This is a genomic window from Endozoicomonas sp. G2_2, from assembly GCF_017744135.1.
GTDB lineage: Bacteria > Pseudomonadota > Gammaproteobacteria > Nevskiales > Salinisphaeraceae > Salinisphaera.
Genome location: NZ_JAGHQU010000003.1, coordinates 172,743 through 226,023 on the forward strand (window position 1 = coordinate 172,743; position 53,281 = coordinate 226,023).

67 protein-coding genes (2 of these 67 only partly in view) are annotated in these 53,281 nt (G+C 64.0%); 52 read left to right on the forward strand and 15 right to left on the reverse strand.

What is annotated here, in order from left to right; all coding sequences use genetic code 11:
* From fusA to J7355_RS05000, 31 genes are all read left to right on the forward strand, one after another.
* Positions 1–403, forward strand: the end of a protein-coding gene (fusA, locus tag J7355_RS04850; RefSeq protein ID WP_209060428.1) for an elongation factor G. The gene continues 1,712 nt to the left of window position 1, outside the view; only the last 403 of its 2,115 coding nucleotides appear in the window; its start codon lies off the left edge, out of view; the stop codon is at positions 401–403.
* A 12-nt stretch (positions 404–415) separates the two neighbouring features.
* On the forward strand, positions 416–1,606 hold the full coding sequence (gene tuf, locus J7355_RS04855; protein ID WP_209060414.1) for an elongation factor Tu: 1,191 nt from the start codon (positions 416–418) through the stop codon (positions 1,604–1,606).
* A gap of 2 nt (positions 1,607–1,608) precedes the next feature.
* A complete protein-coding gene (rpsJ, locus tag J7355_RS04860; RefSeq protein ID WP_006913628.1) occupies positions 1,609–1,923 on the forward strand; it encodes a 30S ribosomal protein S10 in 315 nt (104 codons plus the stop codon).
* A gap of 146 nt (positions 1,924–2,069) precedes the next feature.
* Positions 2,070–2,777, forward strand: a complete 708-nt coding sequence (gene rplC / locus J7355_RS04865) for a 50S ribosomal protein L3 (protein WP_209060429.1) — start codon at positions 2,070–2,072, stop codon at positions 2,775–2,777.
* A gap of 27 nt (positions 2,778–2,804) precedes the next feature.
* Positions 2,805–3,413 carry a 50S ribosomal protein L4 gene (gene rplD, locus J7355_RS04870; RefSeq protein ID WP_209060432.1) on the forward strand — a complete coding sequence of 203 codons (609 nt, stop codon included), beginning with the start codon at positions 2,805–2,807 and terminating at the stop codon, positions 3,411–3,413.
* Positions 3,410–3,712: a 50S ribosomal protein L23 gene (gene rplW, locus J7355_RS04875; RefSeq protein ID WP_209060433.1), complete on the forward strand. Its 303-nt coding sequence runs from the start codon at positions 3,410–3,412 to the stop codon at positions 3,710–3,712. Before rplD ends, rplW begins: the two co-directional genes overlap by 4 nt.
* A gap of 33 nt (positions 3,713–3,745) precedes the next feature.
* The gene (gene rplB / locus J7355_RS04880; protein ID WP_209060435.1) at positions 3,746–4,582 is read left to right on the forward strand and encodes a 50S ribosomal protein L2; all 837 of its coding nucleotides are present in this window, start codon (positions 3,746–3,748) and stop codon (positions 4,580–4,582) included.
* A gap of 30 nt (positions 4,583–4,612) precedes the next feature.
* On the forward strand, positions 4,613–4,882 hold the full coding sequence (gene rpsS, locus J7355_RS04885; RefSeq protein ID WP_209060437.1) for a 30S ribosomal protein S19: 270 nt from the start codon (positions 4,613–4,615) through the stop codon (positions 4,880–4,882).
* A 17-nt stretch (positions 4,883–4,899) separates the two neighbouring features.
* A complete protein-coding gene (gene rplV, locus J7355_RS04890; protein WP_209060439.1) occupies positions 4,900–5,232 on the forward strand; it encodes a 50S ribosomal protein L22 in 333 nt (110 codons plus the stop codon).
* Positions 5,233–5,244: 12 nt separating this feature from the next.
* Positions 5,245–5,925 carry a 30S ribosomal protein S3 gene (gene rpsC, locus J7355_RS04895; protein ID WP_209060441.1) on the forward strand — a complete coding sequence of 227 codons (681 nt, stop codon included), beginning with the start codon at positions 5,245–5,247 and terminating at the stop codon, positions 5,923–5,925.
* A 6-nt stretch (positions 5,926–5,931) separates the two neighbouring features.
* A complete protein-coding gene (gene rplP / locus J7355_RS04900) occupies positions 5,932–6,345 on the forward strand; it encodes a 50S ribosomal protein L16 (RefSeq protein ID WP_209060443.1) in 414 nt (137 codons plus the stop codon).
* A gap of 8 nt (positions 6,346–6,353) precedes the next feature.
* Complete coding sequence (gene rpmC / locus J7355_RS04905; protein ID WP_209060446.1) at positions 6,354–6,542, forward strand: 50S ribosomal protein L29; 189 nt, start codon at positions 6,354–6,356, stop codon at positions 6,540–6,542.
* Between the two features lie 13 nt (positions 6,543–6,555).
* Positions 6,556–6,864, forward strand: a complete 309-nt coding sequence (rpsQ, locus tag J7355_RS04910) for a 30S ribosomal protein S17 (protein ID WP_209060448.1) — start codon at positions 6,556–6,558, stop codon at positions 6,862–6,864.
* A gap of 9 nt (positions 6,865–6,873) precedes the next feature.
* A complete protein-coding gene (rplN, locus tag J7355_RS04915) occupies positions 6,874–7,239 on the forward strand; it encodes a 50S ribosomal protein L14 (protein WP_209060451.1) in 366 nt (121 codons plus the stop codon).
* The gene (gene rplX / locus J7355_RS04920; RefSeq protein ID WP_209060452.1) at positions 7,236–7,565 is read left to right on the forward strand and encodes a 50S ribosomal protein L24; all 330 of its coding nucleotides are present in this window, start codon (positions 7,236–7,238) and stop codon (positions 7,563–7,565) included. Before rplN ends, rplX begins: the two co-directional genes overlap by 4 nt.
* Positions 7,566–7,595: 30 nt before the next feature.
* Positions 7,596–8,147 (forward strand): 50S ribosomal protein L5, encoded by a 552-nt coding sequence (gene rplE, locus J7355_RS04925; protein WP_209060775.1) that lies wholly within the window; start codon positions 7,596–7,598, stop codon positions 8,145–8,147.
* A gap of 22 nt (positions 8,148–8,169) precedes the next feature.
* Positions 8,170–8,475 carry a 30S ribosomal protein S14 gene (gene rpsN, locus J7355_RS04930; protein WP_209060454.1) on the forward strand — a complete coding sequence of 102 codons (306 nt, stop codon included), beginning with the start codon at positions 8,170–8,172 and terminating at the stop codon, positions 8,473–8,475.
* Between the two features lie 24 nt (positions 8,476–8,499).
* The gene (gene rpsH, locus J7355_RS04935) at positions 8,500–8,895 is read left to right on the forward strand and encodes a 30S ribosomal protein S8 (RefSeq protein ID WP_209060456.1); all 396 of its coding nucleotides are present in this window, start codon (positions 8,500–8,502) and stop codon (positions 8,893–8,895) included.
* Between the two features lie 31 nt (positions 8,896–8,926).
* Positions 8,927–9,457, forward strand: a complete 531-nt coding sequence (gene rplF / locus J7355_RS04940; protein ID WP_209060458.1) for a 50S ribosomal protein L6 — start codon at positions 8,927–8,929, stop codon at positions 9,455–9,457.
* 45 nt (positions 9,458–9,502) lie between these two features.
* Positions 9,503–9,859, forward strand: a complete 357-nt coding sequence (gene rplR, locus J7355_RS04945; RefSeq protein WP_209060459.1) for a 50S ribosomal protein L18 — start codon at positions 9,503–9,505, stop codon at positions 9,857–9,859.
* 13 nt (positions 9,860–9,872) lie between these two features.
* Entirely contained in the window at positions 9,873–10,382 is a 510-nt protein-coding gene (rpsE, locus tag J7355_RS04950) for a 30S ribosomal protein S5 (protein WP_209060467.1), read from the forward strand.
* Positions 10,383–10,394: 12 nt separating this feature from the next.
* Positions 10,395–10,580 carry a 50S ribosomal protein L30 gene (gene rpmD / locus J7355_RS04955; RefSeq protein WP_209060468.1) on the forward strand — a complete coding sequence of 62 codons (186 nt, stop codon included), beginning with the start codon at positions 10,395–10,397 and terminating at the stop codon, positions 10,578–10,580.
* A 1-nt stretch (position 10,581) separates the two neighbouring features.
* Entirely contained in the window at positions 10,582–11,010 is a 429-nt protein-coding gene (gene rplO / locus J7355_RS04960; protein ID WP_209060469.1) for a 50S ribosomal protein L15, read from the forward strand.
* A 42-nt stretch (positions 11,011–11,052) separates the two neighbouring features.
* Entirely contained in the window at positions 11,053–12,366 is a 1,314-nt protein-coding gene (gene secY / locus J7355_RS04965) for a preprotein translocase subunit SecY (protein ID WP_209060776.1), read from the forward strand.
* Positions 12,367–12,449: 83 nt separating this feature from the next.
* Positions 12,450–12,566: a 50S ribosomal protein L36 gene (rpmJ, locus tag J7355_RS04970; protein ID WP_006913650.1), complete on the forward strand. Its 117-nt coding sequence runs from the start codon at positions 12,450–12,452 to the stop codon at positions 12,564–12,566.
* 119 nt (positions 12,567–12,685) lie between these two features.
* On the forward strand, positions 12,686–13,042 hold the full coding sequence (gene rpsM / locus J7355_RS04975; protein WP_209060779.1) for a 30S ribosomal protein S13: 357 nt from the start codon (positions 12,686–12,688) through the stop codon (positions 13,040–13,042).
* 33 nt (positions 13,043–13,075) lie between these two features.
* A complete protein-coding gene (gene rpsK / locus J7355_RS04980) occupies positions 13,076–13,480 on the forward strand; it encodes a 30S ribosomal protein S11 (RefSeq protein WP_209060471.1) in 405 nt (134 codons plus the stop codon).
* 38 nt (positions 13,481–13,518) lie between these two features.
* Complete coding sequence (gene rpsD / locus J7355_RS04985; protein ID WP_209060473.1) at positions 13,519–14,142, forward strand: 30S ribosomal protein S4; 624 nt, start codon at positions 13,519–13,521, stop codon at positions 14,140–14,142.
* Between the two features lie 36 nt (positions 14,143–14,178).
* Positions 14,179–15,165: a DNA-directed RNA polymerase subunit alpha gene (rpoA, locus tag J7355_RS04990; protein WP_209060474.1), complete on the forward strand. Its 987-nt coding sequence runs from the start codon at positions 14,179–14,181 to the stop codon at positions 15,163–15,165.
* A gap of 44 nt (positions 15,166–15,209) precedes the next feature.
* Positions 15,210–15,611, forward strand: a complete 402-nt coding sequence (gene rplQ / locus J7355_RS04995) for a 50S ribosomal protein L17 (protein WP_209060478.1) — start codon at positions 15,210–15,212, stop codon at positions 15,609–15,611.
* A gap of 89 nt (positions 15,612–15,700) precedes the next feature.
* Positions 15,701–16,813, forward strand: coding sequence for a DUF481 domain-containing protein (locus J7355_RS05000; protein ID WP_209060479.1), 1,113 nt, complete (start codon positions 15,701–15,703; stop codon positions 16,811–16,813).
* A 7-nt stretch (positions 16,814–16,820) separates the two neighbouring features.
* On the opposite strand, the gene J7355_RS05005 is transcribed toward J7355_RS05000, so the two are convergent.
* Positions 16,821–17,645 carry a symmetrical bis(5'-nucleosyl)-tetraphosphatase gene (locus J7355_RS05005; RefSeq protein ID WP_209060481.1) on the reverse strand — a complete coding sequence of 275 codons (825 nt, stop codon included), beginning with the start codon at positions 17,643–17,645 and terminating at the stop codon, positions 16,821–16,823.
* A 323-nt stretch (positions 17,646–17,968) separates the two neighbouring features.
* On the opposite strand from J7355_RS05005, the gene J7355_RS05010 reads away from it, so the two are divergent.
* The 12 genes from J7355_RS05010 (at position 17,969) to J7355_RS05065 (ending at position 28,624) form a co-directional block, all read left to right on the forward strand.
* Positions 17,969–18,178 carry a Flp family type IVb pilin gene (locus J7355_RS05010; protein ID WP_209060486.1) on the forward strand — a complete coding sequence of 70 codons (210 nt, stop codon included), beginning with the start codon at positions 17,969–17,971 and terminating at the stop codon, positions 18,176–18,178.
* 31 nt (positions 18,179–18,209) lie between these two features.
* Positions 18,210–18,713, forward strand: a complete 504-nt coding sequence (locus J7355_RS05015; protein ID WP_209060489.1) for a TadE/TadG family type IV pilus assembly protein — start codon at positions 18,210–18,212, stop codon at positions 18,711–18,713.
* Between the two features lies 1 nt (position 18,714).
* Positions 18,715–19,152, forward strand: a complete 438-nt coding sequence (locus tag J7355_RS05020) for a TadE family protein (RefSeq protein ID WP_209060490.1) — start codon at positions 18,715–18,717, stop codon at positions 19,150–19,152.
* Positions 19,153–19,212: 60 nt separating this feature from the next.
* Positions 19,213–20,205, forward strand: coding sequence for a Flp pilus assembly protein CpaB (gene cpaB, locus J7355_RS05025; RefSeq protein WP_209060493.1), 993 nt, complete (start codon positions 19,213–19,215; stop codon positions 20,203–20,205).
* 53 nt (positions 20,206–20,258) lie between these two features.
* Positions 20,259–21,521 (forward strand): type II and III secretion system protein family protein, encoded by a 1,263-nt coding sequence (locus J7355_RS05030; protein WP_209060495.1) that lies wholly within the window; start codon positions 20,259–20,261, stop codon positions 21,519–21,521.
* Between the two features lie 11 nt (positions 21,522–21,532).
* Positions 21,533–22,741 carry a hypothetical protein gene (locus tag J7355_RS05035; RefSeq protein ID WP_209060497.1) on the forward strand — a complete coding sequence of 403 codons (1,209 nt, stop codon included), beginning with the start codon at positions 21,533–21,535 and terminating at the stop codon, positions 22,739–22,741.
* Entirely contained in the window at positions 22,741–23,949 is a 1,209-nt protein-coding gene (locus J7355_RS05040) for a CpaF family protein (RefSeq protein ID WP_209060499.1), read from the forward strand. Before J7355_RS05035 ends, J7355_RS05040 begins: the two co-directional genes overlap by 1 nt.
* A complete protein-coding gene (locus J7355_RS05045; protein ID WP_209060501.1) occupies positions 23,949–24,875 on the forward strand; it encodes a type II secretion system F family protein in 927 nt (308 codons plus the stop codon). The genes J7355_RS05040 and J7355_RS05045 overlap by 1 nt, the downstream gene beginning before the upstream one ends.
* Complete coding sequence (locus J7355_RS05050) at positions 24,872–25,795, forward strand: type II secretion system F family protein (protein WP_209060502.1); 924 nt, start codon at positions 24,872–24,874, stop codon at positions 25,793–25,795. The genes J7355_RS05045 and J7355_RS05050 overlap by 4 nt, the downstream gene beginning before the upstream one ends.
* Before the next feature lie 35 nt (positions 25,796–25,830).
* Entirely contained in the window at positions 25,831–26,568 is a 738-nt protein-coding gene (locus J7355_RS05055; protein ID WP_209060503.1) for a hypothetical protein, read from the forward strand.
* A 43-nt stretch (positions 26,569–26,611) separates the two neighbouring features.
* Positions 26,612–26,878: a DUF3613 domain-containing protein gene (locus J7355_RS05060; protein ID WP_209060504.1), complete on the forward strand. Its 267-nt coding sequence runs from the start codon at positions 26,612–26,614 to the stop codon at positions 26,876–26,878.
* A 63-nt stretch (positions 26,879–26,941) separates the two neighbouring features.
* Positions 26,942–28,624 carry a hypothetical protein gene (locus J7355_RS05065; RefSeq protein ID WP_209060505.1) on the forward strand — a complete coding sequence of 561 codons (1,683 nt, stop codon included), beginning with the start codon at positions 26,942–26,944 and terminating at the stop codon, positions 28,622–28,624.
* 21 nt (positions 28,625–28,645) lie between these two features.
* Here the strand turns inward: J7355_RS05065 and rsmA are convergent, their stop codons facing one another.
* From rsmA to J7355_RS05085, 4 genes are all read right to left on the reverse strand, one after another.
* On the reverse strand, positions 28,646–29,431 hold the full coding sequence (gene rsmA, locus J7355_RS05070) for a 16S rRNA (adenine(1518)-N(6)/adenine(1519)-N(6))-dimethyltransferase RsmA (protein WP_209060506.1): 786 nt from the start codon (positions 29,429–29,431) through the stop codon (positions 28,646–28,648).
* A 72-nt stretch (positions 29,432–29,503) separates the two neighbouring features.
* The gene (gene pdxA, locus J7355_RS05075) at positions 29,504–30,499 is read right to left on the reverse strand and encodes a 4-hydroxythreonine-4-phosphate dehydrogenase PdxA (protein WP_209060508.1); all 996 of its coding nucleotides are present in this window, start codon (positions 30,497–30,499) and stop codon (positions 29,504–29,506) included.
* Between the two features lie 15 nt (positions 30,500–30,514).
* The gene (locus tag J7355_RS05080; RefSeq protein WP_209060509.1) at positions 30,515–31,921 is read right to left on the reverse strand and encodes a peptidylprolyl isomerase; all 1,407 of its coding nucleotides are present in this window, start codon (positions 31,919–31,921) and stop codon (positions 30,515–30,517) included.
* Positions 31,918–34,239, reverse strand: a complete 2,322-nt coding sequence (locus J7355_RS05085; RefSeq protein WP_209060511.1) for an LPS-assembly protein LptD — start codon at positions 34,237–34,239, stop codon at positions 31,918–31,920. Before J7355_RS05085 ends, J7355_RS05080 begins: the two co-directional genes overlap by 4 nt.
* Positions 34,240–34,505: 266 nt before the next feature.
* Between J7355_RS05085 and J7355_RS05090 the strand changes: the two genes are divergently transcribed.
* The 4 genes from J7355_RS05090 to J7355_RS05105 all read left to right on the forward strand — a co-directional run bounded on the left by J7355_RS05090 (position 34,506) and on the right by J7355_RS05105 (position 37,721).
* The gene (locus tag J7355_RS05090) at positions 34,506–35,495 is read left to right on the forward strand and encodes a phosphotransferase (protein ID WP_209060515.1); all 990 of its coding nucleotides are present in this window, start codon (positions 34,506–34,508) and stop codon (positions 35,493–35,495) included.
* Entirely contained in the window at positions 35,492–36,166 is a 675-nt protein-coding gene (gene murU, locus J7355_RS05095; protein ID WP_209060518.1) for an N-acetylmuramate alpha-1-phosphate uridylyltransferase MurU, read from the forward strand. The genes J7355_RS05090 and murU overlap by 4 nt, the downstream gene beginning before the upstream one ends.
* Before the next feature lie 146 nt (positions 36,167–36,312).
* Entirely contained in the window at positions 36,313–36,729 is a 417-nt protein-coding gene (locus tag J7355_RS05100; RefSeq protein WP_209060519.1) for a hypothetical protein, read from the forward strand.
* Positions 36,726–37,721 carry an OmpA family protein gene (locus J7355_RS05105; protein ID WP_209060523.1) on the forward strand — a complete coding sequence of 332 codons (996 nt, stop codon included), beginning with the start codon at positions 36,726–36,728 and terminating at the stop codon, positions 37,719–37,721. Before J7355_RS05100 ends, J7355_RS05105 begins: the two co-directional genes overlap by 4 nt.
* Positions 37,722–37,763: 42 nt before the next feature.
* On the opposite strand, the gene lexA is transcribed toward J7355_RS05105, so the two are convergent.
* Complete coding sequence (gene lexA, locus J7355_RS05110; RefSeq protein ID WP_209060524.1) at positions 37,764–38,396, reverse strand: transcriptional repressor LexA; 633 nt, start codon at positions 38,394–38,396, stop codon at positions 37,764–37,766.
* A 147-nt stretch (positions 38,397–38,543) separates the two neighbouring features.
* On the opposite strand from lexA, the gene J7355_RS05115 reads away from it, so the two are divergent.
* The gene (locus J7355_RS05115; protein WP_209060526.1) at positions 38,544–39,191 is read left to right on the forward strand and encodes a hypothetical protein; all 648 of its coding nucleotides are present in this window, start codon (positions 38,544–38,546) and stop codon (positions 39,189–39,191) included.
* A 526-nt stretch (positions 39,192–39,717) separates the two neighbouring features.
* Here J7355_RS05115 and folE2 read toward each other — a convergent pair.
* The gene (folE2, locus tag J7355_RS05120; RefSeq protein WP_209060528.1) at positions 39,718–40,584 is read right to left on the reverse strand and encodes a GTP cyclohydrolase FolE2; all 867 of its coding nucleotides are present in this window, start codon (positions 40,582–40,584) and stop codon (positions 39,718–39,720) included.
* Positions 40,585–40,729: 145 nt separating this feature from the next.
* Positions 40,730–41,071, reverse strand: a complete 342-nt coding sequence (locus J7355_RS05125) for a histidine triad nucleotide-binding protein (RefSeq protein ID WP_209060530.1) — start codon at positions 41,069–41,071, stop codon at positions 40,730–40,732.
* A gap of 164 nt (positions 41,072–41,235) precedes the next feature.
* On the opposite strand from J7355_RS05125, the gene J7355_RS05130 reads away from it, so the two are divergent.
* A complete protein-coding gene (locus tag J7355_RS05130) occupies positions 41,236–43,242 on the forward strand; it encodes an SDR family oxidoreductase (RefSeq protein ID WP_209060536.1) in 2,007 nt (668 codons plus the stop codon).
* An 866-nt stretch (positions 43,243–44,108) separates the two neighbouring features.
* On the opposite strand, the gene J7355_RS05135 is transcribed toward J7355_RS05130, so the two are convergent.
* Positions 44,109–45,251 (reverse strand): 3-deoxy-7-phosphoheptulonate synthase, encoded by a 1,143-nt coding sequence (locus tag J7355_RS05135; RefSeq protein ID WP_280637567.1) that lies wholly within the window; start codon positions 45,249–45,251, stop codon positions 44,109–44,111.
* 130 nt (positions 45,252–45,381) lie between these two features.
* Here J7355_RS05135 and J7355_RS05140 point away from each other — a divergent pair, with 130 nt between their 5' ends.
* The 3 genes from J7355_RS05140 to J7355_RS05150 all read left to right on the forward strand — a co-directional run bounded on the left by J7355_RS05140 (position 45,382) and on the right by J7355_RS05150 (position 48,868).
* Entirely contained in the window at positions 45,382–47,529 is a 2,148-nt protein-coding gene (locus J7355_RS05140; RefSeq protein ID WP_348522999.1) for an FAD-dependent oxidoreductase, read from the forward strand.
* Between the two features lie 104 nt (positions 47,530–47,633).
* Positions 47,634–48,371, forward strand: a complete 738-nt coding sequence (locus J7355_RS05145; RefSeq protein WP_209060540.1) for a sulfite exporter TauE/SafE family protein — start codon at positions 47,634–47,636, stop codon at positions 48,369–48,371.
* Between the two features lie 44 nt (positions 48,372–48,415).
* Entirely contained in the window at positions 48,416–48,868 is a 453-nt protein-coding gene (locus J7355_RS05150; RefSeq protein ID WP_209060541.1) for a PaaI family thioesterase, read from the forward strand.
* Here the strand turns inward: J7355_RS05150 and J7355_RS05155 are convergent.
* From J7355_RS05155 to mutM, 6 genes are all read right to left on the reverse strand, one after another.
* A complete protein-coding gene (locus J7355_RS05155; RefSeq protein WP_209060543.1) occupies positions 48,852–49,505 on the reverse strand; it encodes a hypothetical protein in 654 nt (217 codons plus the stop codon). The genes J7355_RS05150 and J7355_RS05155 overlap by 17 nt on opposite strands.
* A gap of 166 nt (positions 49,506–49,671) precedes the next feature.
* Complete coding sequence (locus J7355_RS05160; RefSeq protein WP_209060545.1) at positions 49,672–49,923, reverse strand: GlsB/YeaQ/YmgE family stress response membrane protein; 252 nt, start codon at positions 49,921–49,923, stop codon at positions 49,672–49,674.
* Positions 49,924–49,994: 71 nt separating this feature from the next.
* Positions 49,995–50,804 (reverse strand): SDR family oxidoreductase, encoded by an 810-nt coding sequence (locus J7355_RS05165; protein WP_209060546.1) that lies wholly within the window; start codon positions 50,802–50,804, stop codon positions 49,995–49,997.
* Positions 50,805–50,811: 7 nt separating this feature from the next.
* A complete protein-coding gene (locus J7355_RS05170) occupies positions 50,812–51,234 on the reverse strand; it encodes a YkvA family protein (RefSeq protein WP_209060548.1) in 423 nt (140 codons plus the stop codon).
* Positions 51,235–51,360: 126 nt separating this feature from the next.
* Complete coding sequence (locus J7355_RS05175) at positions 51,361–52,950, reverse strand: FMN-binding glutamate synthase family protein (RefSeq protein ID WP_209060554.1); 1,590 nt, start codon at positions 52,948–52,950, stop codon at positions 51,361–51,363.
* Positions 52,951–52,997: 47 nt separating this feature from the next.
* Positions 52,998–53,281 carry the final stretch of a bifunctional DNA-formamidopyrimidine glycosylase/DNA-(apurinic or apyrimidinic site) lyase gene (gene mutM, locus J7355_RS05180; protein WP_209060556.1) on the reverse strand. 532 nt of this gene lie beyond the right edge of the window, so the window shows 284 of its 816 coding nt (coding positions 533–816); its start codon lies beyond the right edge, outside the window; it ends in the stop codon at positions 52,998–53,000.

Here is a 53,281-nt window from a genome sequence, read left to right on the forward strand (position 1 = left end):
CCTCAAGGTCACGCTTTATGACGGCTCCTATCACGATGTTGACTCGAGCGAGGCCGCGTTTAAAATAGCCGGCTCGATGGCGTTCAAGGACGGTGCTCGTCAGGCATCGCCGGTGCTGCTCGAGCCGATGATGGACGTGGAAGTCGTCACGCCGGAAGAATACATGGGTGACGTGATGGGCGATCTGAATCGCCGTCGCGGCACCGTCAAGGGCATGGAAGACATCCCGACCGGCAAGCAGCTTTCCGCTGCCGTGCCGCTCTCCGAGATGTTCGGTTACTCGACTGATCTGCGCTCCATGAGCCAGGGTCGTGCCACCTACACCATGCAGTTCGAGAAATACTCGGAAGCACCTTCGCACGTGATCGAAGGTCTGACCCGAAACCAGTCGCAAAAGGCATAAGAGGTAGTCGCCGTGTCCAAATCAAAATTCGAGCGTAACAAGCCGCACGTAAACGTCGGCACGATTGGTCACGTGGACCATGGCAAGACCACGTTGACGGCGGCGCTGACGGTGGTGTCGAACCGCCTGTTCGGCAGCCAGCTGTCGGCGTTTGACATGATCGACAAGGCGCCGGAAGAAAAGGCTCGTGGCATCACGATTTCGACCTCGCACGTCGAATACGAAAGTGAGGCGCGCCACTACGCCCACGTCGACTGCCCCGGTCACGCCGACTACGTCAAGAACATGATCACCGGTGCCGCCCAGATGGACGGCGCGATCCTGGTCGTGTCCGCTGCCGACGGCCCCATGCCCCAGACCCGTGAGCACATCCTGCTCTCGCGTCAGGTCGGCGTGCCGCATATCGTCGTGTTCCTCAACAAGGCCGACATGGTCGACGACGAAGAGCTGCTCGAGCTCGTCGAAATGGAAGTGCGCGAACTGCTCGACGCCTACGACTTCCCAGGTGACGACACCCCGGTCGTGGTCGGCAGTGCCCTCAAGGCGCTCGACGGCGACGAAGGCGAGCACGGCATCGAAGCCATCGCCAAGCTCGTGCGCGCCATGGACGACTTCATTCCCGAGCCCGAGCGCGCCGTCGACGGCACGTTCCTCATGCCGGTCGAAGACGTCTTCTCGATTTCAGGTCGCGGCACCGTCGCCACCGGTCGTGTCGAGCGCGGCATCGTCAACGTTGGCGACGACATCGAAATCGTCGGCATCACCGCCACCGCCAAGACCACCGTCACCGGCGTCGAAATGTTCCGCCGCCTTCTCGACCAGGGGCAGGCGGGCGACAACGTCGGCGTACTGCTGCGTGGCACCAAGCGTGAAGACATCCAGCGTGGTCAGGTGCTGGCCAAGCCGGGTTCGATTACCCCGCACACCAAGTTCGAGTGCGAAGTCTACGTGCTGAAGAAAGAAGAAGGCGGTCGTCACACCCCGTTCTTCAAGGGCTACCGCCCGCAGTTCTACTTCCGCACCACGGACGTCACCGGCGCCTGTGAGCTGCCGGCCGACACCGAGATGGTGATGCCGGGCGACAACGTCACGATGAACGTGGAACTGATCCATCCGATCGCGATGGAAGAAGGCCTGCGCTTCGCCATTCGTGAAGGCGGCCGCACCGTGGGTGCCGGCGTCGTGACCAAGATTACGGAATAACCATGGCCGCAAGTCAGAACATTCGTATTCGTCTCAAGGCCTTCGATCATCGTCTGATCGACAAGTCGGCGCGCGAAATCGTGGAAACCGCCAAGCGCACGGGTGCGCAGGTGCATGGCCCGATTCCGCTGCCGACGCGCAAGGAGCGTTACACGATCCTGATCTCGCCGCATGTCAACAAGGACGCGCGGGACCAGTACGAGATCCGCACCCACAAGCGGATGATGGATATCGTCGAGCCCACGGAGAAGACCGTGGATGCGCTCATGAAGCTGGATCTTGCTGCGGGCGTCGACGTCCAAATTAAATTGCAGTAAGGCAAGACAAATCGGTCGCAGTCTGGTATAGTCCGCGACCCTGGCGAACAAGGCCCGCACCACGCGGGCCTTGTTCACTGGATGCAACCAAACTTGAACTGTCGCCCCCTCTAGCGAGTGGCGATAAGCGAGAAGGTATTTAACACATGGCTATTGGATTGGTAGGTCGCAAGCGCGGCATGTCTCGCGTTTTCGACGACAACGGCGTGTCCGTTCCGGTAACGGTCGTCGAAGTCGAGCCCAACCGTGTCGTTCAGATGAAGGATACGGATACGGAAGGCTATCGCGCCGTACAGGTCACGACGGGTTCGCGTCGTGCCAGTCGCGTGACGAAGGCCAGCGCCGGCCATTTCAAGAAGGCTGGCGTCGAAGCCGGTCGCGGGCTCTGGGAGTTCCGCGTCGAAGGCGAGTGGCCGACCGTTCCGGGTGCTGCGCCGCAGCCCACCGAGGAAGGCGAGGAGCCGGCCGAGGCGGAGCAGGTCGAGTTGGCCGTTGGCGGTGAGTTGACGGTGTCGCTGTTCTCGGAAGGTCAGATCGTCGACGTGGTCGGTCGGTCGATCGGTAAGGGTTACGGCGGTGTGATCAAGCGTCACAACTTCCGCTCGCAGCGCATGTCGCACGGCAACTCGAAAGCCCACCGTGCGCCGGGCGCGATTGGTCAGAACCAGTCGCCGGGCCATGTGTTTAAGGGTAAGAAGATGGCGGGCCAGCTCGGCAACGCGCGCACCACGGTTCAGAACCTGCGTGTCGTGCGTGTCGATGCCGAACGCAACCTCATCCTGATCCAGGGCGGTGTTCCGGGTGCCAAGGGCGGTGACGTGGTCATCAGTCCGGCAGTCAAGAAAGCCGGTTAAGCGCGACTCTCACGACAGGCATAAGTCATGGAACTGAATTTGGCAACAGGCGGCAAATCGGTCTCGGTCTCTGACGAGATCTTCGCGCGCCCGTTCAACAAGGATCTGGTGCATCAGATCGTGACCGCATACCTGGCGGGTTCGCGCGCTGGCACCAAGGCACAAAAGAATCGTGCGGCCGTGCGCGGTGGCGGCAAGAAGCCGTGGCGCCAGAAGGGGACGGGTCGTGCGCGTGCCGGCACCATTCGCAGCCCGATCTGGGCTGGCGGCGGCGTGACTTTTGCGGCAGTCCCGCGGGATTACTCGCAGAAGGTCAACCGCAAGATGTATCGCGCAGGGATGCGCGCCATCGTGTCCGAGCTGCTTCGGCAGGATCGGTTGGTCGTGATCGAGGCGCCCGCGCTCGAAGCGCGGAGCACCAAGGCGCTGATCAAGGCGCTTGACGACCAGAATTGCGCGCCGCGCGGGCTGATGGTTGTTGGCGAAGTCGACGACAAGCTTGGTTACTCCGCGAACAACATCGTCGGCCTCGACGTGGTGGGTGTCTCCGCGCTTGACCCGGTGGTGCTGGTGGGTGCCGAGAAGGTGCTGATCACGGAAGAGGCGCTTCGCGCCCTTGAAGGTTGGTTGCAATGAACCAGGAACGCATTTTTCAGATCTTGCGCGCGCCGCACATTTCCGAGAAGAGCAGTGTCGTCGGCGACGCGAACAACCAGGTCGTGTTCGAAGTCGCCAAGACTGCGAGCAAGCCGGAAATCGCGGCTGCGGTAGCGTCGCTCTTCGACGTGAAGGTCGAGGGCGTGACCACGATCAACGTGAAGCCGAAGCTGAAGCGGTTCCGTGGTCGTCCGGGTATGCGCAGCGGCTGGAAGAAGGCCTACGTCACGCTGGCCGACGGCGAGGAAATCGATTTCCTCGACGGCGCCACTCAGTAAGCGCTGCGATAAGCGTCAGACAGGTAAGGAATTATGGCACTCAAGAAAGCCAAGCCGACATCCGCGGGTCGTCGCTTTGTCGTGAGCGTCAAGGACCACGCCTTGCACAACGGCAAGCCCGAGTCCTCGCTCGTCGTCAAGAAGCACAAGCAGGGTGGTCGCAACAATAACGGTCGCATCACGGTCCGTCATCGTGGTGGCGGTCATCGTCAGCACTATCGTCTTGTCGATTTCAAGCGCGACAAGGACGGCGTGCCGGCGAAGGTCGAGCGGCTCGAATACGACCCGAATCGCAGTGCGAATATCGCGTTGCTGTGCTACTTGGACGGCGAGCGGCGTTACATCATTGCGCCCCGCGGGGTGGCGATCGGTGCTCAGATCGTGTCCGGTCCGCAGTCGCCGATTCGTCCCGGGAATGCGTTGCCGCTGGCGAGCATCCCTGTCGGCACGACGGTGCATTGTGTCGAGATGCGTCCCGGCAAGGGCGCGCAGCTCGGCCGCAGCGCGGGTGCTGCGATCCAGGTTGCGGCTCGCGCCGGCGAGTACGCGGTACTTCGCCTGAAGTCCGGCGAGACGCGTCGCGTGCATATCAACTGCCGCGCGACGGTCGGCGAAGTCGGCAATTACGAGCACAGCCTCCGTCAGCTGGGCAAGGCCGGTGCCAAGCGGTGGCGCGGGCGTCGCCCGACGGTTCGTGGTGTGGCCATGAACCCGGTGGATCATCCGCACGGCGGTGGTGAAGGTCGCACCAGTGGTGGTCGGCATCCGACCAGTCCCTGGGGCTGGAAGACGAAGGGTTTCAAGACGCGTGCAAACAAGCGCACCGACGGCATGATTGTTCGTCGCAGCGCCAAGCGCAAGAAGCGGTAAGCCGCGTTCTATACAGGCACAGGAATAGCTATGCCCCGTTCAATCAAGAAAGGCCCGTTCGTGGATTTGCACTTGGCCGCCAAGGTCGAGGCCGCCGCGGGCAGTAGCACCAAGCGTCCGATCAAGACCTGGTCGCGTCGCTCGATGGTGACGCCGGACATGATCGGTCTGACCATTGCCGTGCATAACGGCCGTCAGCATGTGCCGGTGTTCGTGTCGGAGAACATGGTCGGCCATAAGCTCGGCGAATTCTCCCCGACGCGGACGTTCAAGGGTCACCTTGGCGATCGCAAGGGTTAAGGCGAGGACTTATCACTATGGAATCGTTCGCCAAACTGCGTTTCGCGCGGATTTCGCCGCAGAAGGCCCGCCTCGTTGCCGACGAAGTGCGTGGCATGCCGGTCGAGCGCGCGCTCGAAACGCTGCAGTTTTCGACCAAGAAGGCCGCGCAGATCGTGCGCAAGGTGCTCGAGTCGGCTGTCGCCAACGCCGAGCACAATGAAGGCGCCGACATCGACGAGCTCAAGGTCTCGGTGATCATGGTGGACGAGGGTCCGACCATGAAGCGCATGAAGCCGCGTGCACGAGGTCGTGCCGACCGGATTTTCAAGCGTACGAGTCACCTGACGATTCGTGTCGCAGACAAGTAATCGGACATAGATATGGGTCATAAAGTACATCCTGTCGGTTTCCGCCTGGGCATCACCTCCGAGTGGAGCTCGCGCTGGTATGCCGAAAACGCCGGCTATCGCGATGCACTGAACACGGATCTCGAGATTCGTGACTTCATCCGCGAGAAGCTGTCGCACGCGTCGGTAAGCCGTATCCAGATCGATCGGCCGGCCCGCTCGGCGCGCATCACGATCCACACGGCGCGCCCCGGTATCGTGATCGGGAAGAAGGGCGAGGATATCGACAAACTGCGTGCGGAAGTCTCCGAGCGTATGGGCGTGCCGGTTCACCTGTCGGTGGAAGAGATTCGTCGGCCGGAACTGGACGCACTGCTCGTGGCCCAGAATATCGCGCAGCAGCTCGAGCGTCGGATCATGTTCCGTCGTGCGATGAAGCGCGCGGTGGGCAACGCGATGCGTCTCGGTGCCGGCGGTATCCGTGTGAACGTGGCGGGCCGTCTGAACGGCGCCGAAATCGCACGTACCGAGTGGTATCGCGATGGGCGAGTGCCGCTGCATACGCTGCGCGCCGACATCGATTATGGCCTCGCTGAAGCCAAGACCACTTATGGCGTCATCGGCGTCAAGGTCTGGATCTTCAAGGGCGAGGTGTTCGACACCGATCCCAAGATCGAAGAGAAGCCCGCCGAATCCGGCGCGGCCGCGGGGTAATCAACCATGTTGCAACCGAAACGAGTCAAGTTCCGCAAGGTTCAGAAGGGTCGCAACCGTGGCCTGGCGCAGCGCGGTAACGAGGTGAGCTTTGGCGAGTACGGGCTGAAGGCCGTACAGCGTGGCCGGCTCACTGCCCGCCAGATCGAGGCGGCGCGTCGTGCCATGACCCGTCATATCAAGCGTGGCGGCAAGACGTGGATCCGCGTGTTCCCGGACAAGCCGGTAACGAAAAAGCCGATTGAAGTCCGCATGGGTAAGGGCAAGGGCAACGTCGAATTCTGGGTGGCCAAGGTGCAGCCCGGTTCCATGCTCTACGAGATGGAAGGCGTTAGCCGTGAAGTCGCCCAGGAAGCGTTCCGTCTGGCGGCGTCCAAGCTGCCGGTGAAGACGGCCTTTGTCGAACGCAAGATTCTGTAGAGGCGAAGATGAAAGCGAAAGAATTGCGCGAGAAGTCGGCCGAAGACCTGAACAAGGAACTGCTGTCGCTGCGGCGTGAACAGTTCAACCTGCGCATGCAGCAGGCGACCGGTCAGCTGGCGCAGACGCATCAGTTTGGCGCCATCCGCCGCGATATCGCGCGCATCAAGACCGTGCTGCGCGAAGCGGGCAAATAGGAACAGTTGAGCCATGAGCGAAACGAGCGAAACGAACAACACTGCCGCCGATCAGGAAAAGCGTCAGCGCATTCTGGCCGGCAAGGTCGTCAGCAATGCGATGGACAAGACCATCGTCGTGCTGATCGAGCGGCGCATGCAGCACCCGCTGTATGGCAAATACGTTCGTCGGAGCACGCGTCTGAAGGCGCACGATCCGGAGAACACCTGCCAGGTGGGTGATTTCGTGGAAATCGCAGAGGGTCGCCCGGTGTCCCGCCGCAAGGCGTGGTCGCTGCGGCGCGTGGTCGAGAAGGCCGGCGAATTCGATACCGCAGGATAAACGACAGCCATGATCCAGACAGAATCGGTACTCAATGCGGCCGATAACAGCGGCGCCCGCCGCGTCCAGTGCATCAAGGTGCTGGGCGGGTCGCATCGCCGTTACGCTCGTGTTGGCGACATCATCAAGGTCAGCGTCAAGGATGCGATCCCGCGCGGGCGCGTGAAAAAGGGCGAGGTCATGAATGCCGTCGTCGTTCGCACGCGCCACGGGGTTCGTCGCAACGACGGTTCGCTGATCCGTTTCGACAACAATGCGGCCGTGCTGCTGAACGCGAACAACGAGCCCGTTGGTACGCGTATCTTCGGCCCGGTCACGCGCGAGCTGCGTGAGAAGTTCATGCGCATCATCTCGCTTGCGCCGGAGGTTCTATGAGCTCCAGGAAGATTCGTAGCGGCGACGAGATCGTCGTGATCTCGGGCAAGGACCGGGGTCGTCGCGGCACGGTCAATCGCGTGCTCGGCGAAAAGGTCGTTGTTGACGGCATCAATGTCGCGAAAAAGCATGTTCGCCCGGACCCGAATCAGGGTATCCAGGGTGGCATCGAGGAACGCGAAATGCCGCTGCACATCTCGAACGTGATGCTGTACAACCCGGACACCCAGAAGGGTGAGCGGGTCGGTTTCAAGTGGTTGGGCGAAGGTGCGGACCGCCGTAAGGTGCGTATCTACAAGTCGTCTGGCGAAGTGGTCGACGCGTAGGCAATCGTCATGGAAAACGCCATGGAAAATATGAGTAAACATCCGGCACGCTTGAAATCGGTGTACGCCGATCAGATCGTCCCGCAGCTCATGGAGCAGTTCGGTTACAGCAGCCCGATGGCGGCGCCGCGCGTAACCAAGATCACGCTCAACATGGGTGTCGGTGAAGCCGTGTCCGATCGCAAGGTGATCGAGGCGGCCATGGGCGACATGGCCAAGATCGCTGGTCAGAAGCCGGTCATGACCCGCGCTCGCAAGTCGGTCGCCGGCTTCAAGATTCGCGAAGGCTGGCCGATTGGCTGCAAGGTCACGCTGCGCCGCACCCAGATGTACGAATTTCTCGATCGGCTCGTGAACGTGTCGCTGCCGCGTATCCGCGATTTCCGCGGGCTTAACCCGCGCGCGTTCGATGGCCGCGGCAACTACAGCATGGGTATTCGCGAACAGATCGTGTTTCCCGAGATCGACTACGACCGCGTGGACACGCTGCGCGGCATGGACATCGTGATCTCGACATCCGCACGGAACGATGAAGAGGGGCGCGCGCTGCTGGACGGGTTCAATTTCCCGTTCCGCAAGTAAGCGACCCGGAGACTAAAGAACTATGGCAAAGAAAAGCATGATCGCCCGCGATCGCAAGCGCGCGAAGCTGGTGGAGAAGTACGCCGCCAAGCGCGCCGCGATCAAGGATCGTATCAACGACCCGGAGGCGACGCCGGAAGAGCGGTTCGCCGCCGCGCAGGAACTGCAGGCGCTGCCGCGCGATGCGAGCCCGACTCGGGTCACGCGTCGCTGCCAAGCCACCGGCCGTCCGCGTGGTGTTTATCGCAAGTTCGGGCTCTCGCGCAACAAGCTGCGGGAAGCAGCCATGCGTGGCGAGGTGCCCGGCCTCGTCATGTCCTCCTGGTAGGCCACAGAAAAGGTATCGGTACGCATGAGTATGACTGACCCCATTGCCGACATGTTGACCCGTATCCGTAACGGGCAGTCGGCAGAGAAGGAAAGCGTCGAAATGCCCTCGTCCAAGCTGAAGCTGGCTATCGCCAAGGTGCTTCAGGACGAAGGCTATATTGCCGGATTCGAAACGAGTGACCTGGACGGCAAGCCGCGTCTGCGCGTGGAGCTGAAGTATTTCCAGGGACACGGTGTCATTGAGAACATCGAGCGCGTGTCGAAGCCCGGCCTCCGGATCTATCGCAGCAGCAAGGACGTGCCGACGGTTGTCGGTGGCCTTGGGATCTCGATTGTATCCACGTCGCAGGGCGTGATGACCGATCGCGCAGCGCGCGAAGCGGGTCACGGCGGCGAGATTCTCTGCTACGTGTCGTAGACGCGTCGAGCAACGTACAGGAAGTTCGAATATGTCCAGAGTAGCTAAGGCGCCCGTCAGCCTGCCGAGCGGCGTTGAATGCAACGTCGCCGAGCGCGATGTGCGCGTCAAGGGCAAGAACGGCGAGCTGTCTTTTCGTCTGCCGGCGGGTGTGGATCTCGAAGTCGCCGACGGCGAGGCCCGTGCAAAGGCGACCGGTCGCAAACTCAACCTGGCGATGGCCGGCACTGTCCGTGCGACGGTGGCGAACATGGTCAAGGGCGTGAGCGAAGGCTTCGAGCGCAAGCTCGAGCTGGTCGGCGTCGGTTATCGCGCGCAGGCGCAGGGCGATACCCTGAACCTGTCGCTCGGACTGTCGCATCCAGTGGCATACAAGATGCCGCAGGGTGTCACCGTGCAGACGCCGAGCAACACGGAGATCATTCTCAACGGGGCCGACAAGCAGGTTGTCGGGCAGGCTGCGGCAGAAATCCGCAACTTCCGTCCGCCGGAGCCCTACAAGGGCAAGGGCATCCGCTACGCCGATGAGCGTGTGGTTCGCAAGGACGCGAAGAAGAAGTAAATACCGGCTCGCTTCATCAACGGCCTCCAACAGATTCAGTACGCCATGCACAAGAAAACGATTTCGCGACTGCGCCGGGCACGCCGGGGACGCATGCACATGCGGAACCTGGGCGCGCATCGCCTGTCCGTTCACCGGACGCCGCAGCATATCTACGCCCAGATCGTCGCGCCCGACGGGTCGCAGACCATCGCCTGCGCGTCGACGGTCGAAAAGAGCCTCCGCGAGGAGTGTGGCAAGACGGGCAACTGCGATGCAGCGCGCCTGATCGGCCGCACCATCGCGGACCGGGCCAAGGCCGCCGGTATCGAGTCGGTCGCGTTCGATCGCGCCGGCTTCGCGTACCACGGTCGTATCAAGGCGCTTGCCGACGCGGCGCGTGAAAACGGCCTGCAGTTCTAACAGGATCCTCAAGATGGCAACACGTAACGAACAACGCACAGAAGGCGATCTGCTCGAGAAGCTGATCACGGTCAATCGCGTGGCCAAGGTGGTCAAGGGTGGCCGGCAGTTCGGCTTTACCGCGCTGACCGTCGTAGGCGACGGCGAGGGCCGCGTCGGCTTTGGTTATGGCAAGGCGCGCGAAGTCCCGCTGGCGATCGCCAAGGCGATGGAAGCGGCGCGCAAGAGCATGATCCGCGTTCAGATCAAGGAAGGCTCCACGCTGCAGCACGCGATCGTTGGTCGCCACGGCGCGACGAAGGTCATCATGCGGCCGGCCTCTGAAGGTACCGGCGTGATCGCCGGCGGCGGCATGCGTGCCGTGTTCGAGGTGGCTGGCGTGAGCAACGTCCTCGCCAAGAGCTACGGCTCGCGTAACCCCATCAACCTGGTGCGTGCCACCATCAATGGCCTGCGCGAGATGCATGATCCGGAATTCATCGCCGCCAAGCGTGGCAAGACGGTTGAAGAAATCACCGCTTAACGGGAGCGCGCGATGGCCAGCAAGCAGATCACGATCAAACTAATCAAGAGCCCGGCGGGGCGGCTCCAGCGGCACCGCGCCTGCGTGCGTGGCCTGGGCCTGCGCCGGATGCACCATACGGTTTCCGTGGCAGATACGCCGGAAAACCGCGGCATGATCAACAAGATTGTCGACATGCTCGCGATCGAGGAGTCCTAGGATGAAACTCAACGATCTCCAGCCAAGTGAGGGCGCGCGCCAGTTGCGCAAGCGCGTTGGTCGTGGTCCGGGGTCCGACCTCGGTAAGACCGCGGGCCGCGGTCACAAGGGCCAGAAGTCCCGCACCGGCGGTTACACGAAGGTCGGCTTCGAGGGCGGTCAGATGCCGCTTCAGCGTCGGGTGCCCAAGCGCGGGTTTCGTAGTGCGGTGAACGCGCCCGCTGAAGTACGCCTGGACGGTCTCAATCGTCTCGAAGGCGACGTGGATCTGGCGGCTCTGAAGGCGGCCGGCCTGGTAGCGCGCGACGCGCGTCGGGCCAAGGTCATCGCTTCAGGCGAAGTGTCGAAAGCGGTGAACCTGAAAGGCATCGGCGCCACCGCGGGTGCGGTCAAGGCGATCGAAGCAGCCGGCGGCAGCGTTTCCGAATAGACCATGGCGAAGCGGCCCAACAACGCAGGCGGCGGCGGTGGGATGATGCCCAACGCCGGTAGTCTCACGGAAGTGCGTCAGCGCCTGCTGTTCTTGGTAGGCGCTTTGATCGTTTTCCGCATCGGGACTTTCATTCCGGTGCCGGGCATCGACCCCGCCCAGCTGGCACGTCTGTTCGAGCAGCAGTCCGGAACGATCCTCGACGTCGGTGTGATGTTCACCGGTGGTGCGCTCAAGCGCCTGTCGATCTTTGCGCTGGGCGTGATGCCCTATATTTCCGCGTCGATCATCATGCAGTTGATGACCGCGACGGTGCCGACGCTCAAGGAACTCAAGAAAGAGGGCGAAGCGGGCCGGCGCAAGATCACGCAGTACACGCGATACGGTACGGTCGCGCTGGCTTCCTTCCAGTCGATTGGCACCGGCATCGCGCTTTGGAATCAGGGCATCGCGCAAAGCGGGACGAGCGAGTTCAGCTTCATCTTCACGACCGCCGTGTGTCTGACCACGGGCGCGCTCTTTTTGATGTGGCTGGGCGAGCAGGTCACGGAGCGGGGTATCGGTAACGGTATCTCCATGCTGATCTTCGCCGCGATCGTTGCCGGGTTGCCGTCCGCGATTGGTGGGACGCTTGACCTGGTGCGCACGGGCGAACTGAGCGTGTTCTTCGTGATCGCGCTGTTTGTCGGTGCAATGGCGGTGCTCGCGTTCGTGGTTTTCGTCGAGCGCGCGCAGCGGCGCATTCCCGTGCATCATGCGCAGCGTCAGCGCGGGCGCAAGATGTATGCGGCGCAGACACAGCATCTGCCGCTGAAGCTGAATATGGCGGGCGTGATTCCGCCGATCTTCGCGTCGAGCATCATTCTGTTTCCGGCAACCATCGTCCGGTTCCTCGGTGAAGGCGGAACGATTGCGAACTGGGTGTCGAACGCGATTGCACCGGGACAGCCGCTCTATGTGCTGTTCTATTCGCTGATGATCATCTTCTTCTGCTTCTTCTATACCGCGCTCGTGTTCGATTCGCGGGATACGGCAGAAAATCTGAAGAAGTCCGGCGCGTTCATCCCGGGTGTACGGCCCGGTATCCAGACCGCGAACTACATCGACACGGTGTTGACGCGGTTGACGGTGGCCGGCGCGATCTACGTGACCGCGGTCTGTCTGCTGCCCGAGCTGTTGATCCTGCAGTACAACGTGCCGTTCTATTTCGGCGGCACCTCGCTGCTGATCATCGTGGTCGTGGTCATGGATTTCATGGCTCAGTTGCAGGCGCATCTGATGTCGCATCAGTACGAAGGGCTGATGAAGAAGAACAACCTCAAGTCGCAGGGTCGCGGCGCCGGGATGCTGCGCTAACACGGCCACGACAGGGTTGGACACGGATACAAACGGATACACCTCCGGCCGCGTAACGGCCGGCGTGATGTCAGAGGTAGGACATGAAAGTTAGAGCTTCGGTCAAGAAAATTTGCCGCAACTGCAAGGTCATCCGTCGCAACGGCGCCGTGATGGTCATTTGCTCGACGGACCCGCGCCACAAGCAGCGCCAGGGTTAGTCGGTACGTCTTGTAATTACTGAACAGAAAGGCTATATTGGCGGGCTTTTCCACGGTTGAAAACGCGTCTGGCGAGATCCAGGCGGCAACCACTGCCCCATAGCTGGGAGATCAATCGAATGGCGCGAATCGCTGGAGTCAACCTCCCGATCAACAAGCACGCGGTCGTGGCGTTGACGTCACTTTATGGCGTTGGTTTCACGCGGGCGCGCGAGATCTGCGCCGCCGCAGACGTTGCGACGGATACCAAGATCAAGGATCTCACCGAAGGCGAGGTCGAAGCCCTGCGCGCGCAGGTGCAGCAGTACACGATCGAGGGCGATCTGCGTCGTGAGATCTCGATGAACATCAAGCGTCTGATGGATCTGGGCTGCTATCGCGGCCTGCGTCATCGTCGCGGTCTGCCGGTGCGTGGTCAGCGCACCAAAACCAATTCGCGCACGCGCAAGGGTCCTCGTCGGCCCATCCGCCGCTAGTTCGTTCTCGCACGAGAGTACAGGTAACGCTTTATGGCGACAGGCACTTCTTCTTCTTCGACCCGTACGCGCAAGGCGCGCGCACGCCGCAACGTCACGGACGGCATCGCGTTCGTGTATGCGACGTTCAACAATACGATCATCACCATCTCCGATCGTCAAGGCAACGTTCTGGCGTGGTGCACGTCGGGCAGCTGTGGCTTCAAGGGTTCGCGCAAGAGCACGCCCTTTGCGGCGCAGGTTGCCGCCGAGCGTGCCGGTGAAGGTGCGAATCAGTACGGCGTCAAGAATCTGGAAGTTCGCGTGAAGGGCCCCGGGCCGGGTCGCGAGGCCGCGGTGCGCTCGCTCAATGGCGCCGGCTTCAAGGTCACGAGCATCATCGATGTGACCCCGATTCCGCACAACGGCTGTCGTCCGCCCAAGAAGCGCCGCGTTTAACGCGCCGGGCGTACCGCTTTAGCGAACAGGTAAAGATAATGGCTAAATATACGGGACCGAAATGCAAGCTTTCGCGCCGGGCAGGTACCGACCTGTTCCTTAAGGGGCGCGGCCGCTCGCTGGAAGGCAAGTGCAAGATCGACACGCCGCCGGGTGCGCAGGGTGCGCAACGCCGTCAGCGCTTGTCGGACTATGCCCTGCAGCTGCGTGAGAAGCAGAAGCTGCGGCATATGTACGGCGTGCTGGAGAACCAGTTCCGCAACTATTACAAGAAGGCGGCGCAGAACAAGGGCGCGACCGGCGTGTTGCTGCTGCAGCAGCTGGAGTCCCGGCTGGACAACGTGGTGTACCGCATGGGCTTTGCGTCCACCCGCGCCGAGGCGCGTCAGCTGGTAAACCACAAGGCCGTTGCCGTTAACGACTATCCGGTCAACATTCCGTCTTACGAGGTGAAGGTCGGCGATACGGTGGCGATCCGCAATCGCGCCAAGCACCAGCCTCGCATTCTGGAGTCGCTCCAGGTCGCCTCGCAGTTGGGTATCAGCGAGTGGCTCGAGGTGGACGAGAAAGGCCTCAAGGGCACGTTCAAGGCGGTCCCGGATCGCGATCAGGTGCTGCCGGACATCAACGAGAATCTGGTAGTCGAGCTTTACTCGAAGTAATTGGCGCTGTCTTAGACGGCAAGAGGTATTTGCATTATGCAGTCCAGTGAATTGCTGAAACCGCGCCTGGTCGAGGTGGAGCGCGCCAATGAGCGTCGCGCCAAGATCGCGCTGGAGCCGCTCGAGCGCGGCTACGGGCATACGCTCGGAAACGCGATTCGGCGGATTCTGCTGTCCTCCATTCCGGGGGCGGCGATCACCGAGGCGAAGATCGACGGTGTGCTTCACGAGTACACCACTGTCGAGGGCATGCAGGAAGATGTCATCGACGTGCTGCTTAACCTCAAGAACGTGGCGGTGCGTATGCATTCGCGTGACGAGGCCGAACTGCATCTGCACAAGAGCGGCGAAGGCCCCGTCACGGCAGGCGATATCACCACGGATCACGATGTCGAAATCGTGAACCCGGATCTGGTCATCGCGCATCTCACGAGCGGTGAGCTGCGGATGAGCATGAAGGTCGAACGCGGCCGTGGTTACCAGCCCGCGCAGAGCAAGGCCGAGCCGGGCGAAGAAGATACCGGTGCCAGCGAAATCGGTGCACTGCGTCTGGACGCGAGCTTCAGCCCGATTCGTCGCGTGAGCTACGCCGTTGAGCGTGCGCGTGTCGAACAGCGCACCGACCTCGACAAGCTCGTGCTCGACATCGAGACGAACGGCAGCGTCGAGCCGGAAGACGCGGTGCGTACCGCGGCGGCCACGCTGTACGACCAGCTGTCGGTTTTCGTGGATCTGGAAGCCCGCGAGGAATCCAGTCGCAAGGGCGAAACCGGCAAGGTCGACCCGACGCTGCTCAAGCCGATCGAGGATCTCGAACTGACGGTACGGTCGACCAACTGCCTGAAGGCCGAGGACATCCACTATGTGGGCGACCTGGTGCAGCGTACGGAAACCGAACTGATGCGCACGCCGAACCTCGGTAAGAAATCGCTGACCGAGATCAGCGAAGTGCTCGCAGAACACGGACTCAAGCTCGGCATGTCGGTCGAGAACTGGCCGCCGGCAGAACTCGAAAAAGCCTAGCTGACAGCAGCGCTTTTTTGCAGTCGTAGACTAAGGACACAACTATGCGTCATCGCAAGAGCGGTACCAACCTGGGGCGTGAGTCGTCGCACCGCGCCGCCATGATGAAAAACATGTCGTCGTCGCTGTTCAAGCACGAACTGATCCGCACGACGCTGCCCAAGGCCAAGGAATTGCGGCGTGTCGCCGAGCCGCTGATCACGCTGGCGAAAACCGACAGCGTGGCGAACCGTCGGCTCGCATTCGCGCGCCTGCGCGACAAGGAAGCCGTCGGCAAGCTGTTCAGTGAGCTGGGTCAGCGCTATGCGCAGCGTCCGGGTGGCTATCTGCGTATTCTCAAGTGCGGTTATCGACCGGGCGACAATGCCCCGATGGCCTATGTCGAACTCGTCGACCGGCCGGTCGTGGATGTCGACGAGGACGAAACAGAAGAGGCGTCGGCGTAAGTCGGTGCGCTCTGGTATCTTTGAAAGCCGGCCTTCGGGCCGGCTTTTTTATGCGTATCTGTAATACGCGGCGGTTTCCTGGGGGAGTAATGCGGAACGGTTTCGGTGTATTTGGGTTGGGTGTTGTGGTCGGCGTGGGCGCGCTGTGGCCTTCGGCGGTTCTTGCAGATACGGTGTTCTTGAAGGACGGGAGCCAGATCAATGGCAGTATCGTGTCCATGTCCGATGCGGATCTTCGTATCAAGACCGGCTTCGCCGGGGAATTGACCGTCCCGCGCGATCAGTTGGCAGGCGTGAGCAGCGATGAAGCGTTGCCGATCACGCTGCGCGCCGGCGGCGAGCGGCAGGCGCGGTTCGCATATTCGGAGGATGACGGTACACAGTCGGTCATCGTGGACGGGGTGCCGCGTGATGAAACCAGCGGCGCTGACGACGCGTTGGCCGAGGTGGCGACTGTCGCCCCGAAAGTGGTGGCCGCGCAGCAGGAGAGCGACGACACCTACGAGTTGCCGCAGTCGGACACGTTGCCGCCCGAAGATGCCGATTACTGGTCCGGACATGTCGAGGTGGCACTCAACGGCAACTCCGGCAATACCGATAGCAGTTCGTTGCTGACTGAGGTGGCCGCACTTCGCGATACCGGCGATTCGCGGTTGTCCTTCTCCGCGTCTGTCGATCGCGAAGAGGAGGACAACGAACAGACCGCCGAAGAATATCTGGGCGAGGCGCGCTACGAGCAGGACGTTACCCGGCGTTTCTTCTGGTTTGGTCAGCAGGAGCTCGAGAAGGACGAGTTCGAGGATATCGACCTGCGATCACGCACGCTGTTCGGCCCGGGCTACTACCTCGCGCGTCGCGATCGACTGACATTCAAGGTGCGCAGTGGCGTCGGCTACCAGTACGAGGCGTATACGGACAACGACAGCAGCAGCGAGATGATCTTTTCCAGTGGTTGGGACTATGCCCAGCTCGTCGGCGAATGGCTGAAGCTCACCCACGAATTCACGATCTATCCCGAGATCACGAACAGTCCGAGCGAAAATTTCGTGCTCGAATCCTCGCTGGGCGTCGAGGTACCGATCGCGGACAGCCAGGTCTGGCGTGTTCGCGGTGCACTGGACCACGAGTACAACAATAATCCCGAACCCGGCGTCGAAGATCTCGACACGTCCTACAAGGTGGGGCTGATCCGCGACTTCTAGCGCCGAGTCAGCCGGCGTCGACCTGGATCAGTTCGGGCGGCTCGCTATCCAGTCGCAGCGCGCTCAGTTGTCCGCCCCAGGCGGCGCCGGTATCGATGCCCCAGACCTTGTGCTCGGGCCACTCGACCTGTTCGAGCGCCGACCAGTGGCCGAAGACGATGCGTTCCCGTCTTGAAGCGCGCTCCGGCATGCTGAACCAGGGCTGCAGTTCGGTCGGCGCATCCGCCAGTGTCTTCTTGTATTGCATGTCGAGGCGGCCGTCTGCGTGCACGAAGCGTTGGCGCGTGAGCGCGTTGGCGATATAACGCAGTCTCGGCATGCCGGCGAGATCCGGATGCCACTTCTCGGGCGTGTTGCCGAACAGCTGTGCGAGAAATTCGGCGTGGTCCGGCCCGCGCAGGGCCGACTCGAGCTCGGCGGCGCGCGCCTGCGCTTGGGCAATGGTCCACTCGGCCGGAATGCCCGCATGAACCATCGTCCAGCCGAGGGCCGTGTCCCGGTGCATGAGCGGACGGTGCCGCAGCCAATCCAGCAACTCGCGACAGTCGGGGGCCTCGAGTATCGGCCTGAGCGACGGCTTGGCCTCAGCCAGGGCGTCCGGCTTTTGCGCGAGGGCGAGCAGGCTCAGATCGTGGTTGCCCAGCACCGTAATCGCACGGTCGCCCATATCCCGAACGCGCCTCAAGACCCCCAGCGAGTCAGGCCCGCGGTTCACGAGATCGCCGACGAACCAAAGCTTCGGAGCGGTCGGGCCGCGCGTGCCCAGTGCAGACAGCAGCTCATCGAGCGCCGGGAGAGCGCCGTGAATATCGCCGATACAGAATATGCTCACGGTCGGTCAGCGTTTAAAAGAAACCGCGAGTGTGCACGCATCGAACGTCTTCATCCACACGTGCCCCGGCGGTGCCGGGCCCCTGATTGGGCTCTTCGCGGGCACCAATCGTTTTCGAGTCCTTATCCGGTCCTTCAGAGTGACCCTTTGGGCACTTAGGTTTCTTTGATGGTCCCCGGAGTGCCAAAAAATCGCGGTTTCGTCACCGAACCCTGTTCAGGCCGCCTGGGCGAAGCCGATAACAAGGTGTAGGCGCTGGATAACGAGGCGCTTTTCAAATCGTGTATCGGTTGCGCTTAACGAGCGCGGGAGGTTCAAGAAAAATGCTGACGATTCTCAATTATCTGCTGTGCCATAGCGGCGGCTTGAGCAACTGCAAGCGTCAGGAAGGCGCGACTCTGATCGAATACGTGCTGATCGTTGGAGTTATTGCGATCGGTATTTTTGTAGGTGTCGCTGCAGGTCTCGATACGGCTATAACGAATCTTTTCGAAACCGCGTCGAATGAAATCACTAACGCGCCCGACTCGTAACTCAGATAGCGTTAAATTCATAAGTGAATTCATGATGCAGGCAACACAGCGCGGCGCGAGCCTGATCGAATTCGCGCTCGTGTTGCCGCTTTTTCTGTTATTGGTGATCGGCATCCTCACCTACGGCATCGCCTTTGCCACGCATCAAGCTGTCAACTATGCCGCGCAGCGATCGGCCGAGTCGGTAACGCATCTCGATCCGGAGCTGGATATGGCAGCGTACGCGGCGCGCGCGACTGGGCTAGTCAACGAGCGGCTGGCGTCGGTGCTGGGATATTTTCCGGGGGATGCGCCGAGTGTCGCCGCGGCAGAAAATGGCTGCGACACCGCGGAAGATTCAGAATCGGCCGCTCCGGCACGCCTTTGTATCGACACGGATGCCGACGTGCCCGGCCGGCGTGTGATTGTGGTGGAACTGGCGCCGACATTCGATTCGCTCTGGCCCGGTTTTCCGCAGACGGGTTACATCCCGGCGTTGGGTCCGATACGTGCCACAGGCCGGAGCGTGGTGGCTGCAGGTAACGGTGGCTCGTGATATGCGCTCGCAGCGTCAACGAGGCGTTGCAGTCATCGAGTTCGCGCTAGTGCTGCCGTTATTGCTGGCGATCGCGGTCGGGATTGTCTATTACGGTTACGTGTTTGTGTTGAAAGCGGCGACGGAGAGCGCGGCACAGAACGGAGCCCAGGAGGCGGTCGCGCTGAGTCCGCTTTCGACGGATTACGATCGCAATCGCGTTATGCGTCGTGCGGAAGATGTTGCGTTGGCGAGCCTGGACTGGTTGCCGGCCGGCGTTCGGATGGCGTCGAGTGTGGCGCAGGCTTCGCAGTGTGACGCTTCAGGCATGTTCGGTGTGCGAGTACAGATCAATCTGGCCGACGAAGATGGTCGGGTGTTGCCGCAATTGGAGTTTGGCGGTTTCAAGATTCCGCCACGACCGCCCGTCATTGAAAGCTATGCTTGCGCATCGTTGTAATTTATAAGTGAAACAGGTCGAGCGCGCACCCGGGTGCGCGATCTGTTGGGGGACACAACAATGAGCTCATCCGCACTGCGAACGTTCGCCTTTGCGTTAATCGTGCTCGCGATCCTGTTTGGCGTGGTTGCTTACTTCATGAGTCGGCAGATCGCTTCGGGGCCGGATGCAGGGGCGAGCGCACCGGTGCCGGAGAACAACAGCGTGCTGGCGGTGGTCGCGGTAAAGCCCCTGCAGCCCTACCAGGCGATCACGCTCGAGGACGTTTCCCTGGTGCCGATTTCCGTGGAGCCACCGCAGTACTACACGGACGTAGCGGATGTGGTGGGTCGTACGCCGGTTCGCGACGTGGCGACCGGTGCGCCGGTGACCGATGCGGCCTTCGGGCGCAAGAACAAGCTGGCGGAAGCCATACCGCCCGGCACGCAGGCCATGTCGTTGTCGATCTCGGACATCATCGCGGTCGGCGGTTTCATTCAGCCGGGTGACTTTGTCGACGTGTTGATCTACCTGCGCTCCTCCGGTGAACAGGTAGAGGACAGTCAGGCGCGCATTCTGCTCAAACAGGTGCGTGTACTCGCCTATCAGGAACAGCTGATCAGTAGCGAAGCGGATACCGCCGACGCAGGCGACGGCCGCAATCGCCGAGAGCGTACCGCCGTGCTCGCGGTGCCTGAAGACCAGACCACGCGGGTTATGCTCGGCGCGAGTCTTGGCGAGCTTCGCCTCGCGCTTCGTGCGCCGATGGGTAAGGATCGCTCGGAGATGGCCGATACCGGTCTGGACCTCGCTGATGCCGAAGGCATGCAGGATGACGACATGCCGGAATCGGTGTCACCGGCGGCGGTGCGTGCGGCGCCCGTAGCGAGCGCATCCGAAGAAACAGAGCTTTCCGAAAGCGAGAAACAGCGTGTGATCACGCTCGCGGAGCTTGCTCGCGTCGAGGAAAAGCGTGAGAAGCGTGCGACGCCGCAGCGCCGGTCGACGCCGCGGCGTGCCACCATCGAGGTGTATCAGGGCGCGCAGCCGAGCCGCATCAGCCGGCCGTATTGAGGATGTATTACAACAATCGAATCGGCGCAGGCCGAAGGATAGGGAGCGGTGCGATGACGCGTTTCATCCAGCGAATGCTGATGGGGCTGGTGCTGATGGGCACGGCGCTCGCATTCTCGGGAACGGTCGGCGCACAGGTCTCGGCCGGCCACGTCGACAAGGCGCGGTCCGTACAGGTGGGTGTCGGCCAGCAGGAGATCGTGCGCACACCCGGGCGGATCGAACGCGTTGCGATCGGCGATCCGGAAACCGCGTCGGTGAACGTGTTGAGTGCGCGCGAGGTGTTGCTCACCGGTAACGTGCGCGGTAACACGAGCCTGCTGGTATGGGTCGCGGGCAATGATCAGCCGACCCGTTTCCCCATCATCGTCGGCGCCGGAGATCTGCCGGGCGTGCTCCTGGAAGGCAGTCGGGAGCGGCTCAAGACGCAGGTACAGGCCGATATCCGGATCGCCGAAGTCAGCCGTAGCGCGTTGCGCCAGATCGGTTTCAATTTCATCAGCAATGCGGCTGGCGAGTCTGCCGTGGGTGTATCGCCGCCGGGCGCTTCGGCCGGCGTGGATGGGCTGGGCAACAACGGCTTGAGCCTGTTGTCGAGTACCGGCTTTCAGCCGATCGGCGATGCGTTCAATCTCGTGTTGACCGACAGCAACAAGGATACGGCGGGCCTGCTCAGTATTCTCGAGCGGCGCGGGTTGATGCGTACGCTCGCGGAACCATCGCTCGTGGCCATGAGCGGGCAGACGGCTTCATTCCTGGCCGGCGGTGAGTTCCCGATTCCCGTGACGCAGGGCGGCGGCAGCGGTGTAGGCAACAATGCCGTGACCATCGAGTTCAAGGAATTCGGTATCCGTCTTTCGCTGACGCCCACTGTGCTCGAGCAGGATCGCATCGTGCTCAAGGTAGCGCCGGAGGTCAGCGAACTGGATTTCGACGCCGGTGTGACCCTGCAGGGCATCACCGTGCCCGGCATTCGGGTGCGCCGTACTGATACAACGGTGGAATTGGGCGACGGCGAGAGCTTCATTCTCAGCGGTCTGGTGGATCAGAATCTGGCGGCCAATGTGGACAAGGTCCCGTGGCTGGGCGATCTGCCGTTCATCGGCGCGTTCTTTCGCAATACGCGCTACGAGCGCCGTAACCGCGAACTGATCATGGTGGTCACGCCGCATCTGGTGTCGCCGTTGGCCAAGGGAACGGACGTACCGTTGCCGGGCCGCGAATACGACGACTACGACCCCAGTAACGCCGAACTGTTCTTTCTTGAACGCGGCGAGTTCGAGAAGCGGGCGGGACCCACGGGATTCTCCCGTTAACGGAACGATTCATGGCACTACAGGCCCTGTTAATTGCACGCGAAGACAGCTGTCGCGCCTGGCTGCAAGAGCGGCTCGGTGACGGCGTCGTGCTGTTGCCCGCGGATGCGCGCACCGGTCACGAAAGCGTTGCCGAAATCGCCGAGACGCCGGACGTGGCGCTCGTGTTCGTGCAATTCGATTACAAGAGCGCGGCGATACACACCTCGATCGTCGAGTCGGTGGCCAATGCTTATCCATCGTTGCCGATCGTGGCTGTCGGCCGCCACGACGCGGGCGATGTCGTACTCGCGGCCATGCGTGCCGGTGCACAGGATTTCTTTGTCATCGGGCGCGACGATGAGCGCTTCGATTCGCTGCTGGAACGGGTGCTCGATCGCAAGCGCCGTGCCCGTCAGGTGCCGGTCGGCGAACGTGAGCCGGGCCGCATCGTCACCGTTCTGAGCGGCCCGCAGTCGCCCATGCTGGCTTTTCTCGGCGGGCATATCGCGTTCGTGCTCGAAGCCGCCACCGCGCGCGATAAACGGGTGCTGTTGTTCGATCTGTCCATGCCGGGTGGCAATGCCACCATCATTTTCGACGCGGCACAGGATTACACGGCGCTCGACATATTGCGCGACGCCGAGCGTTGCGACGAGACGCTGGTCGAAAGTGCGTTCCAGCAGTTGCAGAGCGGCGTGTATCTGCTGGCGCTGCCCGAAGATTTCACGATCGAACAACTGGGCGAGAGCACGCCGAGTCTGTCGCGGCTCATCGAGATTTTTCGCGGCCTGTTCGATTATGTGGTGATCTGTATCGATCAGGGTCTGGGCATGCAGGCCCTGAGCGACACCGTTCAGAACAGCGATCACGCGCTCATGATTTCGGATCAATCCGTGCTGCGCAGCCGTCAGAACAAGGCCATGCTGCACGTACTGCACCAGCAGGCGTCGGAGCTGCCACCGCTGAGGCTCGTAGTGGTCAACTATCGCTCGGATGTCGGCATGGAACCCGAGCGGCTTGCGGAGCTGCTGGATCTGCCGTTGGCGACGGCGCTCGGCGGCCGACCGGAAGTGCGCATTCGGGCCATGAACGCGGGCGAGTCCATGCTCGAGTACGCGCCCTCGGATAACTTTACCCGTGGTGTCACCACGCTCACCGAGCAGATCATGGGTATCGAAGCGCCGGCGCCGCGCAAGAAATTCGGACTGGCGCAGTTGTTCGGGCGGGGTGGCGGCTGATGAATGCCGATCGCGGTTTTCGCCTGTCCGATCGCTATCAGGAGCTCAAGAGCGCGCTGCATCTGCACCTCATCCGGCTCCTCGAGGATCGCGGCATCGATATCGGCACCTGGTCGGAGGCAAAGGCCGCCGAGTTCTTGCGTGGCCAGGCGCGGGTCTATGTCAACGAGAATCGCATCCCGATCAATCAGCACGAGGTGCAGCTGCTCGCCGACGACACGCTCGACGAGCTGGTCGGTTTCGGACCGCTGCAACCTTTGATCGAGGACGACGCGGTGGACGACATCGTCGTCAACGGTCCCGACCGGGTCTATACCGAACGGGACGGCCGCCTGGCCGCCGAGTCGGTACGGTTTTCCAGCAATGCCCATATCCTGCGTGTCGCCCAGCGCATTCTCGCGCCGCTGGGCCGACGGCTGGATGAATCCACACCGATGGTCGATGCGCGTCTGCCGGATGGCAGCCGTGTGAACGCGATCATCCCGCCGCTGGCGCTCGACGGGCCCTGTCTGTCGATTCGCAAATTCGGTAAGCGCGCACTCAGCGATGCCGATCTGCTCGCCAGCGGCGCGGTTTCGCAGGAGGTGCTCGATTATCTGCGCGAGCGTATCGCCGCGCGCGAGAACATTATCGTTGTTGGCGGCACGGGTTCCGGCAAGACCACCTTTCTGAACATGATCAGCCAGTGGGTCGGCGACGCGGAGCGCGTGATCACCATCGAGGACGCCGCCGAGCTGCGTCTCGATCACGAGCATGTGGTCCGTCTGGAGACGCGGCCGCCGAACCTCGAGGGCGAGCGTGCCATCACCGCTCGTGATCTGGTGCGCAACGCGCTGCGCATGCGGCCCGATCGGATCATCGTCGGCGAGGTTCGCGGCGACGAAGTGCTCGACATGCTCCAGGCGATGAACACCGGCCACGATGGCTCCATGACGACGCTGCACGCGAACAGCCCGCGCGATGCCGTGCATCGGCTGCAGTTGCTGGCGAGCTTTGCCGGTTTTACGGGTGACGAGCGCACCTTCCTGCAGCAGATCGCGTCGGCGCTGGACGTTATCGTCCATGTGGCGCGCCTGCCCGACGGCAAGCGGCGGCTGATGTCGGTCGAGCGCGTGGGCGAGGTAACGGCTGAACGGCTCGAATTGCATCGCGAGTTCGTCTTCGAACAGCAGCACGACACCCACGTCCGTACCGCGCGAGCCGCCTGATGTGGATTCTCGTCGGCATGCTCTCGCTGTTGCTGCTCGGCATCGGCCTGCTGGTGCTGGCCCGGGCCACGCGACGTGCGAACGATGAAAAGCTGGCCGAACGTGTCGGCGAGGCTCACGCCGATGCCGCCAACGATTCGCTGTCCGGCTACCAGCGCCTCGCCAACATTCGTAATCCGCTGCTGCGGGAGCTCTGTCGACGACTCTGGTCGGCCGGTATCGAGGCGGGCCCCGCCCGTATCGCGCAGTTCGCTTTTCTGTGGATTGCCGCGGTGGTGCTCGCGACGCTCGTAATGGGGTTGATCGGTATTGTGCTGATGTGTGCGCTGCTGGTTCTAGCGGCGCTGGTGGTCGCCCAGCGCAAGCGTAGCCGGCGGCGCCAGATCAACGCCCAGATGCCCAATTTTCTCGGCTATCTGGTGCGCGCGCTGACGGCCGGGAACACGCTCGAGGAGGGCATCAACAATGCCGCCCTCGAGAGCGTTGATCCGATCCGCGGCGTGTTTCTCAGCGTGTCGCGACAGGTTCGGCTGGGTGCGAGCATCGAAGACACGCTCGCCGAAACCGCGCGCATCCACGAGCTCAAGGCGTTGCACATTCTCGCGATGAGTGCACGGGTGAATCGCCGCTTCGGCGGGTCGATGCGCCGGGTCATCGCCAGCCTCGTCGACACGATTCGTCAGCAGGAGGCCGCCGCCCGCGAACTCAAGGCGCTCACCGGCGAGACGCGCTTCTCGGCCTATGTCGTCGCCGCGATTCCGGTCGCAATCAGCCTGTTCTTCTATCTGCAGAACCCGCAATACTATGCGGCGATGCTGTCCAGTAGCGGTGGGCGAATCGCGGTCATGCTGGCACTCATGCTGGAAGCGCTCGGCCTGTTCATCATCTGGCGGATGATGGCGCGACTGCAGGAGCCCGACGCATGAGCATGCCTGCCGTCTTTCTGGCGCTCGCCGTGGCGACGGCGGTGGTCGCACTCGGGCTGTTGTCGCTGATGCTCGTTCAGAGTGTGCGCGAACGCCGTCTGACGCGCCGCTATCAGGGCGAGCGCGCACAGGACGGCACTGTCCGCAACGGTGCGGGCGCCGCCTGGGTCGCCGGTATGGCCGAAGGCGGTGAACGCATCGACCGGCTCCTCAAAAATCCCGACGAGACCCGAATTCTGCTCGCCCAGGCCGGCTGGCGCGATGCGCAGTCGCGCACCGTGTTCTATGCCTGCCAGTTCGGCCTGCCGGTGTTGATCGGTCTGCTCGTTCTGCCATTGTCCGGTGTGCTGGGCCTGACCAGCGGATCGCTGAACAGCCTTCTGCTGGTGGCCTTTGTCGTGATCGTGTCGCTGCTGGCGCCACGCTACGTGTTGCGTGCGCGAGCCAAACGTCGGCGAGAACGCATCTCGGCCGAAGTGCCGTTGTTCATCAATCTTCTTGTGCTGTTGTTCGAGGCCGGTTTGAACATGCGGCAGGCGTTGTCATCGCTGGTGCGCGACGGCGCCCCGACGATGCCCGAACTCGTCAACGAACTGGCGCCAATCCTGCGCCAGATCGAGGCCGGCGCCGATGCCGATCAACTGCTGTTCGAGACCGGCAAGCTCATGTCGATCGAGGAGCTGGATACCGTGCTCGGTATTCTCCGACAGGTCGAGCGTTATGGCGGCGAGATTCGCGAGCCCCTGCTCGAGGCGCTCGACAATCTGCAGTCCAAGCGATCGATGGCGTTGCGCGAGCAAGTCAACGTCATGTCCGGCAAGATGACGGTCGTGCTGGTGACCTGTTTCTTTCCACCGTTGCTGATCTTTATCGCCGGGCCGGCGTTCATGTCGATTTCCGAAACGCTCGGCGGGCTGTGAGCGTGTCGTGCATGCCGTATGCCGGTCGGGTTGCGATGGCCGCCCTGTGTCTCGCACTGGTGGGGGGCTGCGCGAGTCAGCGCGTCTCGCCGCGCGATCTGCCGGGTTCCACGCTCGAAGCCGCGCGCGGCCCGGACGAGAACGCGCGCCTGTACACCGATCTGATCCGACAGCTGATCAGTCAGGATCGACTCTACGCCGCGCTTGCCCACCTGCAGGCACGCGAACAGGAGTTTGGCGTCACCGACGAACTGCGCCTGTTGCGCGCCGATATCCTGCGCAAGATGGACGATCTTGGCGGCGCTCGCCGACTCTACGAGCAACTGCTGGACACGCCCTATGTGGGCCAGGCCCATCACGGGCTCGGCCTGATCATCGCGCGGGATGATCTGGCCGCCGGTGAGGTGCATCTGCAGAAAGCGGTCGCCCTCGTGCCCACCGATGCGCGGATGCGCAACGATCTCGGTTACGCGAAGCTGCGCCAGGGGCAGCTGGCACAGGCACGCCTGCAACTGGCTACCGCGTACCAGCTTGACGAGGCTAATGAGCTGAACCGCAACAATTACATTCTGCTATTGTTGGCCGAGGGCAACGACCGCAAGGCAGCGCGGATTGCGGCCGATAATCAGATAGATGCCGGCGTCATGCGTGAGCTTCGGCGGGAAGCACGCACGATAGCGGGCTCCGCCGGCAATGCGCCCGTCGGCAACGCGGCGGTGCGCCCTGTAACGCCGGCGAAAGCGCCCGCAGCGGTGGGTGGTGGCGGCGGCTAGGCGACGCCTGGCGTTATCGAATCCGATTGTCGAGGGGGAAACCATGAAAAAGAAATCCATTGCGGTCGGCCTGTTGGCAGTGTTCATGCTGGCGCCCGCAGCGGCCAGCGCGCGCGATGTCAGTGATGTCGGGCATACGGTGCGCGGTGCGCTCGAACTACAGCGCAGCGGCCGGCAGGCGGCGCCGACGCGACCGATGCTCAGCGATGTGGCCGACCGAACCTATGAACGTTATCTCGAAAGCTTCACCTATCCGATCCCGGAACAGTTCGAGCGCGACGACGCGTTCGCCGCGGACGCCGGCAGCTAGTGCGCTGCGCGATGTCTCGCAACGGCGCGCGGACGCCGTGAAGGGCAGCGCGTGAACCGGATGATGAACGGATCCGCGGGCATCCAGCGTTACGCGCTCTATGCGCTTGCGGGCGTCTGTGTGCTTCTCGTGGCCTATTCCGGCCTGCGCTGCGCGACGCGAATCGCACAAACGCGTACCGCGGCGCTCTTTGAAGCGGAGCAGGCGATCGTGCAGGCGACCGTGTCGCGGATCGAACAGGACCGTATTCCCAACGGTCTGATCCTGTCCGTCGAAGCGCTCGTGGGCGAGCGCAGTCTGGGATTGAACTACGTCACCCTGCGCAATGCGGACAACGTGACGCTGGTGTCGCGCGGGCGATTCACCGATCGCTTCAGCTGGCTCGGCGAGGACATGGCGCGGCAATGGCGCGGCTGGTCCTATCAGCTCGAATCCGCGGAGGCCAATCGCCCGTTGATGCAGGCCGAGCAGCGTATCGGCTACGCCCAGTTCGGGGTGAGCTGGTTCGCCGTGATTTCGCGTGCCGGCATGCCGCTGGCGATATGGATTACGGCGTTGCTGGCCGGACTGATCGGCTTTCTCGGGGCTCTGGGGGCGGCGGCTTCGACGCCGCCGGCCAAGACCAGGGACGAGGCCGAACGCAAACCACGTATTCGCACCCCCGGCGAGTCGACGCCCAAGGCCGGCGAGCGCGCCAAGGCACCACTGTCGCGATTCTCGCGCCGACGCGATCGGGCTGAGGACGAATTTGCGCCGATTGTCGACAAACGCGCCCATGCGCCGGGAGGCGCAGCGCGCCCCGAGCCCGTGTCGGCGCCGCAGCCCGCTCCGGGCGCCAAGCCGAGGCCTTCGGCGGCCGCTGCCGATCGCCCGGCGCCGGCAGCGCCTTCCATGCCAGCGGCGGCGCGATCGCCCAAGCCGCCGCCGGCGTCACCGCCGGTGGCCGATCCGTTCGAGCCGTCGCCGCCGGCCGAAGCGGCGCCCGGGCCCGCGCCGGCCGCGGCGCCGATCACCCCGTTGCCCGCCCGCACGGAGCTGCATGCGCCAAGTCTCGATGCGCAACCGCGGTTGGGCGACGAAACGCTCGATCTGCGTTTTTACCCCATCTGGCGCGATCTGGACCGCGAGGTGCTGGCCGGCGCCTGTGCGGCTCTGGCATGGCGTGTCGGCGAGACCCGGCTGGTCGATGCGGCCACCCTCACGCGGCTGGCCGAGAAGGACGGCGCGTTGCGCGCGTTCACCCAATGGCTGGCGCGGCGCTTTTCGCTGCTGCACAGCAACTGGCGTACGCTCGAAATCAACACGGTACCGATCGTGCTGCCCATACCGAGCGCGATGCTGGCCTTCGCCGACGCCGAAACCGTCTGGCGGGATGCGCTGCGCCGTACCGACCGTGACCCGAACGATCTCATCCTCTGGCTGGGGACGCGGGTGCGCCGACATGTGCACGGTACCCTGCCGGTGCGCCGCGCGCTCTTGCTGGAGGGGCACGACATGCCGTTGCCGGCGGACTGCGATATCGTCTGCATCGGCCCGGATCAGATCGGCGATGCGATCGATGCCTGGTACGCCCGGATCGACGCCCTGCGGTGCCCGGTGCTGCTGGGGCCGGTCGACGATCCCGAACCCTATGCGCGCCTGATTCAGCACAAGCGCGTGCTCTGGTTCAGTCAGGCGGATGACGACCTGTTCGCACCGCGCGCCTTCGCCCGCTTGCTCGCGCGCCACCCGACCGAGGCGATCTGATTCCGAGCGGGCGGCCCCGGGTCAGCCGGCCGAGCCGCCAGCGTTGGCGGCATTCGCCAGCCCTGCGAATTGGGCAGCGGTGAGGCGTTCGGGCCGCAGCGTGGGGTCGATGCCGCAGGCCTCGATCGCTTCGGCCGAGAGAAAGTCACGGATCGCGTTGCGCAGCGTCTTGCGCCGCTGACTGAATGCCGCGGTCACCAGTCGATCGAAAAGGCGGCTGTCGTCGATCGCGAACTGCGGCGCGCGCGGCGTCACGCGCACGACCGCCGACATCACGCGCGGAGGCGGGGTGAAGGCGCCGGGGCCCACGTCGAACAGCGCCTGTGCGTCGGCACGGGCGGCAACCGATACGCTGAGTCGCCCGTATTCGCGGCTGCCGGGCGCGGCGGTCATGCGATCGACCACTTCCTTTTGCAACATGAAGTGCATGTCCGTGATCGGTGCCGGGCTCGCGAGCAGGGCGAAAAGCAGCGGCGAGGAGATGTTGTAGGGCAGATTGCCGACCAGTCTCAGGGCGCGGCCGCGCTCTGCCGCGAGTGCGGCGTAGTCGATGCGCAGGGCGTCGCCCTCGATGACGTCGAGGCGCGTGTCCGTGCTGGCGCGCGCGTGCAGATCGGCCACCAGGTCACGATCGATCTCGATGACGCTCAGGCGTGCGACGCGGTCGAGCAGGGGGGTGGTGAGCGCACCTTGGCCGGGCCCGATCTCCACGAGCGCGTCGTCGGGCGCTGGCGAGAGCATCGACAGGATGCGATCGATCACGCCCTGTTCGTGCAGAAAGTGTTGTCCGAAACGTTTGCGCGCCATGGCGTTCTCGGTGTGGCGCCGTGCGCCGTCTGCGATATGCGGGCCGTATTCGGCTGCTCCGATGCCCAGCTGTTAGCGCGGTGAAGCGCCCGCCATACGGATAGCGGTATCGATAGCCGCCTGGAGACTTCCGGTATCCACGCCGTCCCCGCCGGCGAGCTCGAGCGCGGTGCCGTGGTCCACCGATGTTCGCACGATCGGCAGGCCGAGACTGATATTGACCGTGCGTCCAAAACCCAGGTGCTTGATCACCGGCAGACCCTGGTCGTGATACATCGCGACCACCGCGTCCGCCTCGGCCAGCCGGTGCGGCGTGAAAAGCGTATCGGCCGGTAACGGCCCCACCACATCGAGCCCGCGCGCGCGTTCGGCTTCGATCACCGGCGTGATGGTGTCGATCTCCTCGCGTCCGAGATAGCCGTTTTCCCCGGCATGGGGGTTCAGGCCGGCGACGAGCAGCCGCGGCCGGGCGATGCCGAACCGGGTACGCAGGCCATCGTCGGTAACGCGCAATACGTGCGCGAGGCCCGCGCGCGTGAGGGCCGCCGGCACGGCGGCGAGCGGAATATGAACGGTCGCAAGCGAGACGCGCAGCTGGCCATCGTCGGTCGCGAGCATCATCACGGGCTCATCGCTACCGCAGCGATGGGCGAGATAGCCCGTATGGCCGGAAAAAGGGATGCCGGCATCGTTGATGACGGCCTTGTGGACCGGGCCGGTCACCAGCCCGTCGCAATGGGCGGCGCGACACAGATCGGTGGCGCGGTCCAGGGTGTCGAGCACGTATCGGGCGTTGGCCGTATCGACCGCGCCGGGCGTGGCCGGTCGCGCGCTGGCGACGGTTTCGATGCCGAGCGTTCCTGCGGGCAGCGCCTGCGGCGCGCTGTCGTAATCGATCTCGACGAGCTTCAGCGGCAGGCCGAGGTGCGCGGCGCGGGCCTGCAGCAGATCGGGGTCGGCTACGGCAACCAGCTGCGCGGTCTGTCTGCGCTGGGCAATACGAACCGCAAGGTCCGGCCCGATGCCGGCGGGCTCACCGGGGGTGAAAGCGAGTCTCGGGGTACGCAATCCGGGGCGCCGCGATCAGCTGCCGTTGGTGTCGCGGTAGCCGGCCATGCGCACGTCGACATAGGCTTCGTCGCGCAGCTTGCGCAGCCACAGCTCGCCTTCCTCGGTGGATTTCTGCTCGCCGAGCGCGCGCCGCGCGCGGTTGCGCACCGCTTCGCGGGTCTGATCGCGTTCCCGACGATCGGCGACGCGCAGGATCTCGTAGCCTTCGCTCGTCTGGAAGATCGGGCTGACTTCGCCGGCGTCCAGAGCGTTCAGCTGACGTCGGGTCGTCGGATCCAGGCGCTGGGACTGAACCCAGCCCAGTTCGCCGCCCTGATTGGCGGTTGCGTTGTCGTCCGAATATTCGCGGGCCAGTGCCGCAAAATCGTCGCCGGCTTCGAGCCGTTCGCGGATCTGACGGGCCAGCTCGCGGGTGCGTTCGTCGTCGCGGATCTCGTTGGGCTTGAGCAGAATATGGCTCGCCTGCACTTCTTCGACCATGACCTTCTCGTCGGGCATGACCGAGTCGCCGCCGCGCATATCCTCGACCTGCACGAGATGGAAACCGTCGGCATCGCGGAAGACTTCGCTCGTCTCGCCCGGCTGCAGCTGCGGCACCACATCGGCGAACGTCGACGGCAGATAGGCGCCGTCCATCCAGCCCATGTCACCGCCTTGCATGGCGTTCTCGCCCTGCGAGCGGGCGGCGGCCACATCCGCGAAATCGGCATCGCCGGCGACGATTTCCTCGCGCAGCGACTGCAGCTGCCTGCGGGTGGATTCGACGCTCTCGGCGTCTGCGCCTTGCGGAACCGGCACGACGATGTGCCGCACGCGATACTCGCGGTCCTCGGCGGCGCGCAGGGACTGGTTTTCCAGGTAGCGATCGACGTCTTCGTCGCTGATCGTCACCTTGGACATCACTTCCTGGCGCCGCAGCTTGGAGATCATCAGCTCCTGACGAATCTGCTCGCGCAGCTGTCCCATGCTCATGCCGTCAGCGGCCACCGCACGGGTGAGCTGCTCCATGCTCATGTTGTTCTGCTGGGCGATACGGCGCAGGCCATCATCGACCTCGCTGTCGCTGATCTCGACGTTGCGCTCACGTGCGCGCTGCATCTGCAGCCGCTGCATGATCAGCTGGTCGAGCACCTGCGATCGCAGGATGTCGCTGGGCATCTGGCTTGCGCGGCTGCCGGCGCGTGCCTTGATACGCGTGACGGCCTGATCGAGTTCGCTGTCCAGAACCACGTCGTCGCCGACCACGGCCACGATCTTGTCGAGCGTGCGCGCCCCTTGGGCGCCGCTGTCGCTACTGGAGGTCGTCGACGACAGCGAAAAGTCGTCCGGCATGCCGAGGCTCTGGGCCGTGGCCGGCAGGGCGATGAACGCCAGTGGCGTGATAGCGAGCGCGAAGCCCGTGGCGAGGAGGTGTCTCATGGGAAACGGATGGTATCAAAAGAGCTGCTCGAACTGCGGCCGCGGTCGTCTTCGTTGTAGACATCGTTATCAACGAAAGATTGCACGGTGTCGCCAAACTGGCCGAGGCCGTTGAGCACGAATTGGAACATGATGGCGGTATCGAAGCTGCCGTCGTCGTCGGCCACGTAGCGGCGCCAGGCCACACGCCCGGCCCAGCAGCACGACGGCCGGTACTCGAAGCCGGCGAGTGTCTCCACGTTCTGGCTGCGTTCGAGCGAATAGTTCCAGCGCCCGAGCACATCCAGATTGCCGGTTATCGGCGCGCGTACGCCGACCGCGGTCTGCTCGAGGCTTTCGTATTCGCCCGGCACCACCTGCGACTGGATATCGTCGCCGACGACCGTGACCTCGCGCTGCGGGCGATAGTCGCGATAGCGGCGATAGGCGAGATCGAGCTGGTAGCCGCTGTCGGTCTGGTAGCTCGCCGACGCAATGGCGCGGTTGATGCGGCTGTCGTCCGGGTCGTACTGGACCGTGGTGCGGGCCGTGATGTTCTCGGTCGGACGCAGTTCGACGCCGGCGACGTAGTCCGAGCCGCGATCGCCGTAGCCGACTTCGCCGCTGTTGGGCAGGTTCACGCGCAGATCACGAAAGCCCGTGACCCGGCCCAGGTCGAGCTTGGCCACCGTGCGCCCGCTCTCCGGCGCGATGAAGCGCGAGGTGACGCCGAGCGTGAGCTGATTGGCATCGCCGATGCGATCGGTGCCGACGAAACGGTTGTCGGCGAACAGCCGGTCGAAGTGCAGATCCGCCACGCCGGAGTCGAAGATCGGGATGTCGGACTGATCCTCGTAGCCGGTATAGAGATACTGCATGCGCGGCTCGAGCGTCTGAACCCACCCGTCGTTGAAGGTGCGCGCGAAGCGCAGGCCGGTTTCGGCACTGAACTGCGGGATCTCGCGGGTGATGACGTCGTCGTCGCCGACGTCGGACAGGGCGAAGTCCGGCGCGTCGTCGAAACCGCGCAGGCTGTAACGCGTGAGCCGATAGGAGGCTTCGCTGTTGGCATACCAGCCACCCTGGTCGACGCCCCAGAGCAGTCGCGGCTGTGCTTCGAGACGGTAGGCGTCGATATCGTCGTCGCGCTTGAAGTTGGTGAACTCGGCATTCAGCCCGGCACGAAACGGCGCCGTAGGCGACAGCATTTCCAGCCGCGCCTGTGGCACACGGGTGTAGGGGTCGTTGCTGAAGGCGCGGTCGAAGTTGTCGTCGTCCTCGTCCTGGATGTCGTCGAGCGTCTGGAAGTCCTGCGCCAGTACCGTGAAGCGCACGCCGGTATCGGCCAGGGTCAGGCGCGCCGCGCGTTCAAGCTGCGAGGTCGACGTTCTGGCCAGGTCGGTGCTCAGGTCGTCGAAATACTGATCGTCGCTGACCTTGGTGTAGTTCGCCTCGATGCCGACGTGCTCGTTGAAGCGGCCGATGTGTTCGAAGTGGAAGAGTGAACGATCGTCGCCGTACTCGCTGTCGCTGGGCAGATACTCGCCGTCGAACTCGCCGCGATGGTGTTCATGCAGATAGCGGAACTGGCCGCCCAGCTGCAGGCCGCGATCGGCGAGCACGCGCGGCACGATGGTCGCGTCGTAATTGGGTGCGATATTGATGTAATAGGGCACCGCCAGCTCGAAGCCGGAATCGCTGGAGCTGCCGATGGTCGGCGGCAGAACGCCGGTATGGCGCTTGTCGTCGATCGGGAAGTTCAGGTACGGCGTATAGAAGACCGGGACGCCGTAGAAGCGCATCACGGAGTTGAACGCTTCGCCGCGCCCGCTCTCGCGATCGAGTTCGATACGCTCGGCCGACAGCAGCCAGGCTTTCGTCTCGCCTTCGCAGGTGCTGTAGTCGGCATCGGTCAATTCATAGGCGCCGCCGCCGAGTGCGGTCACGGTGCCGGCCTTGCCGCGGCCCCCGTTGGTGATGACCGAATAGGTCGCGGTGTTGAAATTGCCGGTTTCGTCGTCGATCTGGACATCGCCGTTGTCGGCGGTCAGATAGATGCCGGGGCGGTAGTACTGCAGCCCGTCGCGCGCCTGGGCGCGCCCGCTGCTGCGGTTGTAGCGCACAAACGGCGCCTCCAGGGCCTGACCGTTGCGCTCGAGGCGCACGTTGCCGGTGGCCTCGGCGACGTCATCCTGAAGGCTGGCCTCGTCGGCGATCAGCGTCGAGTCCTCGCTGGGCTCGGGCAGCGAGATCGGCGGTGGCACTACCGGACACCCCATTTCGGCGGCGATGCTAGGCTTTGCGGCCAGCGCACCGATGCACACCAGCGATGCGCCCACGCAGAGCGGCGTAACGAGCCCCGTGCGCGGCGCGACATCGGGCCGCCGGCCAGCCACAGTACGAAGACGGGAATGCGAAAAAGCGATACGAATCACGGCGGGATGTCTCACCCATTGACGCGGCGACGCACGACACGGTTGACGCACCGCGGCGCCGCTGAAAGCGGTTGTGTTCGCAAGCGAACCCCCAAGTTCAACCGATTATGCGCACCCGCGATGGCCCCCGCAATAAAACAGGCCCGGGTTGCGGCGCCGCGGGGCGCGGCATGAATACGTCGATGGATACGCGCCGCCAGGCGCTGGAGGCCTGGGTGGCCGACGAACTCGACGCCACGCCCGAATGGCAGGTGGCGTCGGCCGACGCCAGTTTTCGGCGCTATTTTCGAGCGCATGTAAGCCGCGGCAACGAAACGCTCAGCTACATCGCGATGGACGCGCCGCCCGAGCGTGAAAACAACGCGGCCTTTATCGAGATCGCCGCGCTGATGGCCGAAGCCGGTCTGAACGTGCCCCGGGTACTGGCAGCCGACCACGAACGCGGTTTTCTGCTGCTCACCGATCTGGGCACGCGCACCTTTCTGGACGTGCTCGATGACGACAATGCCGATGCGCTGTTCGGCGCGGCCATCGGCGCCTTGATCGACTGGCAGCAGGCCAGCCGGCCGGGCGTGTTGCCCGCTTACGATCGCGCCACCCTGGCCGCCGAGCTCGAGCTGTTTCGCGACTGGTACCTGGCTCGCCATCTCAAGTACACGCCGAGCGACGCCGAGCACGCGGATATCGACCGTGCCTTCGCCTTCATTCTCGATAACGTCTGTGCGCAGTCGCCGGTGTACGTGCACCGCGATTACATGCCGCGCAATCTCATGATCAGCGATCCGCTGCCCGGCGTGCTGGATTTTCAGGATGCCCGCTACGGGCCGGTCACCTACGACGTGACCAGTTTGTTTCGCGATGCCTTCATCAGCTGGCCGGCTGCGCGGATCGACGGCTGGGTGCGCCACTACTGGGATGCGGCACGCGAGCGCGGCATTCCGGTCGGTGACGATTTCTCCGCATTTCAGCGCGATCTCGCGCTCATGGGCGCGCAGCGCCATATCAAGGTGCTCGGGATCTTTGCGCGCATCGCGCATCGCGACGGCAAGCCGCGTTATCTCGCCGACACCCCGCGTTTCGTGGCGTATCTTCGGCCCGTGGTCGCCGCGTACGACGCGCTTGCGCCCCTTGCGCCGCTGCTCGAAAGAGAGGCCCCATGAAGGCGATGATCCTGGCCGCCGGCCGCGGCGAACGTCTGCGCCCGCTGACCGACCACACGCCCAAGCCGCTGATCGACGTCGGTGCGCGTTCGCTGATCGGCCATCATCTGGCCGGCCTGGCGCGCGCCGGGTTCGAGGACGTGGTGATCAACGTCGCCTACCGGGGTCGTCAGATCATCGACGCGCTGGGCGATGGCCGCGCCTGGGGTCTGCGTCTGCACTTCAGCGAGGAACAGCCGGGTGAACTCGACACCGGCGGAGGCGTGCGCAACGCCTTGCCGCTGCTCGGCGACGGCGCGTTCGCGCTGATCTCGGCCGATGTATTCACCGATTTCGACTATGCGCGGCTGCGCCACCGCCACGATGCCGATGTCCACTGCGTGCTGGTCGACAACCCGCCGCACCATATTGACGGCGACTTCGGCCTGGATGGTCGCGCCCTCGTCTATGCGGCGCCGCGCTACACCTATGCCGGCATGGGCGTGTTCGATACCGCGCGTTTTGCCGCGCGCGATACGCAACGGTTCGCACTTTCCGCGGTCATACGGGAAGCCATGCAGGCCGGTCGCGCGAGCGGCGAACGCCATGCCGGGCGGTGGATCGATGTCGGGCGCCCGAGCGCGCTCGAGCAGGCCCGCGCGGTGGCCTGTGGTGGCCACGTGGCAGGCTGAGTCTCGGCCGCTGCCGCGAGCGCTGTTAGAATCCCGGCCTTGCCGCAGCGCGCCACCGGCGTGCAATGCTGTATCGCGGTTGGGTCATAACCTCAATACAACGGAGAAGCCGCATGCCGGCGAGCCCCCCGAATCCCGTATCCGTCATGCGATCGCTGCTCGTGCTGATCGCGATCCTGATGGTGGCCGGCTGTGCCGGTCAGGCCGTCGCGCCGCCGAGCGCGCCCGACCAGAGTGTGCTCGCGCCGGCCGAAAAGGCGCTGGAGAAAGCGCGCGCGGCCGATGCGGATACCTTCGCGCCGCGCGTTGTCGACGCGGCCCGGCGTCGGATCGCCACGGCGCGCGACATTCTTTTCAACGCAGCGCGCGCCAATCGCGATCTCAACGACCGCGAACAGGCACGCGTCGATCAGTTGGTGGCTGCCGCCGAACTCGACGCCCGCTCTGCGCTTGTCCAGACACAGGCCAAGGCCGTACAGACCAAGCTGGCCGAACTGCAGGGGCAGCTAAACCCGAGCACCGGTCAAGGGTCGTCGCAGATGCAGCAGGGAGTGTCGCCGTGAAGTCGTTCTGGATCGTGGGTATTGGCTTGCTGCCGCTGATCGCAGGCTGCTCGGTATTCGAAACCAACCCGGTGCCGCCGAATCCGGCGCTGACCGGCGTGAGCGCACAGGATGCGGCCTGGAAGGATCAGATCAAACAGGTGCGCGGCGGTGACGGCGCGCGCTTCGAGCCGCTTGAGGACGCGCGCGACGCGCTGGACAGTGCCAGCGCCGAGCAGGGCGTGGAGAACTACGACGCCCAAGCGCTCGCGTCCGCGCGGCAGGCGCTCGACGCCGCCGAAAGCGGTTGGGCCGAGGTCGCCGACAAGCGCCGGCCGAGCAGCGACCGGCTCGCCGAGATTGCGAGCGACGCCCATCGTGCCCAGCGTCTTGCCGAGATCGCGCGCTATACCGCGATCCGCGAGATCAACCTCGAAAAGCTCGTCGCGGCCAACGATGAACTCCAGTCGCGCGAGCCCGTGCAGCAGCCTGCAGGCGAGGCGCGGCCGGTTACCGGCGCGGCCCGCGAGCTGGTCGGCCAGAAGGTCGTGCCGGACCGGCTCGGCGAGGTGTCCTTTCAGCCGGGTACGGCGCGCATGAAGGCCGAATCCCAGGCGGTGGTGGGTGAACTCGCGCAGTTGCTGAGCCAGTATCCGAGTGTCGGCGTGGCGATCTTCGGACACACCGACAATGTCGGGCCTTCCGCACAATCTTTGGAGCGTTTCGTTGCCGCCAATCCACGGCTCGAACAGCAGGCGCCTTCGCGCGCCGAGAAGGTGCGTGCGTTCAATCTCGCGCTGTCGGCAGCGCGTGCCCGCGCGGTCGCCCAGTTGCTGGTCGAGAACGGTGTGCCTGCGCGGCGTATCGGTGCCCGTGGTTTTGGCGACACACGCCCGGTAGCCTCCAACGACACCGAGGCCGGCCGTCAGGCCAATCGGCGTATCGAGGCCGTGATCGTACCCGGCCCCGACAGCCCCGAGGCGCAACAGGCCCGGGCCAACGCCGGCTCGTAACGACAGGGCTGCAAAGGGCCGGCGCGCGCCGGCCGGCCGCTGTTAGAGCGCGCGGATCACGCCGACCGCGAGGCCTTCAAGCTCTAGGGTTTCGCGTTGGCTATCGACGAGAATGTCGTCGTAGTCGGGGTTTTCCGCGATCAGCCTGGCGGTGTTGCCTTCACGCGCGAAGCGCTTGACGGTCACCTCGTCATCCCAGCGAAAGACCGCGACCTGCCCGGTGCGCACTTCGGGGGCCCGGGCCACGGCGAGCAGGTCGCCGTCGAATATCCCGGCGCCCACCATGCTGTCGCCGCTTACGCGCAGCAGGTAATCCGGTCTGCGGCTGAACAATCCCGCATCGACTTCGCAATGGCGTTCGACATGCTCGACGGCCAGCACGGGCGCGCCGGCAGCCACGCGCCCGACCACCGCAAGGCGCAGTGCGCTGCCGGGCGGCATGGCCGGTTCTGTCTCGAACGTGTCGTCGGTCAGGCGAATGCCGCGACTCAAGCGCGCGTTGAGCTCGATGAACCCCTTGCGTTCGAGTGTGCGCAGATGCGCCTGCGCGGCATTCGCGGAGGCGAATCCGAGCGCTTGCGCAATCTCGGCCCGGGTGGGGGGCGTGTGGCGATCCGCGATGGTGTCGCGGATGAATTCATAGACGCGGCGCTGCTTCGCGGTGAGATCGTGCATGTTGTAAGAATATCCAGTCGGGCGCGTTGCGCGCAATGGTCTTGACAGGTGCTTAAACGTTTGACAAGCGCCTTCGCGCTCTCTTAATATTCCGGTTTGCTGCAGCGCAGCAAACGAAAAGAATTTTACTTGTGAGAGGGCCAACCCATGAAGATTCAGGAAATCGTTTCGGATGTCCGTAGTCGTGTCGGCACCGCCGGCAAGCACTATCAGGATGCGTTCAAGGCCTATTTCGACGCGCAGCGCAAGGCCGTTGGCGTTGTGACCAAGAATGGTCAGACCCTGGCCAACACGGAAATCGGCGCCGCGAAGAACCTTTTCGCTGCCGCCAAGTCCAGCTTCGACAAGGCGCGCACCGATGGCGTGCGCAAGGTCGCCAACAACCCGCAGGCCTATGTGCCCAACGGCCGCGACCAGATCGTGTCGGCCTATAAGGACACGATCGATCTGCTCGTGCAGACCGGCAACGAACTGAGCAGCGTCGTCACCAGCGGCTACAAGTCGGTGATCGGCAAGCTGTCCGGCGAAACACAGAAAAAGGCCGGCACGCGCAAGACGACGACCCGCAAGACGTCGTCCGCCGGTAGCCGCAAGGCCTCGACCGCCAAGAGCGCGTCGACCAAGACGACCGCTGCGAAACGCAAGACGGCCTCGACCCGCAAGACGGCTTCGAGCGCCAGCAAGAGCGCGTCGACCGGCTCCACCACGCGCAAGCGTACGACGGCCAAGAAGTCGTCCACGGCTTCGGCGTCCGCGTCGAGCAACAGCGCGAACAGCGACAGCAGCGCTTCTTAAAGCGCGCTCACGTTGTCGGCGCTCCGGTACGTAGCGCCACCTAAAAGCCCGGCTCGCACGCCGGGCTTTTTTGTGCGCGATCCATTTGGGTGAGGGGATCGAATGCGCACCGGGTGCGTGGCCGCAACGCCTGTCCGTCCGGCCGGCATCGGCCGGTATCGCGCGGCAGGCCCGAAGCGGATGCTGGGGCAACCGCATCATGCCGTGATCGGAGGCGACCCGGGCAGGGTGTCTGATCCCCTAGAGACGATGCCGTGCGCGAACCGCGACGAACGGAATGCCCCGGTTCGTTTGGCGGGTCAAGCAGCGATTGCGAGGTTTAGCATGCGCTTGCCGATGTAGGCCGTACTTCGAATCGAACGAAGCCTAGGCGGCCGACGCGTCCCTGTCCTGCTCGATCATCGCGCAGGCGGTGTGATTGTGGGTGGACGAGGAGTCGGCCTTCTCGGCAACTTGAGCAGGGTTCCCGTCGCGCCGCGGCGGGATGCGCTTGTCGATGTAGGCCGTACTTCGAATCGAACGAAGCCTAGGCGGCAGACGCGTCCTTGTCCTGCTCGATCATCGCGTAGGCCGAATGATTGTGGATGGATTCGAAGTTCTCCGACTCCACCACGTAATACCGGAAACGCGCGTCGTCGTTCAGGCGCTGGGCAATATCGCGCACCACGTCTTCGACGAACTTGGGGTTGTCGTAGGCGCGTTCGGTGACCGCCTTTTCGTCGACCCGCTTGAGAATGCCGTAGAGCTCGCAGGAGCCTTCGGATTCGGCGATGTCGATAAGTTCCTCGAGCCAGAAGAACTCGGTGGCGCGTACACGGATGGTGATCAGCGAGCGCTGGTTGTGGGCGCCGTAGTCCGAGATGTCCTTGGAGCAGGGGCAGAGCGTGGTGACCGGCACCTTGACCTCGACATAGAGATCGGTGCGCTTGCCGCGCTGGTCGCCAATGAAGGTGACGTTGTAGTCCATCACGCCTTTTTCCTGCGTGACCGGCGCGTACTTGTCGACGAAGTAGGGAAAGCTCATCTCGATATGGCCGTTGTCGGCCTCGAGACGCTCGGTCATCTCGCCGAGCATGCAGCGAAACGACTCGACCGTGATCTGGTGCTCGTGCGCGTTGAGAATCTGCACGAAACGCGACATGTGCGTGCCCTTGAAGTGATGGGGCAGGTTCACATACATGCCGAAGGTCGCGACCGTGCTCTGATGGCCGCCCACGCGCTGCTTGATCGAGACCGGGTGGCGAATGTCGCAGATGCCGACCTTGTTGATCGCCAGATGACGCGGATCGTTGCGCCCCTGTACATCCTCGATGTGGGCGCTGCTCTTGGCGGCGCCTTTCGATTCGACTGAAGTGCTGTTGCTGGCGCCCTGCGCCTTTGCCACGGTGCTCATTGCAATGCTGTCCCGATCAAGCGAATCGGCAGGCCGGCCGACTCAAAGCCCGCCATGTTAGCGCGGGGGTGCTGGGCCGACAAAGCCGCCTTGTGTCGGGTTATGGGGGCAGCGCGGGAAAGCGCAAGCACCGTCGCGCGTGAAACTAGCCCGGCGGCCAGGAAAAGCTGCGCCCGCCCAGAATGTGCACGTGCAGGTGGAAAACGCTCTGGCCGACTGCTTCACCGTTGTTGACCACCAACCGGAACGCTTCGCCGTAGCCTTCGTTTCTTGCCACCTGGCGTGCCGTCAGCAGCAGATGGCCGAGCAATGCCTGATCGTCGTCGGCGGCGTTGACCAGCATGTCGATCGGCTTTTTCGGGATCACCAGGATGTGCATCGGCGCCTGCGGATTGACGTCGCGAAACGCCAAGCACTGGTCGTCCTCGTGCACGATGTCCGCGTCGATCTCGCGGTTGATGATCTTGGAGAAGATGGTGTCGCTCATCGGTTGTCCTTGGGCATGCCGGCCTGATGTCGAATACGCATTGTGTCAGACCTCTGCACCGTCCCGGCAATAGTGGCGTTCGCGGTGCGGCCCGGTTTATCGTCTGCTATGCGCCGCCATGGTGCGCGGCTTTCCGATGATTTCCAGATCAGGGCCCGACAATAATGAACTATCTCGTTACCGGCGCGACCGGTTTCATCGGCCGCTTTCTCGTCGAGAAACTGCTGGCCCGCCGCAGCGCGAAGGTCTACGTACTCATGCGGCGCTCGAGCGCCGATCGCTATGAAGGCTTGTGCGAACGCCTGGGCGTTGGCGAAGACCGCCTGGTGCCGGTCTGGGGCGACATCACCCGCAAGGGAGTGATCGACTCAGAAGCGCTCAAGCATCTGTCGGGCCATATCGACCACGTGTTTCATCTGGCGGCGGTCTACGACATGAACATGACCGATGCCCAGGCGGACAAGGTGAATAACGAGGGCACGGCCAATATCGTCGCGCTTGCCGGCCAGCTCGCCAACGAGAACGGAACCAAGCCGTGCTTCCACCATGTGTCGTCGGTGGCCGTCGCGGGCGCGGACTACGAAGGCGTGTTCACCGACGAGATGTTCGACGAGGGCCAGCACGTCCGCCATCCCTACTACCGCACGAAGTTCCAGTCCGAGGCGATCGTGCGCGAGCACTGCAAGGTGCCGTGGCGTGTCTATCGCCCGGGCATGGTGGTCGGCCACTCGCAGACGGGCGAGATGGACAAGATCGACGGGCCTTACTATTTCTTCAAGCCGATCAAGCGGATCCGCGACAACGTGCCGAAATGGCTGCCGTTGCTGGGCATCGAAGGCGGGCAGATGCCGGTGGCGCCGGTCGATTACGTTGTCGACGCGATGGTGCATATCGCGCACAAGAAGGGCGTTGATCGGCGCGCGTTTTTCCTGATTCAGGACGAGCCGCCGACCGCGGGCCAAATGCTGCGTATTCTCATGCGCGCCGCGCACGGCCCGGATATCGTGCGTCGTCTGCCGACCCAGGAATGGCCGGCGAGCATCGAGCAGCAGTTCAAACGCCTGACCTCGAATATTCCCATGGCCGAATGGCTGGAAAAACGCATCTCCAAGAGCATCGGCGTCCCGCTGTCGATTCTCGGCTATGTGAACAACCGCGCGGTCTTTGACGACGTGAATACGCGCGCCGCGCTCAAGGGCAGCGGCATCCATTGTCCGCGTCTCGAGGATTACGCCGAGACGCTCTGGCAGTACTGGGAAATGCATATGGACTGCGACGTCCATATCCCGGAAAAGCTGCTGCGTCGGATGCAGGGCAAGGTGGTGGTGATCACGGGCGCATCCAGCGGTATCGGCTTCATGGCGTCCAAGAAGCTGGCCCGCGCCGGGGCCAAGATCTGCATGGTGGCGCGCACGCCGGCCAAGCTCGAGGAAACGCGCAGCGTGATCGAGAAGATGGGCGGGGTGGCGTTCGCCTATCCCTGTGATCTGAACAACATGGAGGCGATCGACGAGTGCACCCGGACGATCCTCAAGGATCATCACCACGTCGATATCCTGATCAACAATGCCGGCCATTCCATTCGGCGGTCGGCGTTCGAGTCGCTCAATCGCTTTCACGACTACGAGCGGACCATGCAGCTGAACTATTTCGGCGCCATCCGCATGATCTTCAACTTCCTGCCGGCGATGGCAAAGCGTCGTAGCGGGCATATCATCAACATTTCCAGCATCGGCTGCCTCACAAACGTGCCGCGCTTTTCGGCCTACGTCGCGTCGAAATCAGCGCTGGACGCCTTCTCGCGCTGCCTGTCACCCGAGGTCGCCTCGCGCAACATCGACCTGACCACCATTTACATGCCGCTGGTGCGCACGCCGATGATCGCGCCGACCAAGCTGTACGACTACGTGCCCACGCTCACGCCGGAGCAGGCGGGCGACATGATCGTGTCGGCCGTTCTGGAAAAGCCCAAGCGCATCGCCTCGCCTCTGGGGACGACCGCGCAGATCAGCTACGCGCTCTGGCCCAAGGTCAACGATTTCGTGCTGCACAAGGCGTTTCACATGTTTCCGTCGTCCAAGGCCGCTCGTGGTGGGCGCGCCGGTGAGGCGGAGAAACCGAATATTCCGGGGCGGGTGCTTGCGGCGTTGTTGCCGGGGCCGTACTGGTAGGCGTACTTGGTTGCTTGCCGGTGCGGGGTGCTGAGTTCGTTTTCTTCCCGTGTTGAAGCGCGTTGGCTTCGATCACGAGTTCTGAATCAACTTTGCGGGTGAATTTTCGCTTGGGGTTTCGCACTGTTGTGCGAGTCACTTTTATTTGCTTGCCCAAATAAAAGTAACCAAAACAAAAGGCACCCTGTCTTGCGTCGGCGCTTTGCGCCGATGCCCTCCGATCGCGGTCCGCAAGCGGGACGGCCGGAAACTCGCTGCGCTCAAACATCCGGCCGTCTCGATCCGCTTGCGGCCCGCGCTGCTCGGCGCTGCGCCCAAGGGGACCGAATCCAGACAAAGACAGGCTCGCTGACGCTTTGCAAGCAAGATCGCGAAGCGATCTTTATCGGACGATGCCAGAGGCGAGTCCGACCGGAACGTCGCCAAACTGCCCAACCCTCACCCCATAATTGTTGCAACGCCGTGCGCCAGCTTAGCCGCGCTGGATTCGGGTCCCGTGTGGCGCGACGAGAAGCGCAGGGCCGAAGGGTGTCCGGCGCACTGCGCCGGTGCGGCCAGCCTGTTTGAGCGTCGCCAAAGCGACGCGAGTTCTGGCCGCATCCCTTCGGACCGAGCATCGCAGTCCACCGGCGCGCTTCGCGCCGGCGCGTAATCCGGGTGTCTTTTCTCTTGGTTACTTCTCTTTGGACAAGCAAAGAGAAGTGACTCGCACAGCAGTGCGAAACAAAAGCAACGACAAACTCGTGAGTAGACCAAAGACTCGTGGTTCGAACCTGCTGTTTTAATTACTGCCGCGCCTCGGCACACAAACAAAAAAGCCGCCCCGAAGGCGGCTTTTGCTGAGCAGCACTAGTGCCTGCGCTCGATCAGTCGTTGTCGGAACCATCGCGCAGATCACGACGCTCGGCTACGGCATGGGCCAGCGTGCCGAGCAGCTTCTCGGTGTCCTCCCAGTGCAGGCAGGCATCGGTAATGGACACGCCGTACTCCGGCTCCACGCCCGGCACCAGCTTCTGGTTGCCTTCCTTGAGGTGCGATTCGATCATCACGCCGAATACCGCCCGGCTGCCGGCCGAAATCTGGCCGGCCACGTCATCGCCCACTTCCAGCTGCTTCTTGTGCTGCTTGCGGCTGTTGGCATGCGAGAAGTCGATCATCAGCCGGCCGGAGAGCTGGGCCTGTTCGAGCAGGGCCACTGCGCCGGCGACCGAGTCGGCGTCGTAGTTCGGCCCGTTGGCGCCGCCGCGCAGGATGATATGCGTATCACGGTTGCCCTCGGTGGCGAAGATCGCCGACTCGCCTTCCTTGGTCAGCGACAGGAAGTGATGCGGGTGATGGGCTGCACCGACCGCGTCCACGGCGATCTTGATCGAGCCGCCGGTCCCGTTCTTGAAGCCGACCGGGCAGGACAGCCCGGAGGCCAGTTCGCGATGGCCCTGGCTCTCGGTGGTGCGCGCGCCGATCGCGCCCCAGGACACTAGATCCGCCAGATACTGTGGTGAGATCAGGTCGAGGAACTCGACGCCGGCCGGAATCCCCTGGTCGGCGAGCTTGAGCAGCAGCTCGCGGGCCAGGCGCACGCCCTTGTTGATCTTGAAGGAGTCGTCCATGTCCGGGTCGTTGATCAGACCCTTCCAGCCGACCGTGGTGCGCGGCTTCTCGAAATAGACACGCATGACGATGAGCAGATCGTCAGCGTATTTGTCGCGCGCTGCGGCGAGCTTCTTCGCGTATTCGAGTGCGGCATCCACATCGTGGATCGAACAGGGGCCGACGACCACCAGCAGCCGATCGTCGTCGCCGTGCAGGATGTTCTGGATCGCCGTGCGCGTATTGAACACCGTATCCGATGCCGCCTCGCTCACGGGCAGCTCGTCGAGCAGCGCCTGCGAAGAAATCAATTCCTGAATGCCCTTGATACGAAGATTGTCGGTTTCGTGCATGGTGAGTCGCGCCGGTACGGCGCTCTCGCGCCGCAAAAACAAGGCGCCGAGTCTAGCAGAAGCCATGCAGGCCATGCCGCCGCCTGCCGAGATACAAATGTGAAGATCGGGGTGTTGCGGCGCGTTACGCTGTCGCGCAGACGTGCCGAGCAATAAATTGGCGCGCAATCAAAAAGGGACCGAGAGCATGAACGGGATGCGTATTGGGCTGGCGCTGGCGGCCGCGGGGCTGGTGGCTACCTATTTCATCGTCGATCCGGGGCAGTACCTGGGCGGGGATTGCAGCGGCCAGCTGTTCAGCCTGAGCTGTTTCGAAAGTCAGCGCAGCGCGCTCGGCGAACTGGCGGCAGCCAATGGGTTGCTGTTCGCGATCGGGTTCTTCGTGATCTATGTCGCGGTGACCGCCATCTCGCTGCCGGGCGCAGCCGTGATGACGCTCATCGGTGGCGCGTTGTTCGGTCTGCTCCAGGGCGTGCTGCTGGTGTCCTTTGCCTCGGCCATCGGTGCGACGCTGGCGTTTCTGATGGCGCGCTTCGTGCTGCGCGAGAGCGTGCAGACGCGTTTCGGGCGGCGCCTCAAGGCGCTCAACCGCGGCGTCGAACGCGACGGCCCTTTCTATCTGTTCGCGCTGCGGCTGGTGCCGGTATTCCCGTTCTTCGTGATCAACCTGGCGATGGGGCTCACGCCCATTCGTACGCGCACCTTCTACTGGGTCAGCCAGCTGGGCATGCTGCCGGGCACGCTGGTGTACGTGAATGCCGGTACGCAGCTCGGGCAGGTGGAGTCGCTCTCGGGCGTGCTCTCGCCGGGGTTGATCGGCTCGTTCGTGCTGCTGGGCCTGTTCCCGCTGATCGCCCGCAAGACGCTGGATTTCTTTGCCACGCGCAAGGCGCTGCGGGGCTACGACAAGCCGAAATCGTTTGATCGCAACCTCATCGTGATCGGCGCCGGTTCAGCCGGGCTGGTGGCGTCGCTGATCGCGGCCACGGTGAAAGCCAAGGTCACGCTGATCGAAAAAGGCGAGATGGGCGGTGATTGTCTGAATACCGGCTGCGTGCCGTCCAAGGCGCTGATTCGTACCGCGCGTCTCATGCATGAAATCCGCAACAGCGAGCGCTACGGTATTCGTTCGGCGAGCGCCGAACTCGAGTTCGCCGACGTGATGGCACGGGTGAAATCCGTGGTTGCCACCATCGCGCCGCACGACTCGGTCGAGCGCTACGAGTCGCTCGGCGTGGAGTGCATCAAGTCGAGTGCGCGCCTGGTCGACCCGTGGACAGTCGAGACCGACGACGGCACGCGCCTGACCGCGCGCAGGATCGTTCTGGCCACCGGCGCGACGCCGTTCGTGCCGCCCATCGACGGGCTGGCCGATATCGACTATCTCACTTCGGACAATCTCTGGGATCTAGACCATCTGCCAAGTCGTCTCGCCGTGCTGGGCGCCGGCCCGATCGGTTGTGAGATGGCCCAGGCATTCGCCCGTCTGGGCAGCCGCGTCACGCTCGTCGAGCAGGCCGATCGCATCCTGTCGGTGGAGGACGCCGATGTTGCCGCCCAGCTGGCCGCCGTGCTCGGTGAAGAGGGCGCGGATATCCGGACCGGCCATCAGGTCACCGCGGTGCATCAGCGCGACGACGGGCTGGTACTGACCTGCAAGAGCGCGCAGGGTGAAACCGAGATCGTGTGCGAGAAGGTGCTGGTCGCGGTCGGCCGGCGCGCGCGCACCGAGGGCATGGGTCTGGAAGCGCTCGGTATCGCCCGCGACGGACGTATTGAAGTGGACGAGAAACTGCAGACGGTCGTGCCTACCGTGTACGCCTGTGGCGATGCCATCGGCGGCTACCAACTCACCCATGCGGCCTCGCACGAGGCGTGGCACGCCACGGTCAATGCGCTGTTCGGTGCGTTCAAGACGTTTTCGGTGGATTATTCGAAGCTGCCCTGGTGCACCTTTACGGACCCGCAGGTCGCCCACGTCGGCCATAACGAAGACAGCGCCCGCGCCGAGTCCATCGACTACGAAGTCACCCGCTACGATCTCGCCGAGCTGGATCGCGCGATCGCCGAGTCGGCGACCCACGGGATGGTCAAGGTGCTCACCGTGCCCGGCAAGGACACTATCCTGGGCGCGACGATCGTCGGCGACGCGGCCGGCGAACTTATCATCGAGTTCGTGAGCGCGATGAAGCACGGCATCGGCCTGAACAAGATTCTGGCCACCATCCATCCGTATCCGACGTTGGCCGAGGCCAATCGCTTCGCCGCCAGCGAGTGGAAGAAGGCGCATGCGCCGGCATGGGTGTTCCCGTGGCTGACGCGTTTCCATCGCTGGCAGCGTTAGCGCGGCGTCCCCTGCTTATTGCGTGATGGCCGGAGGTTGCGCACTATCGACGGCCTGCATTTCAACCAGCCAAGTGCGCCCCGCATGCCGCACATCGCCCTGTCGTGCTGTTGACGGCGGCCCTCGTGGTGGCGGCGCTGGTGACGGCGACGTTATCGGGCATGGCCGGCATGGGCGGCGGTGCGGTCTTGATTGCGGTGATGTTCGCTCTCGGCATGCCGCCGGCGCTTGCCCTGCCGTTGCATGCCGGCGTGCAGCTGGCCTCCAATGCGTCGCGCAGCGTCGTCTACAGCCCGCACGTGCGCTGGGGCGCGCTCGGCCTGTTCATGATTACCGCCGTGCCGGGGCCGTTTCTCGTCGCGCCGCTGGTCGTCGATGCCAATCCGGACTGGATCCGGCTGATCATGGCAGTGTTCATCGCCATGGCCGTCTGGCCGAGCTGGGCGCAGCGTCTGCGAATTCACGGCCGCGGCGGCCTGCTTGCGGCGGGCGCCATTGCCGGCGTGATCGGCCCGGTCGTGGGCGCGACCGGCATTCTGGTCGCGCCGTTCTTTCTGCGCGACGACTGGCGCAAGGAGCAGATCATCGCGACGATGGCCGTGGCTCAGGCCAGCGGCCACCTGCTCAAGATGGCGGCGTTCTCGCTGAACGGGTTCAACGTGCTCGCCCGGCTCGACCTGCTCGTGCCGATGGCGATCGCTGCGCTCGTGGGTACGCTGATCGGCCGGCGTCTGGTCGGGCTGTTCTCGGAAGTCCGCTTCCGACAGATGATTCGCGCGGTCATGCTCGTGTTGGCGGTCAAGCTGGCCTGGGACGGGCTCGCCGGACTGCTGGCCGGCTAGATGTCGCATGGATGAATAACAACGCAGTTGAAAAAGGAGACGCCATGAGCCTGCTTGACGCAGAGGAGATCGAAACCGTCATCCGGCGCAACGTGGGCGCCCCGGGCAGCCCCCAGTTCCATGTGCTGGATATTGGTGAAACCCATGCCGATATCTGTCTGCCCTACGACGAGGGCATGACCCGCCTGGGCAACACGATCTCCGGCCCCGTGCTCATGACCCTGGCCGATGCCGCCATGTATACGGCCATCATTGCGCACGTGCCGGACGGCGAATATGCGGTGACCAGTCATTTTCATATCGAATTCCTGCAGCGACCGCGGGCGGCGGACGTGCTCGCGCGGGCACATCTGCTGCGCGTGGGCCGACGCAGCGTGACCTGTCGAGTCGAGCTGTTTTCGCAGGATTTCGACACGCTCGTCGCGCATGTCAGCGGCGCCTATGCGCGCATGAATACCGCCACCAGCGGCACGGGCGGCGCTACCAGCGGCGCATAGCCGCGCGCGCTGCCTCGTTGGCCGGCCGGGCGACGAGCCCGCTCTGGGTGAGCGTGATGTCGTAGGCCGCGCCGTCGGCCATCGGCAGATAAGTCGCGCTGCCGTATTCGGCGTCGACCAGCCCCGCCCAGCGCGGCATGCGGCGGGCCAGGGCGAAAGCGTTCAGCCCGGGCTCCTCGCCGCCCAGCGCGATGGCACTGCGCGGGCGGTGGTTTTCGGCCTCGATATCGCGATAGCGGCCACTCAGCCGCTCGAGCCGGAACAGGGCATCGAAACCGAGCAGGTTCGCCAGCGGCTGCCACTTGAGCACGCGCGCGTCGAGTTGCCACTCGTCGCCGCGCATGTCGGCCAGGCGCAGGCGCGCGTCGGGCGTGGTCAGCGTGGCCTGGAAATGCTGGTCGCCGACGGCGACGAACCGCAGGCCGGCAACGGGCTGCTCATAGCTCAACCGCTGGTAGGTATGCAGATTGAGCAGGATCGCGCCCGCCAGCAGGGCCAGCGCGAGGCAGAGTCCGCCGCCGGTACCGGCGCGCGCCGCCGCGAAACGCCGGCGTCGGCGCAGCCGCGCGGCACTCGTGCCGAGCATCAGCACGCCGATGGCGGCGATCACGGTCAGAAGACAGTAGACAACGATCATGGTGTGCGCGCGGGGCTCGGCCGCCGATGCCGACAGGCTGCTGCCCTCCGCCGGTTTTCGGCGGCCGTGATATGCCGCCGTGCCGAAAGCGAAATGATTCCGTCAGGCATAAAAAAGACCGGCGCACCGCAATGCGCCGGCCCCTCGTTCGATCGGTGCCGAGCCGCTAGCGCGACTTCACCACGCGATACAGCCAGAGCAGCAGAATGGCGCCGAGAATGGCGATCACCAAGCTGCCCAGGTTGAAGCCGGACACGCCGCCAAAACCGAGCGCGGTCGCGATGAAGCCACCGACCACGGCACCCAGGATACCGATGACGATGGTGACGATGATGCCGCCCGGATCCTTGCCGGGCATGATCAGCTTCGCGATCGCGCCCGCGATCAGACCGAAGATGATCCAGACGAGAATGCCCATAGTTCTTCCTTTCCTTGCAGTTGACGCGATTCACTGTGCGCGCCGCCCGCGGGTGGCGCAAGTCCGTGATTTCACCCCTTGCGGCGGTAGCGTGCCTTTGCGCGTCGGCCCTTGGCAGCCAGTAACGGGCGCAGGGCGCGCGACAGCCCCGGCACCAGGTAACCGGCCGTGGCCATGACCCGGCCCATGGCCGGGCGCGTGCGCTCGACCCGCCCGTCGTTGGCACAGGCCACCACCAGCGCGGCGATCTGTTCCGGCGTGCTCATCGACTGGGAAAACGTGATGTCCGAGACCGCATCGATATCGTCGAGGATGAAGCCGGTGGCGATCGGCCCGGGCGAAACCGCGCTGACCGTGACGTTCGCGTCACGCAGTTCGTCGGCCAGGGCATAGGTGAACGCGCGCAGGCCGAACTTGGTGGCCGAGTAGGCCGCGCTGCCGGCCAGCGGCATCTGGCCGGCGATGGAGGCCACGTTGACGATCGCGCCGCCGCCGTCTTTGCGCAGCGTGTCCAGGGCCAGACGGCTGAGAACGAGCGGCGCGCGCAGATTGGTGTCGACCATTTCCGCCAGTTCGTCCGCACTCCGCCCGGCCACCGGCCCGCGGTGGTGGCAGCCGGCGTTGTTCACCAACACGTCGAGGCGGCCATGCACGGCGATCGCCGCGTCGATCAGCTCGCGACAACCGTCTGTGGTGGCGACATCGCCCGCGATTGCGGTGGCGCCAATGCTGTCGGCGACCTGCTGCAGGCGGTCGATGCCGCGCGCGGCGACGATCACCCGCGCGCCGTTGGCGGCAAAGGCGCGCGCACTGGCTTCGCCGACGCCGGCCGAGGCGCCGGTAATCAAAACCACACGGCTGTTGTCCTGCGTGTTGTTCATGGCCGACTTATTCCACGGGCCGCAGCGGGCGCTTGTATGCGGGACGCTCGAACCACTGGTCGAGCTTGTGCGCGGTGCGTCGGCGTACGTCGTCGTTGATGTACTGCGACAGCGCCACGACCGAAAGCGTGAGGGCGCCGAGATCGTCCGTCAGGCCGAAGCCGAACAACCAGTCCGGTACCGCATCCATCGGCAGGATGAAGTAGCCGAGCGCGCCGTAGGCGGTCACGCGCGCCCAGCGCGGCGTTTCCGGGCGCTGGGCCGCGTAATGGAGCCAGAGCGCCTTTTCCAGCAGCTCATAGCCCGCGCGCCTGGCCACGCGCGAGACCTTGGTCCAGAAACGCGTATCGGAGTACTGGGTCGCGTAGTCGCGTACCTGTTCGGTGGTTTCGGGCGGCGTGCGCGGGCGGCGCAGAGTCGGCAAGGCCATGATCAAGTCTCCTGGCATCATCCTGGATGCCGTGGACGCATATGTTGCCCCGAGCGTATCGCATACGCCCGGGGCCGGCGTATCCGTATTGCTCGCGGCAGGCGCCAGCCGTTCGTGTTGGCTTGCCTAGATCGACGGTAGGAAACTGTGGGCCTGGGCCTTGCGCCAGGCCTGCTCGTAGCGCCCGTCGCCCGTGGCGGTGAGCAGTTCGCCGGTTTCGAGAAAACGATAAACCTGATCCGCGGTATGGATTTCCGAATCGGTCGTGCGGCGACACAGGTGTTCGGGGCGCAGCTGTCCGGGATGGTCGAGCCCAACGGTCGCGACGACTTCCTGCATCGCGGCCACTGTGCGCTTGTGGAAGTTGTACACCCGTTCGCCTTTTTCCGGCACCACAACGGCGCGCTGGCGCCACTTGTTCTGGGTGGCCACGCCGGTGGGGCAGTGATCGGTATGGCAGGACTCGGACTGCACGCAGCCGACCGCGAACATGAAGCCGCGCGCCGAATTGCACCAGTCCGCGCCCAGCGCCATGTTGGCCGCCATCTTGAAGCCGGAGGTGATCTTGCCGGACGCGCCGATCTTGATCCGCTCGCGCAGCCCCGCACCCACCAGCGAATTGTGGACCCACACCAGGCCCTCGCGCAGCGGCGTACCGACGTTGTCGGCAAGCTCCAGCGGTGCGGCGCCGGTGCCGCCTTCGGCGCCGTCCACCACGATGAAATCCGGGGTGATGCCGGTCTTGAGCATGGCCTTGACCAGCGACATGAACTGCCAGCCATGCCCCACACAGAGCTTGAAGCCGACCGGCTTGCCGTTCGCGCCCTCCCGCAGGTCGGCGATGAACTCCATCATCTCGACCGGCGTGGAAAAGGCGCTGTGCGCGGGCGGCGAGACACAGGTCTGGCCCACCTTGATGCCGCGTGCTTCGGCGATCTCGGGCGTGACCTTGGAGCCGGGCAGCACGCCGCCGTGGCCGGGTTTCGCGCCCTGACTGAGCTTGATCTCGATCATCTTGACCTGGTCGTCGTTGGCGACCTTCACAAACTGATCGCGATCGAAACCGCCGTCCTCGGCTCGGCAGCCGAAATAGCCGCTGCCGATCTCCCAGATGAGATCGCCGCCGAACTCCTTGTGATGCCGGCTGACCGATCCTTCGCCCGTGTCGTGGGCGAATTCGCCCTTGGCGGCACCGAAATTGAGCGCCCGAATGGCGTTGGCGGACAGCGAGCCGAAACTCATCGCGGATATGTTGAGCGTCGACGCCTCGTAGGGCTGGGTGCACTGCGGCCCGCCGATGCGCACGCGCGGCGGTGTCTCGCTCGGCGTCTTGGCGGCGATCGAGTGCACCATCCATTCATGGCCTTCGGCATAGACGTTCTGCTCGGTGCCGAACGGATCCGCGTCGTTGACGTTCTTGGCGCGCTGATAGACCTGCGACCGGTGCTCGCGCGAAAACGGCGTGGCCTCGGTATCCGATTCCAGAAGGTACTGGCGAATCTCGGGGCGGATCGCCTCGATCATCCAGCGGAAATGCGCCAGCAGCGGATAGTTGCGCAGCAACGCATGCTCGCGCTGGAACAGGTCATGCAGACCCATGCCCAAGAAGGTGATGCTGATCAGAAAGAACAGCCCGAAGTAGCGCGGCAGCCCCAGCGTCAGGTAACCAAAACCCACGGTGGCGGCGAACACGGCGATCAAAGCGATATAGCGCATCGACCTACCCTAGGTGATTTCGTGGTGGTACGGAACGTGCGGCCCGGTCATTTCTGGCAGACCGGACAGAAGAACGTGCTGCGCTGGCCGATCACCTCGCGCCGGACCGGTCCGCAGCCTCGCGGGCACGCCTGCCCGGCCTTGCCGTAGGCCGCAAGGCGCAGCTGGAAGTAGCCGGTATCGCCGTCCACGCCGATATAGTCGCGCAGCGTGGTGCCGCCGGCGACGATGGCGTCGGCGAGCACCCGGCGAATAGCCTCGGCCAGCGCGCGATAGCGGGCGCGCCCGACCCGGCCTGCGGGGCGGCGCGGGTGGATGCGCGCGGCATGGA

Excerpts from the sequence above, each read along its gene's own strand:
- rpsJ (WP_006913628.1), top strand. The coding sequence starts at position 1,609 with ATGGCCGCAAGTCAGAACATTCGTATTCGTCTCAAGGCCTTCGATCAT.
- rplC (WP_209060429.1), top strand. The coding sequence starts at position 2,070 with ATGGCTATTGGATTGGTAGGTCGCAAGCGCGGCATGTCTCGCGTTTTC.
- rplD (WP_209060432.1), top strand. The coding sequence starts at position 2,805 with ATGGAACTGAATTTGGCAACAGGCGGCAAATCGGTCTCGGTCTCTGAC.
- rplW (WP_209060433.1), top strand. The coding sequence starts at position 3,410 with ATGAACCAGGAACGCATTTTTCAGATCTTGCGCGCGCCGCACATTTCC.
- rplB (WP_209060435.1), top strand. The coding sequence starts at position 3,746 with ATGGCACTCAAGAAAGCCAAGCCGACATCCGCGGGTCGTCGCTTTGTC.
- rpsS (WP_209060437.1), top strand. The coding sequence starts at position 4,613 with ATGCCCCGTTCAATCAAGAAAGGCCCGTTCGTGGATTTGCACTTGGCC.
- rplV (WP_209060439.1), top strand. The coding sequence starts at position 4,900 with ATGGAATCGTTCGCCAAACTGCGTTTCGCGCGGATTTCGCCGCAGAAG.
- rpsC (WP_209060441.1), top strand. The coding sequence starts at position 5,245 with ATGGGTCATAAAGTACATCCTGTCGGTTTCCGCCTGGGCATCACCTCC.
- rplP (WP_209060443.1), top strand. The coding sequence starts at position 5,932 with ATGTTGCAACCGAAACGAGTCAAGTTCCGCAAGGTTCAGAAGGGTCGC.
- rpmC (WP_209060446.1), top strand. The coding sequence starts at position 6,354 with ATGAAAGCGAAAGAATTGCGCGAGAAGTCGGCCGAAGACCTGAACAAG.
- rpsQ (WP_209060448.1), top strand. The coding sequence starts at position 6,556 with ATGAGCGAAACGAGCGAAACGAACAACACTGCCGCCGATCAGGAAAAG.
- rplN (WP_209060451.1), top strand. The coding sequence starts at position 6,874 with ATGATCCAGACAGAATCGGTACTCAATGCGGCCGATAACAGCGGCGCC.
- rplX (WP_209060452.1), top strand. The coding sequence starts at position 7,236 with ATGAGCTCCAGGAAGATTCGTAGCGGCGACGAGATCGTCGTGATCTCG.
- rplE (WP_209060775.1), top strand. The coding sequence starts at position 7,596 with ATGAGTAAACATCCGGCACGCTTGAAATCGGTGTACGCCGATCAGATC.
- rpsN (WP_209060454.1), top strand. The coding sequence starts at position 8,170 with ATGGCAAAGAAAAGCATGATCGCCCGCGATCGCAAGCGCGCGAAGCTG.
- rpsH (WP_209060456.1), top strand. The coding sequence starts at position 8,500 with ATGAGTATGACTGACCCCATTGCCGACATGTTGACCCGTATCCGTAAC.
- rplF (WP_209060458.1), top strand. The coding sequence starts at position 8,927 with ATGTCCAGAGTAGCTAAGGCGCCCGTCAGCCTGCCGAGCGGCGTTGAA.
- rplR (WP_209060459.1), top strand. The coding sequence starts at position 9,503 with ATGCACAAGAAAACGATTTCGCGACTGCGCCGGGCACGCCGGGGACGC.
- rpsE (WP_209060467.1), top strand. The coding sequence starts at position 9,873 with ATGGCAACACGTAACGAACAACGCACAGAAGGCGATCTGCTCGAGAAG.
- rpmD (WP_209060468.1), top strand. The coding sequence starts at position 10,395 with ATGGCCAGCAAGCAGATCACGATCAAACTAATCAAGAGCCCGGCGGGG.
- rplO (WP_209060469.1), top strand. The coding sequence starts at position 10,582 with ATGAAACTCAACGATCTCCAGCCAAGTGAGGGCGCGCGCCAGTTGCGC.
- secY (WP_209060776.1), top strand. The coding sequence starts at position 11,053 with ATGATGCCCAACGCCGGTAGTCTCACGGAAGTGCGTCAGCGCCTGCTG.
- rpmJ (WP_006913650.1), top strand. The coding sequence starts at position 12,450 with ATGAAAGTTAGAGCTTCGGTCAAGAAAATTTGCCGCAACTGCAAGGTC.
- rpsM (WP_209060779.1), top strand. The coding sequence starts at position 12,686 with ATGGCGCGAATCGCTGGAGTCAACCTCCCGATCAACAAGCACGCGGTC.
- rpsK (WP_209060471.1), top strand. The coding sequence starts at position 13,076 with ATGGCGACAGGCACTTCTTCTTCTTCGACCCGTACGCGCAAGGCGCGC.
- rpsD (WP_209060473.1), top strand. The coding sequence starts at position 13,519 with ATGGCTAAATATACGGGACCGAAATGCAAGCTTTCGCGCCGGGCAGGT.
- rpoA (WP_209060474.1), top strand. The coding sequence starts at position 14,179 with ATGCAGTCCAGTGAATTGCTGAAACCGCGCCTGGTCGAGGTGGAGCGC.
- rplQ (WP_209060478.1), top strand. The coding sequence starts at position 15,210 with ATGCGTCATCGCAAGAGCGGTACCAACCTGGGGCGTGAGTCGTCGCAC.
- J7355_RS05000 (WP_209060479.1), top strand. The coding sequence starts at position 15,701 with ATGCGGAACGGTTTCGGTGTATTTGGGTTGGGTGTTGTGGTCGGCGTG.
- J7355_RS05010 (WP_209060486.1), top strand. The coding sequence starts at position 17,969 with ATGCTGACGATTCTCAATTATCTGCTGTGCCATAGCGGCGGCTTGAGC.
- J7355_RS05015 (WP_209060489.1), top strand. The coding sequence starts at position 18,210 with ATGATGCAGGCAACACAGCGCGGCGCGAGCCTGATCGAATTCGCGCTC.
- J7355_RS05020 (WP_209060490.1), top strand. The coding sequence starts at position 18,715 with ATGCGCTCGCAGCGTCAACGAGGCGTTGCAGTCATCGAGTTCGCGCTA.
- cpaB (WP_209060493.1), top strand. The coding sequence starts at position 19,213 with ATGAGCTCATCCGCACTGCGAACGTTCGCCTTTGCGTTAATCGTGCTC.
- J7355_RS05030 (WP_209060495.1), top strand. The coding sequence starts at position 20,259 with ATGACGCGTTTCATCCAGCGAATGCTGATGGGGCTGGTGCTGATGGGC.
- J7355_RS05035 (WP_209060497.1), top strand. The coding sequence starts at position 21,533 with ATGGCACTACAGGCCCTGTTAATTGCACGCGAAGACAGCTGTCGCGCC.
- J7355_RS05040 (WP_209060499.1), top strand. The coding sequence starts at position 22,741 with ATGAATGCCGATCGCGGTTTTCGCCTGTCCGATCGCTATCAGGAGCTC.
- J7355_RS05045 (WP_209060501.1), top strand. The coding sequence starts at position 23,949 with ATGTGGATTCTCGTCGGCATGCTCTCGCTGTTGCTGCTCGGCATCGGC.
- J7355_RS05050 (WP_209060502.1), top strand. The coding sequence starts at position 24,872 with ATGAGCATGCCTGCCGTCTTTCTGGCGCTCGCCGTGGCGACGGCGGTG.
- J7355_RS05055 (WP_209060503.1), top strand. The coding sequence starts at position 25,831 with ATGGCCGCCCTGTGTCTCGCACTGGTGGGGGGCTGCGCGAGTCAGCGC.
- J7355_RS05060 (WP_209060504.1), top strand. The coding sequence starts at position 26,612 with ATGAAAAAGAAATCCATTGCGGTCGGCCTGTTGGCAGTGTTCATGCTG.
- J7355_RS05065 (WP_209060505.1), top strand. The coding sequence starts at position 26,942 with ATGAACGGATCCGCGGGCATCCAGCGTTACGCGCTCTATGCGCTTGCG.
- rsmA (WP_209060506.1), bottom strand. The coding sequence starts at position 29,431 with ATGGCGCGCAAACGTTTCGGACAACACTTTCTGCACGAACAGGGCGTG.
- J7355_RS05080 (WP_209060509.1), bottom strand. The coding sequence starts at position 31,921 with ATGAGACACCTCCTCGCCACGGGCTTCGCGCTCGCTATCACGCCACTG.
- J7355_RS05090 (WP_209060515.1), top strand. The coding sequence starts at position 34,506 with ATGAATACGTCGATGGATACGCGCCGCCAGGCGCTGGAGGCCTGGGTG.
- murU (WP_209060518.1), top strand. The coding sequence starts at position 35,492 with ATGAAGGCGATGATCCTGGCCGCCGGCCGCGGCGAACGTCTGCGCCCG.
- J7355_RS05100 (WP_209060519.1), top strand. The coding sequence starts at position 36,313 with ATGCGATCGCTGCTCGTGCTGATCGCGATCCTGATGGTGGCCGGCTGT.
- lexA (WP_209060524.1), bottom strand. The coding sequence starts at position 38,396 with ATGCACGATCTCACCGCGAAGCAGCGCCGCGTCTATGAATTCATCCGC.
- J7355_RS05115 (WP_209060526.1), top strand. The coding sequence starts at position 38,544 with ATGAAGATTCAGGAAATCGTTTCGGATGTCCGTAGTCGTGTCGGCACC.
- folE2 (WP_209060528.1), bottom strand. The coding sequence starts at position 40,584 with ATGAGCACCGTGGCAAAGGCGCAGGGCGCCAGCAACAGCACTTCAGTC.
- J7355_RS05125 (WP_209060530.1), bottom strand. The coding sequence starts at position 41,071 with ATGAGCGACACCATCTTCTCCAAGATCATCAACCGCGAGATCGACGCG.
- J7355_RS05130 (WP_209060536.1), top strand. The coding sequence starts at position 41,236 with ATGAACTATCTCGTTACCGGCGCGACCGGTTTCATCGGCCGCTTTCTC.
- J7355_RS05135 (WP_280637567.1), bottom strand. The coding sequence starts at position 45,251 with ATGGCTTCTGCTAGACTCGGCGCCTTGTTTTTGCGGCGCGAGAGCGCC.
- J7355_RS05140 (WP_348522999.1), top strand. The coding sequence starts at position 45,382 with ATGCGTATTGGGCTGGCGCTGGCGGCCGCGGGGCTGGTGGCTACCTAT.
- J7355_RS05150 (WP_209060541.1), top strand. The coding sequence starts at position 48,416 with ATGAGCCTGCTTGACGCAGAGGAGATCGAAACCGTCATCCGGCGCAAC.
- J7355_RS05155 (WP_209060543.1), bottom strand. The coding sequence starts at position 49,505 with ATGATCGTTGTCTACTGTCTTCTGACCGTGATCGCCGCCATCGGCGTG.
- J7355_RS05160 (WP_209060545.1), bottom strand. The coding sequence starts at position 49,923 with ATGGGCATTCTCGTCTGGATCATCTTCGGTCTGATCGCGGGCGCGATC.
- J7355_RS05165 (WP_209060546.1), bottom strand. The coding sequence starts at position 50,804 with ATGAACAACACGCAGGACAACAGCCGTGTGGTTTTGATTACCGGCGCC.
- J7355_RS05170 (WP_209060548.1), bottom strand. The coding sequence starts at position 51,234 with ATGGCCTTGCCGACTCTGCGCCGCCCGCGCACGCCGCCCGAAACCACC.
- J7355_RS05175 (WP_209060554.1), bottom strand. The coding sequence starts at position 52,950 with ATGCGCTATATCGCTTTGATCGCCGTGTTCGCCGCCACCGTGGGTTTT.